The following is a 45,697-nucleotide window of genomic DNA, read 5'->3' as shown; positions in this document are numbered from 1 at the left end:
ATACGGAATACGGAATACGGAATACGGAATACGGAATACGGGATACGGGATACGGAATACGGAATACGGAATACGGAATACGGACAACGTGAACTGAAATGTGGAAGTCATTTCAGGACAAATACTTAACGTTGGAGTCCCGGCCTATTTGGTGTAGGGTTTTTCAGCGAAATAGGTAAAAACCACTAATCTCCTTGGCGTAAAGGCGATAATGAATTATTATGCGTAAAAACAGAATATGTATCCGTTTTTGTGCGGTCATCCCTATGATCCTGGAGAACGGCAGTCGGAGTTAACAATGAAAAAAATTAAAAAAGTGGTTCTGGCATACTCTGGAGGCCTCGACACTTCGGTAATCGCCAAGTGGCTGGAAGATACCTACGGTTGTGAGGTGGTGACCTTTACCGCAGATCTCGGTCAGGGTGAAGAAGTGGAGCCGGCCAGAGCAAAAGCGGAAGCGTTGGGTATTAAAGAGATTTATATCGATGATTTGCGTGAAGAGTTTGTTCGTGACTATGTCTTCCCCATGTTCAGAGCCAACACCATTTATGAAGGTGAATACCTGCTGGGTACCTCCATCGCTCGACCTTTGATTTCCAAACGGCTAATTGAAATCGCCAATGAAACCGGCGCCGATGCGATTTCCCATGGCGCTACTGGTAAAGGAAACGATCAGGTACGTTTCGAGCTGGGCGCTTATGCGCTGAAACCCGGTGTTGAGGTGATTGCCCCCTGGCGTGAATGGGATTTGAACTCCCGGGAAAAGTTACTGGCTTACTGTGATGAGCACGGTATTGAGGTTGAACGTCAGAAAGGCAAATCACCTTATTCTATGGATGCCAACCTGCTGCACATTTCCTACGAAGGCGGCATCCTCGAAGACCCGTGGGCCGAAGCAGAAGAAGGCATGTGGCGTTGGTCTGTCTCTCCAGAAAATGCGCCGGACATTGCCACGTATATGAATCTGACTTACGAGAAAGGCGACATTGTTGCGATTGATGGTAAAGCAATGTCACCAGCAGAGGTGCTTGCTTACCTGAACAAAGTGGGTGGCGATAACGGCATTGGTCGTCTGGATATTGTTGAAAATCGTTACGTCGGCATGAAGTCTCGTGGTTGCTACGAAACGCCGGGCGGCACCATTATGCTGAAAGGGCACCGGGCGATTGAGTCTATTACTCTGGATAGAGAGGTCGCTCACCTGAAAGATGAACTGATGCCACGCTACGCCAAGCTGATTTACAACGGTTACTGGTGGTCGCCGGAGCGTGAAATGCTGCAAAAGATGATTGATGAAAGCCAGGCGCCGGTAAACGGCGAAGTTCGTCTAAAACTCTACAAAGGCAATGTGACAGTTGTTGGCAGGCGTTCTGATGACTCTCTCTTTGACGAGAATATCGCCACCTTTGAAGATGATGAAGGTGCTTACCATCAGGGCGATGCGGAAGGGTTTATTAAGTTGAATGCCCTGCGATTGAGAATAGCGGCTGGTAAAGGGCGAAAGCTCGGTTAGAACATCAAAATCTCCTTTGAAGCTGAGTTTGCAGAGGCGTAGTTTACAAATATGCGCCTCCTGTAACCACTTCATCCAACCGGCTACAAGCCCTCTCTTTCTTCTCAGGGTCTTCATTATACATACCCGGCTACCTGAATCCTGGCGTAAACCCTGATGATATAAATACTAAAGTTGAAACCCGCCTGACGCTGCGGTAGCGTGGTACCACTTCTACCAGAAGAATAAATACAACAAATTAAAACAAAGAAGAGTCCACATCATGGAAGCTATCAATAGTTTTATCAGCCAGGTGAATGGCATCGTCTGGGGGCCAGTGATGCTGGTTCTCATCTTGGGTACCGGCCTGTTTTTAATGCTGGGTTTGAAGCTGATGCCCATACTCAAGCTGGGTACGGGCTTCAAACTCATGTGGAGTGGTCGTACATCCCGATCCGATGAAAAAGACAAAGGCGAAATCTCTCCGTTTCAGGCATTAATGACTGCACTGTCTGCCACCGTGGGTACCGGTAATATCGCCGGTGTTGCCACTGCGGTATTTCTTGGTGGGCCTGGTGCATTATTTTGGATGTGGTGCACTGCGCTGGTGGGTATGGCAACCAAGTTTGCCGAGGCTGTGCTGGCGGTGAAATACCGTGAGGTGGATGAAGCGGGCAATCACGTTGGTGGCCCGATGTATTACATTAAGAATGGTCTTGGGCCAAAGTGGGCGTGGTTGGGCATGTTGTTTGCCATCTTTGCGTCTATTGCGGCTTTCGGTATTGGCAATACGGTTCAGGCGAACTCCGTTGCGGATGTGTTGGATAGCAACTTTGGTATTCCTGCCATTGCTACCGGCGTCGTGATGATGGTGTTAGTGGGTGCGGTGTTGTTAGGCGGCGTTCGTCGTATTGGTGCGGTGGCTGGTGCATTGGTGCCTTTTATGGCCATTGCTTATCTGATTGCAGGCCTGCTGGTTCTGGGTATTAATGCCGACAAATTACCGGAAGCCTTTGAGCTGATCTTTACCTATGCGTTCACTGAGCATGCCGCTGAAGGTGGTTTTGCCGGAGCTGCAGTGTGGATGGCGATTCGATTTGGTGTTGCCCGTGGTGTGTTTTCAAACGAAGCAGGGCTTGGTTCGGCGCCTATTGCTCATGCGGCTTCTCAGACCAAAGATCCTGTTCGTCAGGGGCTGATTGCCATGTTGGGTACTTTTATCGATACCCTTATCATTTGCTCTATCACCGGCCTGGCAATTATTACGTCTGGTCTTTGGATGTCAGGGGAGTCCGGCGCAGCGCTTACATCAGCGGCATTCGCACAGGCACTACCGGGTGTGGGTAACTATGTGATAGCCATCGCCTTAAGCGTATTTGCCTTCACCACCATTCTTGGTTGGGCACTGTACGGTGAGCGCAGCGTTGAATACATCTTCGGTATAAAAGCTATTACGCCGTATCGTATTTTGTGGATTCTGGCGATTCCATTGGGTGCTGTAACGAGCCTGGATTTCGTCTGGCTTGTGGCAGATACTCTGAATGCGATGATGGCACTGCCTAACTTGATTGCGTTGATTCTTCTCAGCCCAGTGGTTTTCAAACTGGCTAAGGATTATTTTGATAAGGGTGAGGGGCAGCCTTTATCAGCGGTTGATTGATAGCGTGAGCAGATTATACGATGTAATCAATTACTCTGCCTAACGGGGGTTAGCTAATGGCTTTATCGCCATAGCCCCACACGAGGGTGAAGAAAATTCCAGCAGCAAGGGCGATTATTTCCTTTCTGCTGGTTGACCTGTTTGCTGCTAAGTGGCGCTCCTCTAACTCATGGAAATTCTTTAAGACATAAGTCAGCGTGATAGTTTCCCCTTTTATTAACTTGGTATCAATGTCATCAATGACAGCCTTGTAGGCTTCACGGGCAGCTTTATTTTTGAAGACGCTGAAATAACCGAAGAGTAAGGTCCAGACAATGCCCACGGCACCTGATCGCTGAAAAAACAAATTACTCGGATCATCCTGAGTTACGTCTAAAACTGCAGAGACAAGAACGGTCACTAGAATAAGCGCAGTGATGATGATTATGGCTGGGTTGATGTCTGAGATGTTCTCTCGAAAACTCTTATCGGTAAATCTTATTCTCTCAGGGTTTACAGAACCCGTTGTAACCTTGGCTACTTCGAATGTATTTTGGTCGATAGAATAGTGTTTCGCAAGGTGTCTGATTAAATCATTCATTTGACCAGATGTTAGTTTTGCAACCAGTTTTTCATGGTCGACGCCGGAATTGATGCTGAAAATTATTTTTGCTGAGTTTGCCAGTTTTTGTACGAACTTATCAAGATTGATTGAGGTGTTATCCCGAATAGTATTTATATTCGAGCTATGGTCGGATAACAGTCTACTGGTTTGACTTGGCTTTCCTTCGTTCACCTTCGAGCTTTTGGTAACAGCTGCTGTGGTGGGAGTCATTGCTTTGCTTGCACGTTCATCTTCGATCCATGTCTGGGTTGATGTGCAAGCCATAAATGGTTTTACCTCTCTTTCACAAAATTTTGATTCGTCAGTTTGACTGCAGCTTTCAGAAATCACCTTCAAATCGGAAGCTTTCTCAGTATGGACTTGCCTGGATTTAAATGAGGGGTTAGATGATCCAGAATTAATGCTTTTCGAACTTTTGTTTAGGGCGTCCCATGAATAAGGAGTAGTTGAAGGGTTAAAATCCGCATTTAAATTAGGTGTTGACATCTAAAAGCTCCAGAGTAAATGGTAATAAACGTACATCATGCCGATACACCGTTTCATTAGATTTGATGGTATTAACGACACGATCCCCCTGTGTCTTCTAAATTTTCCCCTTATAAAAGTCTTTCTGAGCAGAGGATACTTTTTCCAGATAACGACGGCTTTCATCTCTTGGGTGTTTTTTCGTCAGAGCCCAGTATACCTGATTAGGTTGCAGTCTGTTTATTTTTTGTACTGCTCTATCCCGATTTCTATCAAAGGTGGCAAACACATTACCTGCACCGCCATTATATGCAGATATAGTCGTGTATTTTCGAGACAGGGGGTTTCTAATGTTCTTCAGATAGTGGTTATCCAGAAGTGCCAAATAGGCGGTGCCGGTATCAATATTATTATGAGGCTGGAATAGCCAGCTCTTTGAAGGTTGCCCTGGTAGGTTTTTCACCTTATCGAACACGTCACGGCCGGCGGTTTTCGGAATAATCTGCATTAACCCATAAGCATTGGATGAACTGACCGCATAGGGGTTAAAGCTACTCTCAGTGCGAATGACCGCGTAAATCAAGCTTTCTTCAACAGCGTATACCTTAGAGTATTTCCGCACCAGGCTGGCGTATTGGTATTCCCGCTGGGATAAATGATCTTCTACCAGGCTGAAGTCCACAGCATACACTTGGCCTTTTGCTGATTTTCTGCTGCTCATCTGTCGATCAATCAAATAATCCGCATAGCGAAGTGCTCGCCATTGCCAGCGGATGGGCTGGCTTTCATGGTCTAGCACTTGTCCGTAGAGCATGGGTTCTTCACCGACGGGTACGTCTTTATCACTGAACAGGTCAACCTGATCTGGCGCGTAGGGCGTTAACAGAATGGCGGCAATGGCTTTACGAAGGTCCTGGCGATCCAGCGTTTCTACGTGAACGCTGCCCGCTTCAAAATCCACAAATACACGGGTGCGATAATGGTTGGTGTATTTAACATACTCTTTGCTGGAGGACTTTTTTTCATCCCCCCAGTTTACCCGGGCTTCTTTCAATAACAGGTGAACCAGTGCTTCAAAACCAATGGTGTCTTTTTCCAGATTCATACCAATAGCTATGGCATCCCCGGCAGGCCCCAGTTCATTTAAGGCGGCATTGGTTGCGTAGTTCTTTACATGGTTTTTTGCATAGCTTTTGGAATAATTAACGGCCTGATCCGTTGAACAGGCAGAAAGGAGCAGGGGAAGAAGAGTCGGCAACGCCAGAGTGCGAAGACGTGGCATGATTGGCATCCATGTCATTGGTTCAGTAAGTCCACCGAACCAATTTACCACTTTTGTCGTTTATAAAGTAATGGTGATTATCCCTTAAGCCCGGCAGAAGCTGCTTTGGATTGAATCAGTTCGATTTTGTAGCCATCAGGGTCTTCAACAAAGGCAATTTCAGTACTTCCGCCAAGCACCGGGCCGGGTTCACGGGATATTTTTCCGCCGGCGGCGCGAATGGTTTCGCAGGTGGCATAAATGTCGTCAGCACCAAGGGCAATGTGGCCAAATGCACTGCCAAGGTCGTAGGAGTCCGTACCCCAGTTATAGGTCAGTTCAATCACAGCCTGTTCGGACTCATCGCCGTAACCAACGAAAGCCAGGGTATATTTGTACTCTTCGTTGTCGTGCTTTCTCAGCAGTGTCATGCCGAGCACTTCAGTGTAAAATTTGATGGACCTATCCAGGTCGCCAACGCGCAGCATCGTGTGAAGAAATCGCACTGCAGAATCCTCAAAAAGTAACTTAGGGTTTGTCTGTCAAACGAGCAGTCTGACTGTCTTTAAAGGGCTTGCCATCTATGGAAGCATTCTTGATTTCGATGGTGTAAGACGTGCCTTTTTCTTCCTGCAACAGCTTTACCAAAAAGTAATCATAATCTTTGGCAAACCAGAGCCAGGTGGAGCGGTCATTATCATCCCGTTTTATTTTAACCTTGATGGTATTGAGTTTACCAACACCGGTTTTTATGACTTCTTCTCCTTCGATAATGAACTGCCGCTGATACACTTCATCATCATCAGCAACCTCATAACTGAGTTTTTGTGGGTTGCTGGCGGCAAGATCCATGCGTAATTGCAGTTGATAGCTCAGTTTATCGAGGGTTTCCGGTTTCAGGTTGATGGCCCATTCTTTATCACCCTGTTGCCAGTGAATCTTGTTTTGCTGCCAGTTGAAAGAGGCATACTCTGTGGGTTTGTTACCCAGACCAGTGCGCTTGTAAGTGTACTGGTTGGCAATCAGCTGATTACCCTCGGACAAAAACTGGCTGGTTTCATTAAGACCAACAAAGGCGGTATCCGCACTGAATGAGAGTGTCCATGTGCCATCGGCGTTTTTTTCCAGTGAGCGGCTGCCGGTACCGGAAAAAGGCAACCCCTCTACAGAAGCCGTGTACTCAGCGGTATAGGGTTTCAGAATAGGGTGATGTTTGCTTTTACCCGCCATCTGTTGGCCGGCGGCCGATGGTTGAGCCGCACTGCCAGAGTTTGCAATGGTCAGTAGCGCTATAAAACACGCGGTTTTGAATCCTGTGGATGTGGGATTCAATGTCTGTTTCGTTTGTGGCTCAGCCTGAAAAGTCATGCCAGCTCCAAAGCATTTTCCTTGAGTTGATAGCCTAGCGGATTTATCGGGTGATTATCCAGTAAGACTTTGTCTTCCTTGAGTTGCAGGCGGCCACTGGTGATCAGGTGCGCTGCCAGGGGGTAGATTTGGTGTTCCATCATCTGCACCCGCTGCATCAAGCTCTCTTCATTATCGGTTGCTTTCACTTCCAGTGAAGCCTGAATAATATGAGCACCACTGTCCAGTTCTGGCGTGACAAAATGAACGGTGCAACCGTGTAATGGTTTCTTATCTGCGAGCACTCGCTTGTAGGTGCCAAGACCTTTGTAATCAGGGAGCAGAGAGGGGTGTATGTTGATCAGCTTGCCGGCAAAACGATCCACAAACTCCGGGCTTAGAATCCGCATGTAGCCAGCCAGTACCACCAGATCAGGATCAAACCGGTTCACCTCTTCGATCAGTCGCAGGTCAAACGCGGTGCGAGAGGAGAACGCTTTGTGATCGAGCCCCAGAGCCGCCACTTTATGCTGTCGTGCTCGCTCAAGGCCATAGGCATCAGGAATATTGCTGATGACGCCAACAACCTGATAACTGTATTTATGTTCCTGATCCAGAAGTGCCTGAAGGTTACTGCCGTTGCCTGAGAGTAAAACGACAACTCGCTTTTTTTCGCTCACTGCTGATTCCTGATGATGTTTAGAAATAACTTAAAAAACGGACTCACGAAAGAATGTGAGCCCGGTTCAACTTTGATGAGGAAACGCCGGTGAAAGTTCCGATTAACGGAAAATTACCGTTTCACCTTCCGCTTCAGCCGTCTCAATATGACCAATAACCATTGGCGCTTCGCCCAGTTCCACCAGACGCTGCATTGCCTGCTCTTGATGGCTTGCGGGGATGCAAAGAATCATGCCAATGCCGCAATTGAAGGTACGGTACAGTTCAAAAGCGTCAATGTTGCCTTGTTCTTGTAGGAATCGAAAGATCGCGGGGATTTCCCAGCTGTTGGTGTCAATCACCGCCTGACAGCCTTCGGGAATCACTCGCGGCAGGTTCTCTGGCAAACCGCCACCGGTATTATGTGCCATGGCGTGAACCGGCAACTCTTTTTGCAGTTGGAGTAACGATTTCACATAGATGCGCGTCGGCGCCATCAGGTGTTCAGCAATGGGTTTGCCTTCCAGAGGTGTGCTCAGATCAGTGTCAGAAACTTCCAGCACTTTTCGAATCAACGAATAACCATTGGAATGAGGGCCGCTGGACTTCAGACCAATCAACACATCGCCTGCTGCCACCTTGCTGCCATCGATAATCTCAGACTTTTCCACCACGCCAACACAGAAACCTGCCAAGTCATAATCATCGCCCTGATACATGCCGGGCATTTCGGCGGTTTCGCCACCAATCAGGGAGCAGCCGGAAAGCTCGCAACCTTTGCCGATGCCGGCAACCACCCGTTCCGCCACATCCACATTGAGTTTGCCGGTGGCGTAGTAATCCAGAAAGAAGAGAGGCTCTGCGCCGCACACCACCAGATCATTCACGCACATGGCCACCAGATCGATGCCGATGTCGTCATGCATGTTGAGATCCATGGCCAGCTTCAGCTTGGTGCCAACGCCATCGGTGCCAGAGACAAGAACGGGCTGTTTGTAACCTGCTGGCAGTTCGCAAAGGGCGCCAAAACCGCCAAGGCCTCCCATGACTTCCGGGCGTGCGGTGGCTTTTGCCACTTGTTTTATTCTGTCAACCAGAGCATTTCCAGCGTCGATATCTACGCCAGCGTCCTTGTAGCTCAGGGAAGTTCTGGAGTCCGATTTGTTCATTGGTATGAATCCGCCTGTGGCCAGAGCTTGTTATTGACTGAGTCTGTTCGGGAACTCACGAGACTCAGTTTGAAAATTCGGGTGGATAAGGGCGGGTATTTTAGGGGGGTGGTGCGCTGATCGCAATGATTGGCGCAGAGAAGTTGATCAATTGGTATTAGTTGATATCAGAATTCTTGATTCAACAGCCAGTGCGCCCAAATAAGTAGTTGGCCATTTGACAGGCGATGGGTATCTGCTGAGTCCGCATAGGGCTGTTCCTTTATGCGGCCTTTATGCCGTATAGCCAGATTATACGTTGTCAGCAGGCAGCACTATTTTACTTATCGTGCGATTACCAGTCGATAATGTCTGTGGTTTTTCCACTGGGTGTCATGGATCCATTCTTTTTCAACGACATAGGCAATGTTTTCTGGTTCCGGTACTGAGATGCACTTGCCATTCACTTCGATCAGCATCTTTGGGTTCACAATCAGCGTTATTGTAAAGACCGCCTTGGCCAGCGTAGTAGGTTCAATAAGCATTTTTTGGGAATCAATAACCGTAGGCAGAGGTAATACAGGTCAGCAGTCGAACCGATAGCTGATGCTGACATATGATGAAACGCCGTGGATTATCTGAGCCCATATGGCTTTTGGCAATAAGCTGCTCTACCTATCAAGGGCGGAGATTATGAAGGAGTGATTCGGTATTTATCCATGTGGCTTCAGTCGCAGTAGGTCAGTGGTAAGTCCGACAGGCTCCTAGTGGTTTCTACTCGGTCTGATTTTTTACATTTATTGCAACTCGACCGTTAAAAACAATGTGCCCGTATAAACGCCCGGAGGCTGTTGCGCGGCTTCGGTTTTTTTTAACAAAACCCGAATAAGGGCATTGCTGCCAGCGTTGCAGTTTAATGAATCACTGCCAATGAGGTTACGCACTGGTGTTCCGGGCCTGAGTCTGACAGGGCGTTGGTTGCTGGTAATCAATCTTGGAATATAAGGCATGGTGTGTTCCCCGTTACGGAGGAGGAACGGCATATTGTCAGCCGGGCCACCATTGCCGGTTAGCTGGTACTGTCCGGCATCGGTGACAAAAACACAAAATGACTCATCCTGCCGGAAGTTTCTTTTACGTTCTTCCGTCAGCTCCACATCATAAAGCCCACTGATTTGAATCTGTGCGTTGGATTTTTCGGAAATAAGCAATGGCTGTGATGCGCAGTGTTTAGGTGAATTTGGCTCGCGTATGGATAGGTGCAAGGATTGCCAGTTGAGCTTGTCTTTATGTTGCAGTGATTTGAGCTTGGCGGCATCAACCGTAAAGGTAAACCGGGGCTTGATATGATGTCGGATCTCACGGCAGGCGTTGCTCTCAGTAGAAAAATTAAATTGTCCGTCGCCGCATGAGTTTGGGGTTTGATATTTTATAACCGCGGGTGAGATGACATTTTGAATGGTCTGATTGATATCCACATTGGGATTTTTCTGACAGTTGCCTTCTATCGAGCCAATCGTCAGCAGAAACTGGTAACTGGATACACCACTCATAGTGATGTCAGCGGTGAACGAGACGGATACCTTACCCGATGCCTGAGTGATTTCGATGGGGGGTATGGGAGCGATAGTAAATCCTGCACCGGAAGCAGCCCGGGCGGTGAGTGCTAACATGAAGATCGCCAAGAACTCCAGACAGAGCTTGACTGGCCATACTGCTCTGATTATTCGGGCGAATCGTTTGAGATAAGTTTTCTGGCTGCTGCACTTTTGCTTTTGAAACACAGTATTGTCCGAATTGTCCGATATCACTGCAATGCCATCACTGTTGCTGGTGCTCAGGGTTTGAGTGCGTTAATGCTTCGGTATTTCTGCACTCGAGCTGTTCCAGGTTTATCGTACCCAGGGGTAATACATAACCTTTCTCTGGTGGTGTCAGAGGAAGCTGGCATTGGTGGCTGTCAGTATTGCTAATCAGTAACTGAGCTATAGAGGCGGGTGCTTCAAGTTGAAACAGGCCCGATTCATCCGTATCTACGGTGTATTGTCCGGCACTGACGGTCATGTGTGGCAGAGGTTTTCCCTCGTTGAGTATACGACCATAGATGAGTAATAGTGGAGACGCCTTAAACGCCATAGCGACAACATTTCCAGGGTAAAGGGTGACTTTCTTTTCCCGTTCCTCGAAATAATACAGGGTCTCACCAGCGGAGCTCAGGCTGATGTGATACTGCTCATAGGGGGACAGTGAAATCACCGAAGGAGAGTCGGCAATGGCATAACCGTGTCGTGCATTATTCACCCGGACGTCAAACGCATCACCGGGCCTGCCGGTTACGTTGACGAGCAGGGCGCTTTCGGTGAGCTCTTCGCCTCCCAGTGCCATCAGGTGTCCATCGGTTAACAGGCGGCTGTTGATATTCACGCCCCAGGCAGAATATTGCTCATTGCTGAGCCTGCCGTGGTTGGCGCTGGCCATTATTTGTCCGAAGCGATTAGCGGCTTGCAGCTTGCTGTCTATTCGGGTATTGCCCTGGCCTGCTTCAATACCGGCATCCACGCGGAGGCTGGCTTCGGTCTGGTTGCCACTGTACCAAGCTGTGGAGAGGCGACCGGTTTCATCATGACGGGTGCTGCCGTCCTGTTTGATGATTTCACTTCTGGGTGATGCCTGAACACTCCATTGCGAGTGCCGGAACCGAAGGTTGAGGGTCAGCATACCGGTGGTGGTGTTGCCACTTTTACCAAGGCTTAAAGAGAGATCGGCGCTGGTACTGTGGCTGTAAAATAGCGTCTGACGAATATCCAGAAAGTGACTTTTTTCAGGGTCAGATAGCTGACCCGTTGGTGTGTAATACTGGTTACGGCTGTAACGATACCCAAAGCTTCCCTGCCAGAAGGGGATGGCTGCCGATACAGACTGCTGATTGACGGAGCTGCCAAAAGAGTCCGTAATATCTGGCTGTTCAGCCGGATGCTGGTGGTACCAAAGGCGGCGCAGATTACCAGACAGGTTGAGTACGTTTGTGGTAATCGAACCATTGACAGCGGCCCCCTTGGTGCCGTCATTAGTGATCATCAGTGACGGGGTAAACTGATAGTGAGTGCCGAAAAAATAACCGCCTAATTCAAGCAACTGTTGTTCATCACTGAGCATGGCTGCAGCGGTCGCAGCGATGGTATCAGACAGTCGTCTGCTAACAGAGCCGCGCACCTGCCATTGATCAGTGACTTCCGGCATTGCCCGCTGGCTGTCTGAGTTAACCACACGGCCGAGTTCTGCCTGGTACAGCCATTCTCCCAAGGGAGGGAGCTGGCTCTGGCGGGCAAAAAAGCGGGTCTCGCTGGAGATGAGTTGCCCACTGTCGGAGAACACGCGAATATCAATATCGTATGCGCCGTCCGGAAAGTTGCTGGTGTCCAGCTGTTGTGCTCCGGCCTCATAAGCGGCACTGTACAGTAGTCGATCATTTTCACGCACTTCTACCCAGCCCCGCACCGGGAGATACACATCTACCGGAATTCCCCGGGAATACTCCAGATCTTCACGAGTTCTATCAGAGCTGCCCGTGCGAATGCCCAGCACCGGCTGATCCACCAGAAAGCTTAATCCTGCCCCCCAGAGGCTCATAAACCCGGCGCTGTATTCGGTGCCCTGATAATTTCTCTGGCCGTACAGATAGCGGGTGGAAAAACGCTCGTTATCTGCGTAGCTCCAGTCCCAACGCAGGCTGTTTTCATGCCAGGCAGCCATGGTCAGGCCATTAATGGCGTAACTGTGAGCGTCCGAATTGTTAGTGCTGTGAAAGCCGGAGGCCGAGGTGGAGACATTCTGCATCAGGGCAAAACCGGCATCGGATGGTGGCAGGTATTTGCGAACATTGGCGCTGCGGGTGCGCAAAAGCAGGGGGTTAATAAAGATATCCACACGAAAGGCGGCTTCGTCATAAACCACCTCGGCGACTTTCGGCGACAGTGTATGGCAAGGCCGTGGAACGTTGAGCGGGCAGACTAATTCGGGGTGACTGTTGAGCACGCCGGTCAGGGCGCTGGTGATTAATTCCGGATCTTTCACGTCGCCGATGAGTTGCACCAGCTGGCTTGGATTCGACAGTTCGATCTGTCCGGGAGTCAGGGTGGCGATCTGTGCAGCCAGATAGCGATTGCCAAAATACACATCGACAGACGTTTTGCTGGGGCTGGACAAATTTTCAAAGCCGGCCGGTGGATTGATGGCAGCAAGAAACACCGGGCGTTTGGTAATGGTGGTGTTATGGGCGTCTTCAGCATGGGCGTGATAAAAGAAACAGGTGATCGATAATAGGGACAGTGTCAGTAAAACCGACGACCATTGTTGCATATGTCCAGTATCCCGAAATGGATTGTCGCCAAATACTCAGTGGTTGCGGCTTAAAGCAACCAAACAGAAAATGTCGTGAGTTCGTATTAATAAGGCGCGACGGTTACGGTTACGGTATCAGTGTAAATACCCGCATCAGCGGCATCTGTCCCGGTAAGTGCCACTGCAATAGAACGGCCAGTCGTGTTTGTGCTGCTGCAAGTATAAGGCCCGTCTGATGAGAGGATGGAGCTGTCTGGAGTTAAAGCTGGACTCTGGATGAATTCACCTTTCTTGGTGTTTCCTGATCCTGTTCCCCAAGTGCCAATATCTGTAGTATCGCTCTTAACTGTCAGTGTATAAGGTATATTTTTAGCGCTACTCGTTGTTGACGAATTTTTAAGTGCGAAGTCGGTGTCCGAAGACAGGGCTATTTGGTAAGGCCCGGTATTCGGTGTTTCAGCAACACAGAATGGGGTATAGGCTTGCCCAGTCAAAGACGTTGGATTCGGTGAAGTGTTCGCGTCATCGCTGGTCAGTTCAATATCCTGCAATCCATAGAGCAATATTTTGGTGCCGTTGTAATAGGTGATTGTGAATGTGCCAGAAGATTCTTTCGTGCCCGGTGCGGCTGGATTGCTGGCAGCAAAAAGGGAGGAGGCAAACAGGATAGTGCAAAAGGCGGTCAGGCTGCTGACTATTTTCATAGAAAACTCCTTCAGCGTTGATTAAAGCAGAGCTGCAGAAAAGTTGACGATGTTTTCTGCTAGCGAATAAATGATGAAGATGGGTCGAGCCAAATGGAGTATAGACAGCTTTTCGCGTTGTTCTGGTGAGATGGTCGTTTTAAATGAATGGGCTGCTGCCAAAAGGCAAGCGTCGTAAGTTCTAGAGTTTTAAACAGGTTGTTGATGGTGTTATCCACGGAAATTGTGGATAACCTTTGAAAAGATTGTCATGGCAGCAGTGAACATTTTTTGTAGCCAACTATCTATCTATGGCAATTCTACTTATACCAACTCTGTTGTTAAGTGCCCAACCATATGGCCGGGTACTTAATTTCTGGGTGATCGTATTGCTGTCATTGATCTGCAGCCCAAGTGCCTCTATAAAGTGCCGCCATAAATTGATGTCCAGTGCTGTGGGGTGAAATCACTGGAATGTGGGTTGTCGTCTTTCAGGGTTACAGTTTTCTGAACCTTTGTTCTATTTTTCTTGGGTTCTGGGCGGAGATTCAAGCCTTGCTGTGTAAACCTGCTCTTTTTGTTGTAAATTGTGGCAGAATTACATTTTGCTTTTTTGAACAGGATTTTTTCGATGCCGGCGGCTGTGCAATGCCAAGCTACCCAGACTGGAACGATCAGTGTCACGATCCAACATGTCTTCCTCTTTATGGCAAATGCTTTAAGGGGTCGTTACCTGCTGCCTATGCTTTTGGCGCTGAGCGTGATGGCGTTGTCGAGCGCTACTCAGGCTGCCGTGGTTAAAGGTCTGTATCGTCATGAAGTGCCTATTGCCGGTCAGGATGGTACACAGCGGGCTGAAGCTATGAGTCAGGCGCTGTCGGATGTGCTGGTGAAAGTCGCTGGGCAGCGGGATGTGCTTACCAATATCTATATTCGAAATGCATTGTCCAAGCCGGAAACCTATATCCGGGAGTTTGGTTTTCGTACCGATGACACTTCAACAAACCGGCAGAAATATTTTCAGGCGACCTTTGATGAGCTGGCAGTGAATCAGCTGCTGGAACAGGCAGGTGTGCCGATTTGGGGCAAAAATCGCCCATCAACGTTAATGTGGTTGGCCATTGAGGATCGTGGTCGACGTACTTTGGTAAGCTCCGCTGATGAATTGCCAAGAGTGTTTGGTCAGGCCTTTTCCAAGCGAGGGCTGCCATCGTTGTTTCCATTGATGGACTTTGAGGATGAGGCTGCTATTTCTGCGGTGGATGTGTGGGGCGGCTTCAGTGGAAAGATTCTGGAAGCGTCCAAGCGGTATGGCTCGCAATCTATTTTGTCCGGTCGTCTTGCGGAAGATAATGGCCGTTATTACGGTCGTTTAAATCTAACGTTTCGTGGTAATACCCAATCTGCTGCGATTCAGGGGCTGAACAGTCAGGGCGTAGCACAGACTGCATCGGATTTGGTCGGTTCTGTTTTGTCGCAACACTATGCCGTCAATACGTCCGATGCCAGCAGTAAGGTGAGCCTGACGGTGGAAAATGTCAGCACGCTGGATGATTATGCAACACTGGTTAAGTATCTTGAGCGAGTCAATGCGGTTCGTGCTGTGGATGTGGAAAATGTTCGTGGTTCAGTCATTGGTCTGGAGTTGACCATCGATGGCTCCGAAAGCCAGCTGGCGGATGCCCTTGCTCTTGGTCGGAATCTCGAGCCAGTGTCGTTGGTCAGTCAGGATGTTAATGATCCACTGAGCGAAATAACGGCCATGACCTATCGCTGGACAGGACGACAGTAACTCATGCAGCTAACGGTTCACCAGCGCTATATGATTGCTGCAGTGGTTGTGGCGTCGATTCTTCTTGTGCATTTTCTGGGTGCTGTATTGACGCCATTTGTCGTCAGTATGGTGCTGGCTTATCTGGGCGACCCTCTGGCGGATTGGCTTGAAGCCAAAGGGCAATCTCGCTCAGGGCTGTCTCGCTCATTATCAGTCACCTGTGTTTTCTTGCTGATTTTTAGCATTCTTGCCATGGGGTTGCTGCTGGTTATTCCGGCGCTGGCGCATCAGATTAAAGCTGTCGTTCAATTGCTGCCGGTGTGGGCGGCGTGGATCGAAAGCAACCTGGTTCCGCTTATCTCAAAGTATGTTTCTATTGATCCGGCTCTTTTTGATTTCAGTGAAATGTCTAAGCAACTGGCTAGCCAGTGGCAGAATGCTGGTGGTTTGTTAGCCAATTTGGGTGTGTCTATTTCCCGATCTTCCATGGCTTTACTGGGCTTTCTGGCGAATTTGGCCCTGGTTCCGGTGGTGACATTTTATCTGCTTCGAGACTGGGACAAGATGATGGGCGACCTGAAAATGATGTTGCCCAGAAATGTGGAACCAGTGGTTGTCACCTTAATGAAAGAGTGTGATGAAGTTCTGGGTGCTTTCCTGAAAGGCCAGCTGATGGTAATGATGGCTCTGGGTGGCATTTACAGCCTGGGCTTGATGATGATTGGCCTGGAATTTTCTATCCTGATTGGCATGTTGGCCGGACTTGCCAGCATCATTCCTTATATGGGGTTTGTGATTGGTTTTGCCGCAGCCATTGTGGTTGCCCTGTTCCAGTTTGACACTTATACCGGTATCGCCATGGTGACGGCGGTGTTTTTGGCCGGTCAGGTTTTGGAGAGTTGGGTGCTGACGCCAATGCTGGTGGGTGATCGCATTGGTTTGCACCCCGTTGCTGTGATTTTTGCCCTGATGGCCGGTGGCCAGTTGTTCGGCTTTGTAGGCATGCTGATTGCTCTGCCCATGGGCGCGATTATTATGGTACTCTTGCGACACTTGCATAGAAACTATAAGTCCAGTGACCTTTATCATGCGGGGCTGAATAAAGATCGGGACGGGTAAAAATGGAGGTAGTTGGGAATTCTCTGCAGAAAATCCCTTTATCTTCAAGTTGTTTGACTGGTGTCAATGTCGGTTGATAAATGAACGGTTTTATTTATCTCCGCTATTTTGTAACTTTGCAGTATCTGTCGTGATGATCCAAACAAAGGATCAGATTACTCGCAACAGTAAAAGAGCGCTCACGTTACGTTTACGGATTTGATGTCCATTATGAGTTTGCCTGTGCAGCTTCCGCTTGGTGTCCAGCTTAGAGATGATGCCACGTTTGCCAACTTTTTCAGCGGTCAGAACGACACGCTGGTAAACCTGTTGAATATGGACAGGGTGGCAGCGGGCATTGAATCTGAGCAGTTTATCTTTGTCTACGGAAATTCCGGTGTTGGCTGCAGCCATCTGCTGCAGGCCGCCTGTCATCAGGTGGATAGCCGTGGTGGCAGAAGTATTTATCTGCCCATGAAAGAGTTGATCCATTATTCACCCAAAATGCTGGAAGGTATTGAACACCTGCAGCTGGTGTGCCTGGATGACATCGGTGAAGTGGCCGGTGTGGATGAATGGGAAGAAGCACTGTTTGATTTGTTTAATCGCCTTCGTGATTCGCAAACCCGCTTTCTTGTGGCGGCGGGCAATCCACCCAAATCCTTGGGTATTCAGCTTCAGGATCTGGTTTCCCGCTTAAGCTGGGGGCTGGTGTTTCAGGTTCACCCACTGAATGATCACGACAAACTCTCTGCGTTGAAATTACGGGCACGGTTCCGTGGTTTTGATCTCAGTGATGATGTTGCCCGGTTTATTATCCATCGTGGCTCCAGAGATATGGGGCAACTGTTTGGTATGTTGCAGAAGCTGGACAGTGCTTCGCTGAGAGCCAAGCGTAAGTTGACCATACCTTTCGTCAAAGAAGTGATGGGCTGGTAGCTTTTCCACTGTAATCGGGAGCAACAGACACATGTCTTTTATTGGCCGTCGTTGGTTGCGCCCTTTATTTTTCTCTCTTTTTGCTGTTCTTGGCTTCTTTTTTGTCTTTCTCTATTTTTCTAATGAATCTGAACGCAGCAGCCCTGACTCTGCGCTTGAGATACCAGTAAACTCTACAGTGGATGAACAGGTTGATGCTGGTCAACAGGTAGAAGATGACACAACTGATTTACCTGAAGAAGAGCCTGATGACTCAGAGAAGCCATCTTTAGAAGACACTCCCACTGAAAAAACAGTTGATCCTGATAAAAAGGATCAGAAAAAACCGGTCATTGATATCAACCAGCTGCTTGCAAATCCTGGGTTAAGTCTTCTGGATGGGAGTGTGTTTGGTATTGAATATGACGCTACGAATGGTCAAGGAAATTTACGAGTATCTCGCTGGGCTGATGCTCAGAAAAATCATTATTTTAAACGACTAACCGCTGATAAATCCGGCGCAAGTATTATTAACTTTAGTGGGGATCGTCGTCATCTTTCTGAAAATGAACTGGCTGAATTACTGGTTAGCCGGATTCAATGGATTTCAGATCATCCCTTTGAATACCTGTATCAGGTTATTCAGATGCCGATTGCACCATCGCTTAGCCACATTATTGGACAGGCAGAGCTTCAGGCGTCTGATGGCTCCAGTATGCGGGCTTTGAAAAAAATGATGTCAGCTCGCCCTGATTTACGAGTTGACATAAAGGTAGGGATTTCGGAAAAAGAAGACAGTAGAGCATTATCCCGGCAGGCGTTGGATTCTGCTTTGCTGGAGTTGTATTCAGTGATTAGTCCCTCCGGTGAAGTGACAGATGTGGAGTCTATACCCTCAGATGTGAAGTCTGCCTTACTGGAGCAAATGTATTTAGCAACCCAACAAAAGAAAATCCCGGAAGTGGGCGAAACATCATCCAATGAACGATTTCAGATAGCCGAGCAGTGGTTACTGGAAAATTGGCCCGGCAATCAGCAGCTGCTGAAACAGCTGCAACAAGATAGGCTCAATTATCTGAAAGCACAGGTAGAAAAGGCGGGGCTGGAAATCGGTCGAATTAAGTGGCGTCTTTCCAAGGGTGAAAGCAAACCTGTGTCAGTGCTTACTGTTTATTAATCGCCCAGATTTTCGTATTTTTTCAAGATCAGTATACGGTTGTTTGCTGGCATTTCGATGTCCTTCAACTGGTTCAGGCCTGCTTTGTTTGCGGCAAGCACAACCTGTTCAAAGTCTTTAATGCCGGATTCCGCATCTCGCTGTCGTAACCATTCATCCAATTCTCGATTACCATCACTGGTGAATTTGCCATCGTAATTATAGGGGCCGTAAAAAAATACCAGCCCATTGTCTTTTAAGACACGACTTATGCCTTTCAGCATAGAGTGAACTTTTGACCAACCGACAAAATGCACGACGTTGGCGCAGAACACAGCATCCACTTCAGCCACAGGCCATTGAGTTTGAGTGATATCAAGCACTATTGGTGGTAAAAATTTCTCAGAGCCAGACTGTTCCCGCCATGCTTTAATGCCTGGCAATAATTCAGCGACATCCGACGGTTGCCATGTGATATTACGCAGTGATGAAGTGAAATAAGCAGCGTGCTGGCCGGTGCCACTGCCGATTTCCAGCACGAAAGAGTGTTTTGGAAGTTCTGCGTGCAGCACCTCGGCGATAGGCTTTTGATTACGCAGGCATGACTCCGCAATGGGCAACTCGGAATCTGATTGTTTCACTGATGCTTGGGCGTCGGTGCCTGTCATAAGCTTCTCGCTGTTATTAGATTATTAATGAGCTGTCCCGAAATAAAATCCACATTTACTGAGGCCTTGAAGCATTGTTGAGACCGCTATCCGTGATCCGTGGTTCGCAAAAGCGTGGGTGGTTCCAGCTTTTTCGGACAACGGACAACGGATCACGGACAACGTAAATTAAAATGTGAAAGTTATTTCAGGATAAATCCTAAGCATTAGCCATTTCACGGTTAGCCTGAGCCTGCCAACGAATAAACATTATGGAGGTGATAAAGAGCGAAACACTAAAGCCGGTGATAAACCAACCATGAGGTTGCTCTGGTCGTAGCCATGCGTCCAGCACACCGCTGGTAAAGTAAAAACAAAGAATAAAGCAGAGCCAGGAGGCTGCCCGTATGCCTCTCTTTAGTAATCCGTAAAGCGGTAAAAATAGTGGAAGTAACTGCAGCAGAGAAATAATCCATACATGGTTATCCGGTGGTGTAAACCACCAGGTTTCTGCCAGCAGTGAAAGTACCAGCCCGGCGTAAAGTGCCAGACTGATATGGTAAATACGGTTCGCCTTTTTTTGCATTGTTATTTGTCCGGTTAAAGGATGTCGATGACTGATTCGGGTGGTCGCCCTATTTTGGCTTTTGAACCGTTAACGACGATGGGGCGCTCAATCAGTTTCGGGAATTGGCACATAAAATCGATCAATTGCTCATCGGAGAGTGATGTGTCTTTCAGGTTGTTGTCCTTGAAGTCTGCCTCACCTTTGCGCAGAAGTTCTCGGGCGCTGATTTCCAGTTGGCCTAGCAGTTCTTTGATGTTGTCGGCGTTAGGTGGCGTTTCCAGATAAAGGATGATTTCTGGGGTAATGCCTTGCTCTTCGAGCAATGCCAGAGTCTGTCGGGACTTTGAGCAGCGAGGATTGTGATAGATTTGAACGCCCATGGTTCTCTCTTTTATTGGAATAGCCGATGATGGCAGAGCCTACCAATCACCGGGGATTCTCTGCAAACTTTTTATTTTGAGTCGGTAATTCGGTACACTTTTCTCTCTGGCGGACAGGGAGTGCACTATGGCACCGGCGGTTAATATCTGGTCAACATTTCAGAGCTTTGTTTCTGAGCTTGGTAGGCGGTTCATCGAACACCGATGCCTTGAAAATGCAGCGGCTCTCACTTACACGACACTTTTTGCTGTTGTCCCGCTGATGACGGTGACCTATAGCATACTCTCTGCGGTGCCCGATCTTCAGGATGTGGGGGATACCGTTCAGAATTTCATCTTTGAAAGTTTTGTGCCTTCCACCGGAGAAGTGGTTCAATCCTATCTTAATGAATTTTCACAGCAGGCTCGTAAGCTGACCGGTGTTGGTGTGATGTTCCTGTTGGTCACGTCGTTTTTGATGCTGCGAACCATCGATAAAGCATTAAATAATATTTGGCAGGTGTCTCATGTTCGTCGAGGCATTTCTGGTTTCTTGCTCTATTGGGCCATCCTCAGCCTGGGGCCGTTATTCCTGTCTGCGGGGCTTTTGGCAACGTCTTATCTGGCTTCGATCAAGCTGGTATCCGATACCACGGCCATTATTGGCGGTGAGCAGTGGATGCTGCGATTGATACCGATTTTCCTCAGCACACTTGTGCTGACACTGTTGTATACCGCAGTTCCTAATCGCAAAGTGCCTGTGCTGCATGCCTTGGCGGGCGCTTTCTTTGTGGCGATTATGGTGGAACTGGCGAAGATGGGCTTTACCCTCTTTATTACACTGTCGCCTACTTATCATTTGATTTATGGGGCTTTTGCCGCCGTACCGCTGTTTCTACTCTGGGTATATTTGAGTTGGTTGATGGTCTTGTTGGGGGCTGTACTGGTTCGCTCACTGGATCTGTATGGCCGACAGGGGCGTATTGATCACCCGCATCCATTAATCTCAATACTGTTAATACTTAAACAGTTACAGGTGAAGTTTACCTCGGGTGATGGTTTGAATTTCTCGGATGTTCAGAAGCGTGATCTTCCGGTTTCTCTCGATGATTGGGAATCCCACACGGCTCGGTTGATGTCTATGGGCTTGATCAATAAAAATGAAAGTGGGGAGTGGATTCTGACCCGGGATCTTCGGCAAGTGAGTCTCTTTGATTTTTGCAAAGAGCTACCGTGGCCAATGCCGCTGGATGAGGAGCTGGAGAATATTCTTTTCTCTGACGAGCCTAACTGGCTTTCCGAACTGATTCATCGGGTTCGAACCGTAAACCATACCCGGGTAGAGGCGTTTGATTGTTCTTTGGATGAATTGTTGTCAAAGCAGTCTTGATAAGGGGCTTTTCGTCGCTAATACTGAACAGGTTTATTTGGGTTAGAGGCAGTTATGAGAATAAAAAAAGTCATAGAGTTCAGTTTCCTTGCTGTCGTTCTGAGTTTCTTGGTGGGTTGCTCTCAACCTCTGGATTTTACCGATACACAAGGTAAGGCTGTGGATTTGCGCAGTGATGATAACCAATGGCTGGTGCTGAATTTCTGGGCCGAGTGGTGTGGGCCGTGTCGGGATGAAGTGCCGGAACTGAATGCGTTATCTGACGATGGCAAGGTCAGAGTGGTAGGTGTGGATTATGACGACAGCCAGGGAGAGCAGCTGATCAATAAGGCAGAAGCCCTTGGTATTCGTTTTCCTGTGTTACTGGAGTCTCCTCTCATAGCTTTGAAAGTCTCTCCTCCTCAAGTGTTGCCAGCGACGTTTATTCTTTCTCCGGAAGGAAAAATTGTTGAAAAACTGATAGGTCCTCAAACCCGTGAAGTGCTGGAGGCTACCATCCAGCAATTGAGCAAGGCTGGTGCTAATGGCTGATATATGCAGACGTGCTTTTGTGGAGGGGCGGGTTCAGGGCGTTTGGTTTCGTGGCTCCACTCAGGAGCAGGCCAGGCGATTAGGCGTTGGTGGTTGGGCTCGAAATCTGCCGGATGGTCGGGTTGAAGTATTGATGTGTGGACCTGAATCTGCGGTGTCACAGCTGGAGAAATGGCTCCATAAAGGGTCGCCATTTTCCAAAGTTAAAAATGTTACGGTGACTGATGAGGCGGATTATCAAACCTTTGATGGGTTTACGACGGGTTAACAGCACAATATATACCCAAAGCATTTCAAGTTGCTACGCGGCGGCAATTGAGTGAAGCCCCGTGAGCCTACGAATAGTAGGTGATCGGGGTGAACGAAAGCGGCCAACAAAGTAGCAGCTTGAAAGGCGACGGGTATATTACCATTGAGTCGTTAACCAGTGTCGTTCAAGGTTTGTATACACTCTTTCTGGATACCACGTCTTGCCAAGGCTGCCATTGTACCGAGCCAGTGCTCTGGTTAGATTGCCTTTTTCCTTTTCCAGATAATGATCCAGAATCGCCACTCCATAACGGATGTTGGTTTTCGGATTCATCAAATTATCATGCTTGCTGCCAAGAATGACTTTCCAGAATGGCATCACCTGCATCAAGCCTTGGGCACCCGCTGAAGAAAGGGCAAAGTGGTCGAAGGCAGATTCTGTGTGAATCAATGCCAGCACCAGTTCCGGCGGTAAATCCACGCGGGATGATTCTCTATAAACCAACTCTAAAACTTCCCGTCGCAAATCCGGTTCCTTGATATATCGGGAAAGTCGGTTGGACATATCCACCATCCAAATCTGCGCTTCATAGTCTTTCAACAGCGCTTCAGAGCTGTCCGCAGAGGGTGGAGGCAGTGTTGGTTGGCTGGCTACATTGGTCGTACTGACAGCGGCGAGCAAGCCCAGAACGCCCGCGAGCGTTCTGGAAGATGCGTTAAGCCACTGGTTAGCCGTTAATGCGGTCTTTAAGTAGTTGAATAATATCACTGATCTGAATGTCTTCTTTGTCGGTAGCGGTACGGTGCTTGTATTCCACCAGGCCATCGGCCAGTCCACGGTCACTCAGGACCACGCGATGAGGAATACCAATCAGCTCCATATCGGCAAACTTCACACCGGGGCTAGCTTTTCTGTCATCCATCAGCACTTCAAAGCCGGCTTCAGTCAGTTCTTTATACAGCGTTTCTGCTGCTTCACGAACCACTTCGGATTTTTCGATTTTTAATGGCACCAGGGCAACCTGGAACGGTGCGATGGCTTCTGGCCAGATAATGCCGCGAGCGTCGTTGTTCTGTTCGATCGAGGCGGCAACGGTTCTGGATACACCAATACCATAACAACCCATAGCCAGCGGAATGGCCTTGCCATTTTCGCTCAGCACGGTGGCGTTCATGGATTCGCTGTACTTTGTACCCAGCTGGAAGATGTGACCGACTTCGATGCCGCGCTTGATCACCAGCGTACCTTTACCGCAAGGGCTTGGGTCGCCTTCCTGTACGTTGCGCAGATCTTCAATACGGCTGAAAGTGCAGTCACGATCCCAGTTGATACCGAAGTAATGTTTGTCTTCAATGTTTGCGCCGGCACCAAAGTCAGCCATTTTGGCAACGGTACGATCGACCACAACAGGAATCGGACAGTTAACCGGACCAAGTGATCCAGGGCCAGCGTTCATTAGAGATTTGATCTGCTCTTCTGTTGCAAAGGTCAGAGGCGAAGCAACGTCAGGCAGGTTTTCTGCTTTGATTTCGTTGAGTTCGTGATCACCGCGAATCAGCAGGGCAACAAAGTCGTATTCCGCTTCTTCAGTGGCTGCGACGATTAACGTTTTCACCGTTTTTTCAACGGGCAGGTTGAACTGCTCGACCAGTTGATCAATGGTTTTGGCATTTGGCGTAGCGACCAGAGTCATCTCTTCAGATGGCGCAGGGCGATCACCTTCCGGTGCCAGTGCTTCGGCTTTTTCAATGTTGGCTGCGTAATCACTTTGATCACTGAAGACGATGGCATCTTCACCGGATTCCGCCAGAACATGGAATTCCTGTGAACCGCTGCCGCCAATGGCACCACTGTCTGCCTGAACCGGGCGGTAATCCATACCCAGGCGATCAAATATACGACAATAGGTATTGTGCATATTTTGATATTCCGCCTGCAGGCACTCTTCTGAAGCGTGGAAGGAATAACCGTCTTTCATCAGGAATTCACGGCAGCGCATTAAGCCAAAACGTGGGCGGCGCTCATCGCGGAATTTGGTCTGGATCTGGTACAAATGAATAGGCAGCTGTTTGTAGCTGTTCAGATCGTTGCGGGCGATGTCGGTCACGACTTCTTCGTGGGTTGGTCCGATAACAAAATCGCGGGAATGACGATCTTTGAAGCGCAGCAGCTCAGGGCCGAACTGGTTTCCACGACCGGTTTCCTGCCACAGCTCGGCAGGTTGAACGGCTGGCATCAGGGTTTCCAGTGCGCCGGCGCGGTTCATCTCTTCACGAACGATGTTTTCCACTTTGCGTAATACGCGTAGACCTAACGGCAGCCAGGTGTAGAGACCAGACGCCAGTTTACGGATCATGCCCGCACGTAATAGCAGCTGGTGACTGATCACCACCGCATCGGCAGGTGTTTCCTTGAGGGTAGGAATCAGGTACTGACTGGTTTTCATAGGTTGTATTACCGGGCTATACAAAAATAAATAAACTGCTATTTTAAGCCCAAGTGATTGTTATACCAACTGCTGATTTGTTCAGGCTCTACTCTGCGCCTGTTTTTGCCGTAATAAATTGCACAAGGAGTAGGTTTTGAAGGACTTCGCGCTGGGCGCATTTGATTTGAATAGCCAGCTGGCAAATGACTGTATTGTGTTGGGTGACTTTCCGGTTTGTCGGCTGTTGTTAATGAATGACAGTCAATATCCATGGTTTATTCTTGTTCCGCGCGTTGCTGACGCTGAAGAACTTTATCAGCTGGATGAAGAGGTTCAGCAGCAAGTGTTACGTGAGTCCTCGTTCTTTGCTGAAGTACTTTCTGTGTTGTTCGACGCGGAGAAAATGAATGTAGCGGCCATAGGTAATATGGTCAGACAGCTTCATATTCATCATGTGGTACGGTACAGCCATGATATAGCGTGGCCTGCGCCGGTATGGGGAAAATTTACGGCTATTCCCTACTCAGAAGAAAAACGATCAGAAGTGCTGGCTAAGGTAACCGAAGCGTTAAGTGGTGATTTTCCATTTCAAATGGCGGTGTGATTCATAGCAGTATGGTTCAAGGTTGAATCTCTCATAAAATGCAGGAGAAGAAATGTGCAGGATGAATTGATGGACCTTCAGACACAACTGAGCTTTCAAGAAGATACGATTGCTCAGCTCAACGAAGTAGTTACACGACAGCAGAAAGATATAACCCGATTGACCGAAGCATTTTCACAGTTGAAAAAGCAGTTTGAAGTGATGGCTGCCGAGCAGCAGGAAGGTGGTAATCATGAGGAGGCGCCACCTCCCCATTACTAAGGACTGTCTCTGAACAACTTCACTGTTCAGAGAAGCGCTTTCCGTTTGCCGTTATCCGTAAAGCGCAAGCAGCAAGGCTTTTACGGATAACGGTAAACGGAGAACGGTTTTCTTAGCTAAGCCATATGATTTCCGTTGTGCTTGATTCAGGTGAAATCAATCAATGCACAGCGGTAACGTCTTCTGCCTGAAGTCCTTTGTCTTTTTCCACAACAATAAACTCTACTCTCTGACCCTCGCTCAAAGTGCGATGCCCTTCACCGCGAATGGCGCGATAGTGAACAAACACGTCATCACCCAAATCCCGGGTAATAAAGCCGAAGCCCTTGGTCACGTTAAACCATTTGACCGAACCGCCTTCGCGATCTGAATCTTCTTCGGTAAATTCTTCGGTAAATGTGAATGTTGCTGGTTTTGAAGAAATCACTGTATCCAGCGTGGCAGAGAGTTGCAGCAGTGTTGCAAAGCTCAATAGTACCAATGTGGCACCAAAGAGCGTGGTGGAGGCTTGGCCGCTTGCCGCAGCGCCGTAAAACAAAATGACAGCGGTTATTGCACCAGCAGCAAACAATAACGCACCGAGCACTTGCAGGCCTCGGCGGGCACCATTCCGTGCTGATACGGTGGTAGCCATCAGGTTAAGAAGTGATGCGGTTAGCAGCGCAATCGCTACAGAGCTGCTGACAGTGACCGGTGTTGATGAAAAAGTGATAATGCCGGTGAGGCTGGCAATCAGCAGGCACGCGGTGCCCAGGCCGATCAGTAAATTTATACGCTTTAACTGTTTCAAAGCATGTTCCTTCTGGTTTTTATCCGTATAAGGTGAAGATAACTAAGCCTTTTCTAAAAGCCCTGAACTAATGAAGGGCGCACTTGATATCATGACGTTTTTATAAAGCAGCCAACCATATGAAATCATTTTTTCTGACTTATTGGTCAGCCACTCTGCTGTGTTACACCTACGATCACATAGCTAATACCCATAGGGCATAAAGGCTATGCTCACTCCAGTGTGCCTTGCATAGTAACTAACCACTAAGCCAGAAATATTCGATTTCATATGATTGGCTACTTAAAACAGAAGCGACGTTCATAGAAAATGCTTCTGCGCTATGAAGATAACAGCTCCTCATGGCAAACGATAATTTACCTTTATGCTCTAATTTTCTCAAATTAAGTGTGAATTATTGATTGAAAAGTACTCGACATCGAAAAATGCCCTAATTATAGTGGTATTGAATACTTGTATTGTTCAATAAAGCAAGCATCGTACTGATGGTTATTTTGTCAGGCGCTAGTTGTATGTTTTATGGGCATAGCTCTCAGGGAAAGCTGTAAGGGATGGCAGTAAAGAGAGTGAAGGGTATTCTATCCGTCTGATGCAGTGGCAGATAAAGCAGTAGTGTAACGCCGTTAGCTGGCATGCCTTTGCTGGAGTGATGATACGTCGTTCTGGTGGGTTAAGCATAAAGCATTGGCGAGCATTCAATGCCTTATCGTAATGGACATTTAAAGGGAATTTCATCAGGAGAGTCTGATATGGCCGCTAAAAAAGCCCCCGCTATTAAAGATAAATACACCAAAACCCAGATGCTTTCAGAAATTGCTGAAAACACCGGGTTAAGTCGTCGGCAAGTCAACGATGTGATGGATGAGCTGGGTGATCTGGTTGAACGACACATCAAAAAACGTGGCTGTGGTGAGTTTACCTTGCCAGGTTTGCTGAAAATAATTACGAAAAAGAAACCGGCGCAAAAAGCCAAAAAAGGTGTGCCCAATCCATTCAGGCCAGGTGAGTTGATGGATGTGGCTGCCAAGCCAGCGTCTATTCAAGTGAAAGTAAGACCGCTGAAGAAGTTGAAAGAGTTTGCGACTTCGTAGGCGAAATTGCTTATTGACAAAGGGGCTAAAAAGCCCCTTTTTTTGTGGTTGCATTTTGTCCGGTGATGGTAAAGAATGGTTTCACGTTGCGTTAAGTAGTATGTCACTAGGGGAGCCGCTTATGCCGGTTAGTGATAGTCGCAATAATAAATAAAACACACACTACAGGGAGCAATTCCGATTATGAAAACCCTCGCCAAAAGCGTACTGGGTGTGGCTGTTGCTGCAGCCGTAGCTTCTACTTCTGTTCAGGCTGCTGAAGAAATTGTAACAATTGATCCTAGTCTGACGTTTACTTATAAAAACTACTACTGGGATAACACCGCCAAAGATACCGGTGATAAAGATACCAGTGAATGGGCGCATGGCCTGATCGCTGATTTCGACACTGGTTATGTAAATGATCTGGTAGGTGCTGTTGTCACTGCCGGTTATGCCGGTGCATTGGATAACGATGGTTCTTTCTCAAACGTTGCTGAAGGCAGTAATGGCAAAGATGGCAATGACGTAACAGGATTCCAACAGGCTTACCTAAAAGCAAAAACTACTTTTAGTGGTGTTGATTTTGCTGGCTCTGTTGGTGTTAAAAAGCGTGGCACTGAAACTTATTCAGACTCTGGCTCTCGTATCCTTGCAGCTAGCTCAAACGGTTACGATCTATCTGCTGGTTTCGGTGGTGCTAATGTTTATTTCACTGAAATCACCGGTGTTAGTCAGCGTAATGAGTCAGCGTTCAGTAATTCTGTTGACGAAGAACTGAAAATTTTGGGGGCCAACTACAGCTATGAAGGTCTTGGTCTCGCTGCTGAGTTCGGAAAAGTTAATGAAGGTCTGGAGCAGTCTTTCCTGAAAGCATCTTATGGGTTTGACCTGGATGATAATAGCTCAATTGATCTCGATGCCCGTTATGGTAAGGCTGAAAGTGATAAGTCAGGTGATAACTATGAATCAAAATATTACAACCTGAATGCAGCTTATAATTTCGGCAGCGCATATGTTGGATTGGGCTACAACATTACATCTGATGATGACTTCGAGACTGATTACCTTGGTGGAAGTTCTAACGATAAGTTTAACTCCAGTCTTGCGCAGTGGGAAAACTACGCTCTGGAAGATGAGAAAGCTTATGTTGTAAGTGCTGGTTACAACTTTGCTGACCAAGGTCTTGAAGGTCTGAGTTGGGATCTGTGGTACGCCAAAGGTAAAGATGCTAAAGACGTTGCAGACTTCAAGCGTCGTGAATACGGAAGCTACCTGTCTTATGCGTTTGACGGCTCTTTGGAAGGGTTGTCACTGGCTTGGCTGCATATTAATTACCGTGCAGAAGGTACTGCGGAAGGAGAGAGAGCTGCCGCAGCTAATCAGAACTTAGGCACTATCTACAACACCAATGTTGATCGTTTCTTCCTGACCTACTCTGTTTCAGTATTCTAAACCCGCTGTCACAGCTATATAAAAGAGGGCCTTGTGCCCTCTTTTTTATGCCCATAAGACCAATGATCCCGTTCAATCCTGTCAGACTGGTTATACTTCAGTAACTATCAGGGATTTTGTGCAGGGATGAGGCTCTCAGGGGCATGGATAATCAACCGACTACCGCGTCTAACGTACTGGGCTGGATGGCTCAGGGCGGCACTTTTCAGAAACTCCGCAATATCAGTCAAAGCCAGCTGGATGAAGCCTATAAAGTGGCGTTCACCCAGTTTAATGCTGGGCAATATAAAGACGCAGTGACAATTTTTCGTCACCTTTGTTTGATGAACCACACTTGCCATCGTTACTTTCTTGGGTTGGGAATGTCTCTGTTTGAACTTGGGCGATTTGATCTGGCGATAGCGTCACTTTCCTACGCCGAAAAAATCGAGCCAAAAGACCCAAGGGCTTCTCTGGTGATGGGTAAAAGTTTTAAGGCCATGAATCAGAAAACGCTGGCTTTGAAATCGCTGTCCGAAGCGATCTTCAGAGCGCAGAAAGGTGTTCGGTGGAAAAGCGAATTACACATTGCTCAGCGCCTGTTTGCGGCGTTGAAAAATAAAAGATAAAGGAATATTGGATTCAGGGAGGAGGTTTCTATGACAAGCCCAATAAGCGGCAGTGGCAGTACGCCATCCACAGAGCCAGTTTCATCATCAACAGCAGCAGCTGTTAATAATAGCGATACGGAAAGTACGGTCAGTAGTGGTTATGGTTCTGATGATTCAGTGTCATACACCGAAGGCGATGGAACGGCTTCTGAAAGCAGTGAGGTTGCCCTCGATACGCCTTCATCATCAGAAGTGGATGAGACCTCAATTGAAAGCGTCATTTCACGGCGCTTGGCAGCAACCACCAGTTTGCTGTCGTCGTATAGTAGCTTTATGTCCTCTGGTGGGTTTGATATTCAGTCAGATACCGCGTCCATTCTGCTGGTGCTTCGAGGCCTGGTGAATGATGTGAAAGTGATTAATCAGGCACAAGGTATTGCAACCGTTGCTGGTGAAAGGATGTTTGTGCAGCGAATGCATTCTAGTGCCGCTGAGATAACCTCTGAAATTGACGCGCTTGAGGCAGAAATTGAAACTCAGTCAACAGCGTTAGAAGCTAAGGAAGAACAATTGTCGGCAACCAGGGGGTCGCTGACAGTTCTGACTGATGTCCTCACTGCTGCACAAAATGGCGATACTATTGATCCAGACTTGAGCGCGGACTTTGAGGCTGCTTTTGCAGATAAACCAGAAGTCATTAACGCAATACGCCAGATCCAAAATGCGGTTTCGGCTGGTGCGGCGCCGAATGAGGATGATCTGGATGTGGCTACTGGTGAGGTGTCACGCCTGGAGGCAGAAGAGAGCTCTTTGCAGGCGGAGGTCGACACGCTGAATGATAATCTCGCTGAACTAAATGCTTCGAATACGCAGTATGGCATTCTTGTCACTATTAAGAGTGTATTGGCGGCATTGGGTGATAAAGAAGAGGTAGTTGTTCGCGCCTTTGAAAATGACGCCACTCGAACGGTGAATAATGAAAATGCCGAGTCGGGAGAAGAAAAACTGCAAGCGTTAAAAGCAGAGCTGCAACGCTTGCGAGAAGTGTTTGAAGATAAGGCTGCAAAAGATAAAATTAAATCATCGTTTATTGAGCAATTAAGAGCCGACGCGAAAGAAAGTGACAATGTGCGCTATGAAACAATTGATCCACAAGGTATAGCGGTTCAGCTTAGAGAAGTTTTATTGCCTGAAATCTTCGGTGATCTGGCAGAAGTATTTGATCTGCAAAATGTGGATGCGTTGAATTTTATTAATAATCAAGATACGCCTTCGCCACAGGATATTCAGAGCGTTTCAGAAGCTCTGGCGGTGGTGCTGTTATCCGGTATTGAAAATCATCACGGTAATAACGCTCTGGCTAATGATGACTCCGGCTCCTTCGCTTTATCGCTACTTAGAGAAAAGATGACTGGCGAACTGGGTGAGTTGGCGGCAAAGCTGGATCAGCAACCCGTTTTGGATGGAGTATCAAGAGATCAGATTTCCCGGCTTCTGGATGCTGAGCGTAAAGTGGATGAATTGGTTCTGAACGCCAGAAAAGATCAGACGCTTTCTCAGGCGGCGATACGAAGAGCTAACAGAGCTTGATCATCAAGCGCTGTTAAACTCTTCTTTACAAGAACCGATTACAAAAAACGGCTACAAAAATATTCCCCGATGTGCAGTTATACCAATGTCGTTTTTAAATTGTGGAGTGAGCAAGTTATTTTGGGTGAGTGGGCAAGGCGAAGAGACGAGTCATAGCCGTAGCTATGGCGAGGAGCTTCAACGCTGATCCAGTCGTCCAAAATGGCTGCGCAGCCCATAATTTAAAAACAGAATTGGTATTAGCACCAGTTAGTGATCATGGAGGATTGCTATGGCGGATTCAATCAATAAAACAGGCACTACTTCAGATGCTCCTTCAGTGGGTATTGTTTCCGGCAGTGAGCAGTCACCCAAAGGTGAAATCAGTTCCGGGTACAGCCCCGAGTCAACAGTTTCCCATGCGCAATCACACGAAAAAGGCATAAGTGTCTCAACAAAAATGGACTCTGTAACGCTTGATGAACCATCAATGGACGACAGTGATGATGTAAATACCGAGCTGCCTTTTCAGAAAAAACTCAAAATGATTACCGGTCAGTTATCCAGTTATAACGATTATCTCAGAACCGGCAGCTTCGATTTTCAAGCGGATTCAACCACAATACTGATTGTATTGAGAGGCATGATTAGTGACCTGAAAATTGTCAATAATGCGCAGAGGATTGCCACTGCAGCAGAGGAGCGGCGGCAGTATCAGGAAATGAAACTTGAGGTGGCCGTGCTGGTTACCGAAATCGCACAAATTGGAGAGCAGTTGGTTGCTTTAAGGCTTGAGCTCGCGGATAAAATCAGAGAGTTGGCCAGTACGCAAGTAGTGCATGGGCAGTTAATGCTTGCGCTCACCGCAGCTCAGGGTGGTGTTGCTGAAAACCACAACGATATTATTTTAGCGGTACAGCAAGCTTATAAACATCGTCCGGAAGTTATTTCTGCATTAAAAGACATAAATTCCGCTGAAAAAAATGGTAATCCAGTTAATCCAGATCACTTGCTTTTGATTAATGAAGAGTTGAGTGAGCTGGGTACAGAAATGAGCGAGATTCAGGAAGAAATAAAAAACCTGAAAGCGTCAATTGAAGCAGCGGAAAAAGCGCGGGCGGAAAAGCTGACAGAGTTGACGGTAAAAGAGGTGCTACTCACTCTCTATTTGTATGAAGATATTATTCATCGGGCGCTGTCGGTGGGTCCGGTACGGGCATTTTCTAAAGAAGATGTTGAATCCGGTGAAGAGCGCTTGCATGAGCTTAAGCTTGAGCTGCAACGCTTGCGTCAGTACTTTGAAAGTGAAGAAATGGAGCAGGTTTTACAGGATGAGCTGGCGAGGATACAGCAGTTGGATTTTACTAATGTTGGTTCGAGTCAGACTGAGAAAGTAGCCAGCCAGGCTGCAGGTGAGCAGCGCAGGGAAGAGCTGGTACAGCAAATATTTGGTGGTTTGCTGAAGCAATACGCACCTGGGCAGGTCCGAGAGGCAAACGATTTCAGAGTGAATGATTCAACGCCTGATTATGCGGTAGAAGATATTTATCAGGCACTGTCGGTCATTCTTCTGGCTCGGGGCCTTAACGGTGATCATCTTAGTCGTTCAGCTGGGCAAACTTATCTCGGTGATAACTTGAGCCTCGAAGGTGCGGATAGTCCTATCGTCTTTGCTCGTCTCTTGCTGACTGAGCAGCTCTCAGAGTTTGGTGATGCGTTGATGCAGCAAGCTGGTCTGGAGCAAGCCTCCAAGGAGCAGGTTAATAGCTTTCTGGATTCAGAAATGCAAATGCAGGAACTGATGACGGTTATCCAGAAAGGGAAGGAGGATGCCCAGGCAACGATCAAAAAAGGTGGTTGGGCTTGATGTCATTCTTTTAAACCGTTTGATTCTTCCAATATACCCGTCGCCTTTCAAGTTGCTACTTTGTTGGCTGCGCTCGCTCACCCCGATCACCTACTATTTGTAGGTTCACGGGACCCGAGGGCCTAAAGGCTTCACTCACTTGCCGCCGCGTAGCAACTTGAAATCCTTTGTGTATAAGCCGCGTAGTCTCTTGCGCGGCTTTTTTATTTCCCCTTTTTTATTTCCCCTTTTTTATTGACAACGGCTGACTCTCTCTGCCTTTGGGGTATAATGGCGGTTTTGCGAAAATCCGCACTCTGGTGAGTCCCGGTGTGTGGAGGATTCATTGTAAGAAAGTTGAGAGTAAAGGTAGACCAGCGTCGATGCCGATCTATGAATACCAGTGCGAGCAGTGCTCTGAAGTCACTGAAGCCATTCAAAAATTCAGTGATGCCCCGTTAAGCGATTGCCCGACCTGTGGCGAACCGGCACTGAAGAAGTTGTTGAGCGCCCCGGCGTTTCGTCTGGGCGGCAGCGGTTGGTACGAAACCGATTTTAAAGGTGGAAGCAAGAAGAACCTGGCTTCCAGTGATAACCACTGCCCGTCGAAAGACACCAAAAGCGGCTGTGGCGGTTGTGCGGCAACCAGCGATTGATTTGTATTCCGGTACGAAGATTCCGGATGTGAAGTTTTTGAGTTCCTGATAAGAGGTATATTATGCGCAGCCATTATTGCGGCGAACTGAATCTTTCCCACGATGGGCAGGAAGTCACCCTGTGCGGATGGGTACATCGCCGTCGTGACCACGGTGGTGTTATCTTTCTGGATCTGCGTGACCGCGAAGGCCTGACACAGGTTGTGGTTGATCCGGATACCGTAGAAGCGTTTGCCCTGGCGGATAAGGCGCGCAGCGAATACGTTCTGAAAATCACCGGCTTTGTTCGTCCACGCCCGGAAGGCACCGTGAACAAGAACATGTCTACCGGTGAAATCGAAGTTCTGGGTAAGCAGGTAGAAATCCTGAATCAGGCACAAACACCTCCGTTCCAGATCGAAGGTTACACCGATGTGGGCGAAGACGTTCGTCTGCGTCACCGTGTGATTGACCTACGTCGTCCGGAAATGCAGGAAAAAATGATTATCCGCAGCAAAGCGACTTCTGTGGTTCGCCGCTATATGGAAGACAACGGCTTCCTGGATATCGAAACGCCAATGCTGACTCGCGCGACCCCAGAAGGCGCTCGTGACTATCTGGTGCCAAGTCGTGTTCACCCTGGACATTTCTACGCGCTTCCACAGTCACCACAGCTGTTCAAGCAGATGCTGATGGTTTCTGGTTTTGACCGCTACTATCAGATTGTTAAATGTTTCCGTGATGAAGACTTACGTGCTGATCGTCAGCCAGAATTCACCCAGATCGATATTGAAACTTCCTTCCTGGAAGAAGATCAGATCATGGCAATCACCGAATCCCTGATCAAAAAGCTGTTCACCGAAGTGAAAGGCGTTGATCTGGGCGGTGAATTCCCGCGCATGACATACGCCGACGCTATCAAGCGCTTTGGTTCTGATAAGCCAGACATGCGAATCCCACTGGAAATCGTTGACGTTGCCGATCTGATGGCGGGCGTTGATTTCAAAGTATTCAAAGGCCCGGCGGAAGATCCAAAAGGCCGTGTTGCTGCCCTGAAAGTCACCGGCGGTGCCGAGCTGAGCCGTAAGCAGATTGATGACTACACCAAGTTCGTCAGTATTTACGGTGCAAAAGGTCTGGCCTGGATCAAGGTCAACGAGCTAGAAAAAGGCGTTGAAGGCCTGCAGTCTCCGATCATCAAGTTCCTGGGCGATGACGTGACCATGAACATCATGTCTCGCATTGGCGCAGCTAATGGCGACATCGTGTTCTTTGGTGCGGATAAAGAAACCATCGTGAACGAAGCGCTGGGTGCATTGCGCAGTAAAGTGGGCGAAGACTTGAATCTTTACACTTGCGATTGGGCGCCACTGTGGGTAGTTGACTTCCCGATGTTTGAAGAAAACGACGATGGCTCTCTGACGGCACTGCATCACCCATTCACCGCGCCAACCTGTTCACCAGAAGAGCTGGAAGCCAATCCAAAGGCAGCCTTGTCTCGCGCCTACGATATGGTGTTGAATGGTTATGAAGTGGGCGGTGGTTCTGTGCGTATCCACCGTCAGGATATGCAGGAAGCGGTATTCCGTGTACTGAATATTCAGGAAGAAGAGCAGCGTGAGAAGTTTGGCTTCCTGCTGGACGCTCTGAAGTACGGTGCGCCGCCTCACGGTGGTCTGGCTTTTGGTCTGGATCGTCTGGTGATGTTGCTGTGCGGTACAACCAACATTCGTGAAGTGATTGCCTTCCCGAAAACCCAGTCAGCGTCCTGTTTGCTGACTCAGGCGCCGGGTGAAGTGGAAAGCCAGCAGCTGAGTGATTTGAATCTGCGTATTCGTCGCGATCCGGCGTCTGCAACCAGTCACTGATTAATAAGTGGCAGCTTCTTTAGAGGCTGCCAGTAAAGTTCCAAACAGAGGTTTTCTATGGCAGGTCATAGTAAATGGGCCAACATTAAACACCGCAAGGCTGCACAGGACGCCAAGCGGGGAAAAGTCTTCACCAAAATCATCCGTGAGCTGGTGGTTGCAGCCAAGCAGGGCGGTGGAGCGGTAGAAGATAATCCAAAGCTTCGTGCGATTGTGGATAAGGCGCTGGCCGCCAACATGACCCGCGACACCATCAACAGAGCCATTGCTCGTGGTGCTGGTGGTGATGACGATTCCAACATGGAAGAAGTCACCTACGAAGGTTATGGCGCTGGTGGTATTGCGGTGCTGGTTGAATGTTTGACGGACAACCGTAATCGTACCGTTGCGGAAGTGCGTCATGCGTTCTCCAAACACGGCGGCAACCTTGGGACTGACGGTTCCGTTGCGTACATGTTCGAACGCAAAGGTCAGATCTTCTTTGAAGAAGGTGCCGATGAAGAGCAGGTGATGGACGCCGCTCTGGAAGCCGGTGCTGAAGACGTTGTGGCCAATGATGATGGTTCCATCGAAGTGCTGACCGAATGGACTGAGTTCATGGCGGTAAAAGATGCACTGGAAGCGGCTGGCCTGACGCCTGCGGGTGGCGAGGTCGCTATGATCGCTTCTCTACAAACAGAACTGGATTTAGCTGGTGCAGAAAAAATCATGAAGCTGATTGATCGTCTGGAAGATCTGGACGATGTGCAGAATGTTTACACCAATGCGGATATTTCTGCTGAGGTGATGGAACAGCTGGGCTGATTTTATTGGATTGGTTGACGAGCTAAAAATGCCTGGTGTGAAAACACCGGGCATTTTTTATGGTTTAAGGGAGTAACAGGTGGGTTTTTGGTGTCTGAGTAATGTGCGCAATGTTATGCGTATCACCAGAACATAAATAAAACTAACTTATTACTGGAGAAAAGCATGGAACCATCTAATCAATCCGGAAGAGCCGGAGGTACTGGCTGGCCAAAGCCAAATCTAGAGCCGCAGTCGGAAGCTGATCAAGTTGTTCGTAAGGATGGAAAGAGTATTGAGCAGGTTGAAGGCGTTAACCTACTAAATAAAGGCTCAAAAGGGCCGGCATATACTGGTATTGCAGACAGGAAAACTGATCAGGTTATGCCTCAAATTCCTGAGTCTTCTGAATGTGAAAATCTAAAAACTGGGGAGCGAGTGTCTATTTTTACCGAAGTCTCTAAAGGAGTGGAAGTGCAAGCGTTTGGTGTCGTTGAGTGGACTGGATTTATTAATGATAATAAACATCAGGGGCTTTATGCTGGAATCAAGCTGGATATACCTTATGGCAATGGAAGAGGTACTGTAAGTGGTGTGCCCTTATTTCAAACTGAGGAAGGCCATGCAGCAATAGTGCCGTTTGATAGTGTATTAAAGAGCGAATGAAAAGATTTTTTCAGAAGTATTCACAAATTAAATAGCAACGTGATGGTAAAAAGGGTGAGGGTCAAAAAGGTTATGATCAATAAGGTTTTAGCTTGGTTATTCATTGCAAACTTGTCCCAAAAAGCAACGTACCAAGATTAAGCCTTTGTGCCTTGTTTTCGTAGTCTGTTTTAGTAATGCACTGTTTCTCAATTGTAAGGGAGCTATGCGATATTGTTCTGGAAAGGTGTACATATATACAGTATTATTTTTACAGTAATACAGCTTTGAAGGACAGGAATGGCCATCTTATTGGGAATTGATCCAGGCTCCAGGATCACAGGCTATGGCGTTATTGAAGAGATTGGCTCCCAGTGCAAATATGTAGCGTCCGGTTGTATTCGCATACAGGATGCACCGTTACCAGAACGTTTGTTGCAAATATTTCAGGGCATCAATACGGTGATTGAAATGTACGCACCGCAATCGGTGGGTATTGAACAGGTGTTTATGGCGCGCAATGCGGATTCCGCTTTAAAACTCGGGCAGGCTCGGGGTGCTGCGATTGTTGCTTCAGTGAATCATGGGTTGGAAGTCTCTGAATACTCTGCCCGGCAGGTAAAGCAGGCAGTGGTAGGTACAGGTTCAGCGGAGAAATCCCAAGTGCAACATATGATTACCTCCATTTTAAAGTTGGATAAAACACCACAGGCAGATGCCGCAGATGCACTGGCTATCGCTCTTTGCCACTCTCACACCCGCGCCAGTCTTGTGCGCATGGCTGGTGCCACCGGGCGAAGAAATCGTCGTTTACGTTAAGGATCTGATCACATGATTGGCAGACTTCGTGGAATTTTGCTGGAAAAAAAAGCACCTAACCTGCTGATTGATGTATCGGGTGTAGGTTATGACGTAGAAGCACCCATGTCGGTGTTTTACCGCCTGCCTGAGACTGGCGAAGAAGTGATTATTTATACTCACTTTGTCGTGCGTGAAGATGCTCAGTTACTCTATGGTTTTAGTGATGCCAGAGAGCGTGAACTATTTCGTACCCTGATCAAAGTAAACGGGGTTGGTCCAAAGTTGGGTTTAACACTACTATCTGGTATTGATGCTACTGAGTTTGTGCGCAGTGTGCACGATGGCGATAGCTCGAGACTGGTTAAATTGCCGGGCGTTGGCAAAAAAACAGCAGAACGTTTGATTGTCGAGCTTAAGGACAAACTCTCAAAATGGGATACAAGCGCGGCGTCGTTTGATGGCCTGAGCGGCACACCATTGGGCCAAGTGGTTGAACGCCAGGATGCAGAATCTGAGCAGGAAGCGATCAGCGCGTTAGTTGCCCTGGGCTATAAATCTCAGGATGCGAGCAAGGTCATTGCCCGAATTAAAGTGGATGGCCTGTCTAGCGAAGAGTTAATTCGACAGGCTCTGAAGAGCATGATCTAAACGACAGCAGGCCTGCGGACAATGATACGGATAGAGTCTATACAAATGATCATCGTTGCCATCCATATAAATCCGTAGGTCACCCATTGCGCTGTTGGTAATGGTTCCCGAAGAATGAAAACCGCGACCATAAAGATAATCACCGGCTCCAGATAGCTGAGCAGGCCGAACAAGCTAACGGGGAGCGACTTTGAAGCGGCTACATAGACCAACATGGCAGCAGTAGTTAGCACGCCAAGCCCGGGAAGCAGCAGATATAGATGGCTCTGCGCCATTAATGCAGATGAAAAACTGTTATCTGTAGCAATGGCAAAAAGGGCAAAAGGAAGCAGCAACATATTCTCAAAGAAGAAGCAGGTAAGACTGTTAACCTTCACTTTTCTGCGAATGAGAAAGTAGAAAGGGTACCCAGCAGCAACGGCCACAGCGACCCAGGAAAGAGAACCAAACTGATATATTTCATGTCCAACACCGATGGCGGCGAGAATGGCGGCAGTTAACTGGAGCGGGCGGAGCTTTTCTCCGTAAGCTATACGACCTGTTAACACTAATGTCAGAGGAAGAAAAAAGTAGCCCAGAGAAAGCTCCGTTGTAAGATCATTTACCGGTGCCCAGACGAAAAGCCACCACTGAACAGCCACCAAGGCCGTACCCACTGAGAGCAGAGCGACATTTTTAGGTTGTGAAAACAGCGCTCTTAGATAACCCAATTGTTTAAACAGAACCAACGCAATGAATGCGGTGATGGCTGAGAACAAAATACGGTTCCAAAATAACAAGGAGCCATCCAGAGGTTCTAAAAATTGAACATACCATGGGATCAACCCAAACAGCAGGGAGGCAAGGATGGAACAGGTCAACCCGGTTGTGGATAGTTGTGATGACATTACAGCTCTGCCAAGTTAATAGGACAATTAGCACTACTCGTGGTAAGTCTTGATAGCATAGTCGCTAAAAAGCTGTTCATGATCTTTTGCAGCTTGCAGAAAGATCATTAACAGCTTCTCAAGGCATACCCGATTCATTTACGGCAGATTAGACAGTACTTTGGTTCTTTAGTTCCATTCGTGATTATGCGTTCGCATCACCACCTTGTAGTGGTAATCTGTTACTAATTATTTATTGGAAAACATCATGATAGAAGCTGATCGCTTGATTTCGGCACAGGAACGCCCTAATGAAGAAGTGCAGGATCGTGCCATACGTCCTGTTCGCCTCAGCGAATATACTGGCCAGCCAAAAGTCAGGGAGCAGATGGACATCTTTATCCAGGCTGCCAGAAAGCGTAACGATGCCTTGGATCACACCTTGATTTTTGGACCACCTGGTCTTGGTAAAACGACACTATCCCATATACTGGCTAATGAAATGGGCAGTAAGATTCGCTCAACATCAGGACCGGTTATTGAAAAAGCCGGTGACTTAGCGGCGCTGCTTACGAACCTTGAACCCAACGACATTCTTTTTATTGATGAAATTCACCGGCTGAGTCCAGCAGTAGAGGAAATATTGTATCCGGCTATGGAAGACTATCAGTTGGATATCATGATCGGTGAAGGGCCTGCGGCTCGATCCATTAAGCTAGATCTTCCCCCTTTTACGCTGGTTGGCGCAACCACAAGAGCAGGCTTGCTCACCTCCCCGCTAAGAGATCGGTTTGGCATTGTTCAGCGTTTAGAGTTTTATAATGTTGCTGATCTATGTGACATCGTACTTCGTTCCGGAAGAATACTGGGTGTTCAAATGGATAACGAGGCTGCTAGTGAAATAGCTCGCCGCTCAAGAGGAACCCCACGAATTGCCAATCGATTACTCCGTAGAGTACGAGATTATGCAGAAGTAAAAGGTAATGGTGTGGTAACGAAAGAGCTGGCAGATGGAGCACTGACCATGTTGGATGTTGACAGCAATGGCTTTGATAATATGGATCGTCGCTTACTGTTAGCAATGATTGAAAAGTTTGACGGTGGTCCAGTTGGTATAGATAGCTTGGCAGCTGCGATCAGCGAGGAAAGAGATACTATTGAAGATGTGCTGGAGCCCTATCTTATTCAGCAAGGTTATATTATGAGAACTACGAGAGGGAGAGTGTTGACAAAAAGCGCATATCTGCATTTTGGATATCAATATAATAAGTAATATCCGCAGCAAGCCTAAGTGCTCGATCATATGAAATCGAATATTTCTGGCTTAGTGGTTGGTTACTCTGCAAGGCACATCGGAGTGAGCATAGCCTTTATGCCCTATGGGTATTAGCTATGTGATCGTAGATGTAACGCCGCACGACAGCAGGGATGCAGGAGGTAGTGCAAGGCAGGAGCAGGTTGCCGAGAGTGGCTAACCAATGAACCAGAAAATATGATTTCATATGGTTGGGTACTTATGAGTTGATTTCACAGTTTTGATACATCATGGGCTAAAATATTTTTTATTTGAAATTGTTCAGCTAAATTTCAGAGGCTTAGAGTATTGCGGCTAAATTGAAATATGAAAGCAACTAATAAGTAGTTAACCACCTGAAATCATATTTTCTGACTTGTTGATCAGGCTCTCTGACTGCGTTGCAACTCTGGTCACATAGCTCGCTATGCTCCCGCCGTTGGGCCTTGCAGAGAACCTGGTCAACAAGCCAGAAATATTCGATTCCAAATGGCCAACTACTTAAGCGAAATGAGAAGTAGATGGTACCAACATTGGGTAATGTTATCGAATTACAGAAAATTGAAGGAAGTTGGATGATAAGTTTGAATATAATGAATTGCATGCTAATGACAATATTTTGTGAAATTGGAATAGCAATAGAGTTAAATGATTGTTTGGATGATTTCCTGAGACTTACGCTTCAGGTATAACCGCTCTTCTTGAACAAAGAGTACTAAAAAAATGGCGATGGGTAGTAATTTTGGTGGCACAGTCAGGGGTGGTGCTGGTTACAGTAATGAATCATTAGAGACGAAAGTAGGAATTGATAATAAAAAAGTGGCCTCGTTGAATGAAAAAGGCACAATGGGTGTTGCAGGGGTTGCTATAGTCATCAACCCTAAAAAAAATATTCCACTCCAGCCGAAGCATCCTTCCTTACGTACACAGAAACTGCCGACTGATAGTAAAATATCGTCTTCTAAAATAAATAGACTGTTAGTCTCATCTCATCAACTAGACGTAAAATTTAATTTTTCTTCCGGAATTGATCCTGTACCGAAAGAAAAGCGTAGGTTAATCCGTTTAGAGAGTATTCCAGAGAGAGGCGGTAGTGTTGAAGCATGGGAGAATTTTCCATATATGAAATATTTTTTTAACGGAATTTGTGAAAAAAAAGAAGATGGCTCCGAAGTTTTTAAGCAAGATCACGAAGTAGTAAAACAACTTTGGGAAATGTATAAAGAAAAAAAAATGATCTCAGGTGTATTGTATGATCTCGAGTTTTCACTAAAAGATAGTGATTCAGGGAATGGCTGTGATCTATATGTGAGTATCAAAAATAGTAAATATTCAGAAGCTAAAACACCACAGCTGGAAGTCTACAGCGACTATTTTAAGGGTGGTTCTTTAGGCTGGGGAAATGTAGAGGATAAAAATGTAGAGTTTGATATAGGTGATTGGGGTGTGATAGGAGGGTTTAGGTTGGCCACGTTGGATGATATGAATGCATATAAGGGGATTGTTGATAGATTGGTTGAGTTGCAAAGAAAATATGATGTTGGCGTTTTTACGGCTTTAATAAAGTTTAGAAAAGAGATACCACTATCTCAGGAGGTGTCAAATTTTTCCTCGTTCAGGTATGTGTTTCAAAAAGAAATAGATATGTCTTGTTTGTCATTTAGCAGAAGTATATCTGATCAAAATGATAGCCCTGTTTATTTAGAGTATCAGATTCCAGTTAAAAAGATTGATGAATCTAATTTGCTGGATGATATGATTGATGATAAAAAAGAGTACCCGGCAACATTGAAAAAACTAGTAAGAACTCAATCTAATAGTAGGTTGACTAATGATGAGGTAAATAATAGGTTGATCTGGCATGGAACTAATCAGGTTCTGGAAGCAATATTAAAAGAGGTGAGTAGTGATTTTGGTTTGAAGTCAAGTGTTTTGGGGGAGGGAATATCTCAGAGAGTTTATGATCATAAGCTATTTCCTGGGCTTGTTGTTAAAATGATCAAGAACGGAATGCCGCAACAAAAGGCGGTAATAACGTTGAATTCGATAAGGGTCTCTATGAGCCTTATCAAAGAAGCCTTTGAAACCAAGGTTGATGTTGATGGTGTGGGCAAACTCATGAGTGTAAAACTAAGCCCTGTTATCTATTCAATGTTTAAAATTTCAGGTGCTAAGGTTGCAGGTGCTAAAGTTGCAGAAGGTGGAACAGAAGACTTATTTATCTGTGCAGGTGTTCAAAAGAAATATAAAAAAGAAAATATGGTTAGTGAAATTTTAGCTAATTCTGATAATAGTGTAGAATATAAAACTGAAATTATTAGGAGTATTATTAAGTGTGTCATGCAATGTAAAGCTTTTAATGAAAAAAGTGCCGTTGCCGGTGATAGACCAATTTTGACATGCATGGTAGATCCAAACCCGGAAAATTTTGTACTTGTGAAAGAAGATGGTGAAGAGGTACTGCATTGTATTGATGCTTCACCTCCTTTTTTTACATGTGATGGTGAAATAGCCCCAGGTACAGAGTTTGTTACCACTAAATACCCCTCATTGCGTGATGTCAGAATTAAAAAGATATCTACTTGTTTTTGTACATCACTTTTACATTCTTATACAATGACTCGAAGATTATTCGAGGAATTTAATGGACAGAAAGAGAGTTTAGAATCTACTCATGTAAAATCAATAAATAATGATAAATGCTGTAAAAGTATGAAACAAGTGGTAGGGATCTTCAGTACAGAGTTGGCGAAGGTTGCAGAGTTTACTAATTGGCTTTGTCTACACTTTCTCGGTACAAGTGATGCAAAAGAATGTAAGAATGCTCTTCATTCCAAAGAAGAAGAGCTGGCAGAACTTGTTAATGAGAAATTTATAGCTTTTATGAAATCTGATTCTTTAATTACTTATATGGGAAGACATAGTGATTTAAACATCCGGGATGGCTCGAGGGTGTTGGATTTTGTTTCTGGTCGTGACCTTAAATTTCTTAAAGAGATCGGAGGCCAGTGTCAGGATACTGAATTGGCGAGAGATAGTTTTGATTTAGGGGGTGCAGCAAAAATAAATAAGAGATTAAGTGTTTTTAACAGAGATGAAATGGATTGTTATCTAAGGAGTGTTTGTGGGTTTAAATATAAACTTATCTCTAAGGAGTCATTGTTGGAAAAAGGAAATATTCAATCGGTTGTCGGATGCTGGTTGAAGAACAGTTATCATAAAATAAGTTCTGATGATAAATGTGCAAGTACTGATATTTCGGTTAGGTATTCTGAGGTGCTAAAGAAAATCCTGAGCCAGGGGGATTGTGGGAAGGTATTTACGGTTCCAGTATTGTTAAGAGTATTGAGAGAGTTAACAGGAGATCGTATTGAATTAACTGTTATCGAACCTTTCCCGAAGGAAGGAAGTAAGATCAGGCTTGTTTCTTATAGCTATGAACCTAAAAAAAATAGCACAGGAGAAGATGTTCGGAATATTGTTATAGCTGAATCTTATCCTGAATTTGATGATGAGTTGTTTTCACACTTGCAAGATAAATCTTCATTGCTGTTATTTAATCATGTTGTCCCTGATCAGTATTTTAATGAAGACTTAGAGCTTTTTGTCTGGTCTTGCTTTTCAATAGATGGATGCTCTGAAATCCCACAACCCGTATGCAATAATTTGAAAAATTTGGTGAGCGTGGGGAAAAGTTCTATTGAGGACTTGATGGTTTGTGAAAAGATATTTTGCGCTCTTAATCAGCTAACCTGTCTCAGAGTCGGGGCTGAAGTTGAGAAAGTTCAAGAGGCTTTTCTAAAAAAAATTGCAAGGTTTTTACCAGATGAATGTATGTGCCAATCTAAAGAATTTCCACAATTATACAATGCAGATTTCTCTGGCTTATCCACTACATTGTATCCAGTAGAAAAATTGTTGAATGGTTATATTTCTTATCTACTGTCTATCTCTAAAGGCGGTGCTGCAATTTTGAACTCTGAGACAAATGCGCCGAAGACGATTTTTATTCTGATGCATTCTGTCATAAGTAGTCACTATACCCTTTGGCAGTTCGAAACTATAAGGAGTGAAGAGTGGGGGAGGGATGCCTGTTTATATTTTAGAGATAATTATAGCATCACTGAAATTACCAAATTGTTTTCAGAGGAGGGTAAAGATAGTGATTATATATTTTTAGGTGGGCTTTATGGGTTTTGCAGTGGAGATTATGCTCAGGTGAGTGACTTAACTGTAATTTGTAAATCAGGTTCATATAATGATCTATTGGATTCTATTCCTCATGTTGAGAGGTGATAAATCATTTTTTTCTTTGTTCTGGTTAAACGTTTTCTTACTGGAATTGTCTAAGGTTTATTTGTTTGTTGAGTTGTTTCTAAATGTCTGGTAAATCTATTTCAATAAGGAAAAAGATTGCTCTATTTAACCTGCTTCCAGCATTTGTATTTTACATTATTCTATCTTTTGTTTTTTTATTTTTTGCTTTTAGATATATATCTTCTGAAATAGCAATAAATCATATTAATGAAACATTGCGTTACTCGGCGGTTGTTGATGGAAATTTGAGGTTTGTGGTCACTCTTGGTTGGGCTCTTTCTTCGGTTTCAACTATTTCTGATTTAGAAAACTTTGGTTTGAATGACTTTCTTAATAACGATGAAAGTATTGGTCATATCGTTTCTGTTAGTTTGGTAGAATTTATTGAAAGCCAGGCAGGTTATGATAGAAATGATCGTGTTTTGTGGTATTCCGACCATTCTCAAATTTCTGAGAACGTTCTTTTTGAAGTATATCCACATGTTGATGATACCTATTTTCTTGATAACGATAGTCTCAGAAAAAATGGGCAGTACTGGTATGTGCATGGAGTGATTAAGGAACCAGACTCGTTTATTACAAGTTATCTTGTCAGGAGTATTAGACAAAGTGGGCGGCTGGGTTTTGTTCGTATAGATATAGATGGGCGTAAACTATTAGGCGATGCAGTAAATTTGAGTCATGATTCTCGTGCTATTATTGCGAATCAGCATGGTGATATTGTATTTGCTAACGGAATCTCTTTACCAAGAATGAGATCTATTCATGAGTTTGCTAAAAAAGGGCCATGTACAGGGTACTCGACTTTAGAGTTCCCAAAGCACAATAGTTCAACAACAATCGAATAATCAGCTAAAAAGCAACCATCCCCAACG

Annotated in this window: 43 protein-coding genes; 25 read left to right on the top strand and 18 right to left on the bottom strand. The window is 46.6% G+C overall.

The features are described from left to right. The first annotated feature begins 298 nt into the window (after positions 1 to 298). Together Q1B11_RS16565 and Q1B11_RS16560 are read left to right on the top strand one after the other, a co-directional pair. Positions 299 to 1,513: an argininosuccinate synthase gene (locus Q1B11_RS16565; RefSeq protein ID WP_299734445.1), complete on the top strand. Its 1,215-nt coding sequence runs from the start codon at positions 299 to 301 to the stop codon at positions 1,511 to 1,513. 262 nt (positions 1,514 to 1,775) lie between these two features. Beyond that, entirely contained in the window at positions 1,776 to 3,152 is a 1,377-nt protein-coding gene (locus Q1B11_RS16560; RefSeq protein WP_299734443.1) for a sodium:alanine symporter family protein, read from the top strand. 49 nt (positions 3,153 to 3,201) lie between these two features. Here Q1B11_RS16560 and Q1B11_RS16555 read toward each other — a convergent pair whose 3' ends face one another. From Q1B11_RS16555 to Q1B11_RS16505, 11 genes are all read right to left on the bottom strand, one after another. Further along, positions 3,202 to 4,242 (bottom strand): hypothetical protein, encoded by a 1,041-nt coding sequence (locus Q1B11_RS16555; protein ID WP_299734441.1) that lies wholly within the window; start codon positions 4,240 to 4,242, stop codon positions 3,202 to 3,204. Positions 4,243 to 4,339: 97 nt separating this feature from the next. Beyond that, positions 4,340 to 5,503 (bottom strand): membrane-bound lytic murein transglycosylase MltC, encoded by a 1,164-nt coding sequence (gene mltC / locus Q1B11_RS16550; RefSeq protein ID WP_299734440.1) that lies wholly within the window; start codon positions 5,501 to 5,503, stop codon positions 4,340 to 4,342. 77 nt (positions 5,504 to 5,580) lie between these two features. Continuing rightward, complete coding sequence (gene gloA / locus Q1B11_RS16545) at positions 5,581 to 5,988, bottom strand: lactoylglutathione lyase (RefSeq protein WP_299734438.1); 408 nt, start codon at positions 5,986 to 5,988, stop codon at positions 5,581 to 5,583. A 22-nt stretch (positions 5,989 to 6,010) separates the two neighbouring features. Then, positions 6,011 to 6,850 carry a DUF3108 domain-containing protein gene (locus Q1B11_RS16540; RefSeq protein WP_299734437.1) on the bottom strand — a complete coding sequence of 280 codons (840 nt, stop codon included), beginning with the start codon at positions 6,848 to 6,850 and terminating at the stop codon, positions 6,011 to 6,013. After that, the gene (purN, locus tag Q1B11_RS16535; protein WP_299734435.1) at positions 6,847 to 7,509 is read right to left on the bottom strand and encodes a phosphoribosylglycinamide formyltransferase; all 663 of its coding nucleotides are present in this window, start codon (positions 7,507 to 7,509) and stop codon (positions 6,847 to 6,849) included. Before purN ends, Q1B11_RS16540 begins: the two co-directional genes overlap by 4 nt. Before the next feature lie 102 nt (positions 7,510 to 7,611). Then, positions 7,612 to 8,658 (bottom strand): phosphoribosylformylglycinamidine cyclo-ligase, encoded by a 1,047-nt coding sequence (gene purM, locus Q1B11_RS16530; protein ID WP_067514598.1) that lies wholly within the window; start codon positions 8,656 to 8,658, stop codon positions 7,612 to 7,614. Between the two features lie 323 nt (positions 8,659 to 8,981). Next, the gene (locus tag Q1B11_RS16525; RefSeq protein WP_299734433.1) at positions 8,982 to 9,182 is read right to left on the bottom strand and encodes a hypothetical protein; all 201 of its coding nucleotides are present in this window, start codon (positions 9,180 to 9,182) and stop codon (positions 8,982 to 8,984) included. Positions 9,183 to 9,434: 252 nt separating this feature from the next. After that, positions 9,435 to 10,310, bottom strand: coding sequence for a hypothetical protein (locus tag Q1B11_RS16520; protein WP_299734431.1), 876 nt, complete (start codon positions 10,308 to 10,310; stop codon positions 9,435 to 9,437). A 148-nt stretch (positions 10,311 to 10,458) separates the two neighbouring features. Next, positions 10,459 to 12,996 (bottom strand): TcfC E-set like domain-containing protein, encoded by a 2,538-nt coding sequence (locus Q1B11_RS16515; protein WP_299734429.1) that lies wholly within the window; start codon positions 12,994 to 12,996, stop codon positions 10,459 to 10,461. Between the two features lie 86 nt (positions 12,997 to 13,082). After that, positions 13,083 to 13,682, bottom strand: a complete 600-nt coding sequence (locus tag Q1B11_RS16510) for a hypothetical protein (protein ID WP_299734427.1) — start codon at positions 13,680 to 13,682, stop codon at positions 13,083 to 13,085. A 399-nt stretch (positions 13,683 to 14,081) separates the two neighbouring features. Beyond that, positions 14,082 to 14,345, bottom strand: a complete 264-nt coding sequence (locus Q1B11_RS16505) for a hypothetical protein (RefSeq protein ID WP_299734425.1) — start codon at positions 14,343 to 14,345, stop codon at positions 14,082 to 14,084. Positions 14,346 to 14,367: 22 nt separating this feature from the next. On the opposite strand from Q1B11_RS16505, the gene Q1B11_RS16500 reads away from it, so the two are divergent. The 4 genes from Q1B11_RS16500 (at position 14,368) to Q1B11_RS16485 (ending at position 18,628) form a co-directional block, all read left to right on the top strand. After that, complete coding sequence (locus Q1B11_RS16500; RefSeq protein WP_299734423.1) at positions 14,368 to 15,453, top strand: DUF2066 domain-containing protein; 1,086 nt, start codon at positions 14,368 to 14,370, stop codon at positions 15,451 to 15,453. A gap of 3 nt (positions 15,454 to 15,456) precedes the next feature. After that, positions 15,457 to 16,554, top strand: a complete 1,098-nt coding sequence (locus tag Q1B11_RS16495; protein ID WP_299734421.1) for an AI-2E family transporter — start codon at positions 15,457 to 15,459, stop codon at positions 16,552 to 16,554. Between the two features lie 201 nt (positions 16,555 to 16,755). Beyond that, the gene (hda, locus tag Q1B11_RS16490) at positions 16,756 to 17,472 is read left to right on the top strand and encodes a DnaA regulatory inactivator Hda (protein WP_299734419.1); all 717 of its coding nucleotides are present in this window, start codon (positions 16,756 to 16,758) and stop codon (positions 17,470 to 17,472) included. A gap of 31 nt (positions 17,473 to 17,503) precedes the next feature. Beyond that, positions 17,504 to 18,628 carry a hypothetical protein gene (locus Q1B11_RS16485; protein ID WP_299734417.1) on the top strand — a complete coding sequence of 375 codons (1,125 nt, stop codon included), beginning with the start codon at positions 17,504 to 17,506 and terminating at the stop codon, positions 18,626 to 18,628. On the opposite strand, the gene Q1B11_RS16480 is transcribed toward Q1B11_RS16485, so the two are convergent. The 3 genes from Q1B11_RS16480 to arsC all read right to left on the bottom strand — a co-directional run bounded on the left by Q1B11_RS16480 (position 18,625) and on the right by arsC (position 20,202). Then, positions 18,625 to 19,275, bottom strand: a complete 651-nt coding sequence (locus Q1B11_RS16480; protein WP_299734415.1) for a DUF938 domain-containing protein — start codon at positions 19,273 to 19,275, stop codon at positions 18,625 to 18,627. The two genes, Q1B11_RS16485 and Q1B11_RS16480, sit on opposite strands and share 4 nt — an antisense overlap. Before the next feature lie 199 nt (positions 19,276 to 19,474). Then, complete coding sequence (locus Q1B11_RS16475; protein WP_299734413.1) at positions 19,475 to 19,840, bottom strand: DUF2069 domain-containing protein; 366 nt, start codon at positions 19,838 to 19,840, stop codon at positions 19,475 to 19,477. Positions 19,841 to 19,854: 14 nt separating this feature from the next. Next, positions 19,855 to 20,202: an arsenate reductase (glutaredoxin) gene (arsC, locus tag Q1B11_RS16470; RefSeq protein ID WP_299734411.1), complete on the bottom strand. Its 348-nt coding sequence runs from the start codon at positions 20,200 to 20,202 to the stop codon at positions 19,855 to 19,857. A gap of 127 nt (positions 20,203 to 20,329) precedes the next feature. Here arsC and Q1B11_RS16465 point away from each other — a divergent pair, with 127 nt between their 5' ends. The 3 genes from Q1B11_RS16465 to Q1B11_RS16455 are packed head-to-tail and all read left to right on the top strand — an operon-like array spanning position 20,330 to position 22,370. Next, entirely contained in the window at positions 20,330 to 21,571 is a 1,242-nt protein-coding gene (locus tag Q1B11_RS16465) for a YihY family inner membrane protein (RefSeq protein WP_299734409.1), read from the top strand. A gap of 54 nt (positions 21,572 to 21,625) precedes the next feature. Beyond that, entirely contained in the window at positions 21,626 to 22,102 is a 477-nt protein-coding gene (locus Q1B11_RS16460) for a TlpA disulfide reductase family protein (protein WP_299734407.1), read from the top strand. Continuing rightward, positions 22,095 to 22,370, top strand: a complete 276-nt coding sequence (locus Q1B11_RS16455) for an acylphosphatase (RefSeq protein WP_299734406.1) — start codon at positions 22,095 to 22,097, stop codon at positions 22,368 to 22,370. The genes Q1B11_RS16460 and Q1B11_RS16455 overlap by 8 nt, the downstream gene beginning before the upstream one ends. Positions 22,371 to 22,508: 138 nt before the next feature. On the opposite strand, the gene Q1B11_RS16450 is transcribed toward Q1B11_RS16455, so the two are convergent. Next, positions 22,509 to 23,120: a lytic transglycosylase domain-containing protein gene (locus Q1B11_RS16450; RefSeq protein ID WP_299734404.1), complete on the bottom strand. Its 612-nt coding sequence runs from the start codon at positions 23,118 to 23,120 to the stop codon at positions 22,509 to 22,511. Beyond that, complete coding sequence (locus tag Q1B11_RS16445) at positions 23,080 to 24,798, bottom strand: proline--tRNA ligase (RefSeq protein WP_299734402.1); 1,719 nt, start codon at positions 24,796 to 24,798, stop codon at positions 23,080 to 23,082. Before Q1B11_RS16445 ends, Q1B11_RS16450 begins: the two co-directional genes overlap by 41 nt. A 136-nt stretch (positions 24,799 to 24,934) precedes the next feature. Between Q1B11_RS16445 and Q1B11_RS16440 the strand changes: the two genes are divergently transcribed. Together Q1B11_RS16440 and Q1B11_RS16435 are read left to right on the top strand one after the other, a co-directional pair. Then, positions 24,935 to 25,384 (top strand): HIT domain-containing protein, encoded by a 450-nt coding sequence (locus tag Q1B11_RS16440; RefSeq protein WP_299734401.1) that lies wholly within the window; start codon positions 24,935 to 24,937, stop codon positions 25,382 to 25,384. 69 nt (positions 25,385 to 25,453) lie between these two features. Next, positions 25,454 to 25,645 (top strand): SlyX family protein, encoded by a 192-nt coding sequence (locus tag Q1B11_RS16435; protein WP_299734399.1) that lies wholly within the window; start codon positions 25,454 to 25,456, stop codon positions 25,643 to 25,645. A gap of 160 nt (positions 25,646 to 25,805) precedes the next feature. On the opposite strand, the gene Q1B11_RS16430 is transcribed toward Q1B11_RS16435, so the two are convergent. After that, entirely contained in the window at positions 25,806 to 26,231 is a 426-nt protein-coding gene (locus Q1B11_RS16430; RefSeq protein WP_299734447.1) for a cold shock domain-containing protein, read from the bottom strand. Positions 26,232 to 27,184: 953 nt separating this feature from the next. Here Q1B11_RS16430 and Q1B11_RS16425 point away from each other — a divergent pair. From Q1B11_RS16425 to ruvA, 11 genes are all read left to right on the top strand, one after another. Continuing rightward, on the top strand, positions 27,185 to 27,526 hold the full coding sequence (locus tag Q1B11_RS16425) for an HU family DNA-binding protein (protein ID WP_299734397.1): 342 nt from the start codon (positions 27,185 to 27,187) through the stop codon (positions 27,524 to 27,526). A gap of 183 nt (positions 27,527 to 27,709) precedes the next feature. Further along, a complete protein-coding gene (locus Q1B11_RS16420; protein ID WP_299734395.1) occupies positions 27,710 to 28,960 on the top strand; it encodes an OprD family outer membrane porin in 1,251 nt (416 codons plus the stop codon). A 143-nt stretch (positions 28,961 to 29,103) separates the two neighbouring features. Continuing rightward, complete coding sequence (locus tag Q1B11_RS16415; RefSeq protein WP_067514564.1) at positions 29,104 to 29,568, top strand: tetratricopeptide repeat protein; 465 nt, start codon at positions 29,104 to 29,106, stop codon at positions 29,566 to 29,568. Between the two features lie 30 nt (positions 29,569 to 29,598). Continuing rightward, positions 29,599 to 31,140, top strand: a complete 1,542-nt coding sequence (locus Q1B11_RS16410; RefSeq protein ID WP_299734393.1) for a hypothetical protein — start codon at positions 29,599 to 29,601, stop codon at positions 31,138 to 31,140. A gap of 271 nt (positions 31,141 to 31,411) precedes the next feature. Then, a complete protein-coding gene (locus Q1B11_RS16405) occupies positions 31,412 to 32,986 on the top strand; it encodes a hypothetical protein (RefSeq protein WP_299734391.1) in 1,575 nt (524 codons plus the stop codon). Between the two features lie 362 nt (positions 32,987 to 33,348). Continuing rightward, complete coding sequence (locus Q1B11_RS16400; RefSeq protein WP_299734389.1) at positions 33,349 to 33,621, top strand: FmdB family zinc ribbon protein; 273 nt, start codon at positions 33,349 to 33,351, stop codon at positions 33,619 to 33,621. A 62-nt stretch (positions 33,622 to 33,683) separates the two neighbouring features. After that, positions 33,684 to 35,468 carry an aspartate--tRNA ligase gene (aspS, locus tag Q1B11_RS16395; protein ID WP_299734388.1) on the top strand — a complete coding sequence of 595 codons (1,785 nt, stop codon included), beginning with the start codon at positions 33,684 to 33,686 and terminating at the stop codon, positions 35,466 to 35,468. Between the two features lie 57 nt (positions 35,469 to 35,525). Beyond that, the gene (locus tag Q1B11_RS16390; RefSeq protein ID WP_299734387.1) at positions 35,526 to 36,272 is read left to right on the top strand and encodes a YebC/PmpR family DNA-binding transcriptional regulator; all 747 of its coding nucleotides are present in this window, start codon (positions 35,526 to 35,528) and stop codon (positions 36,270 to 36,272) included. A gap of 165 nt (positions 36,273 to 36,437) precedes the next feature. Beyond that, positions 36,438 to 36,917 carry a CAP-Gly domain-containing protein gene (locus Q1B11_RS16385; RefSeq protein ID WP_299734386.1) on the top strand — a complete coding sequence of 160 codons (480 nt, stop codon included), beginning with the start codon at positions 36,438 to 36,440 and terminating at the stop codon, positions 36,915 to 36,917. A gap of 279 nt (positions 36,918 to 37,196) precedes the next feature. Beyond that, a complete protein-coding gene (gene ruvC / locus Q1B11_RS16380) occupies positions 37,197 to 37,715 on the top strand; it encodes a crossover junction endodeoxyribonuclease RuvC (protein WP_067514546.1) in 519 nt (172 codons plus the stop codon). A 12-nt stretch (positions 37,716 to 37,727) separates the two neighbouring features. Next, the gene (gene ruvA, locus Q1B11_RS16375; RefSeq protein WP_299734385.1) at positions 37,728 to 38,345 is read left to right on the top strand and encodes a Holliday junction branch migration protein RuvA; all 618 of its coding nucleotides are present in this window, start codon (positions 37,728 to 37,730) and stop codon (positions 38,343 to 38,345) included. Here ruvA and rarD read toward each other — a convergent pair. Continuing rightward, positions 38,342 to 39,232, bottom strand: coding sequence for an EamA family transporter RarD (gene rarD / locus Q1B11_RS16370; RefSeq protein ID WP_299734384.1), 891 nt, complete (start codon positions 39,230 to 39,232; stop codon positions 38,342 to 38,344). The two genes, ruvA and rarD, sit on opposite strands and share 4 nt — an antisense overlap. 247 nt (positions 39,233 to 39,479) lie before the next feature. Here rarD and ruvB point away from each other — a divergent pair, with 247 nt between their 5' ends. The 3 genes from ruvB to Q1B11_RS16355 all read left to right on the top strand — a co-directional run bounded on the left by ruvB (position 39,480) and on the right by Q1B11_RS16355 (position 45,670). Beyond that, positions 39,480 to 40,484 carry a Holliday junction branch migration DNA helicase RuvB gene (gene ruvB, locus Q1B11_RS16365; RefSeq protein ID WP_299734383.1) on the top strand — a complete coding sequence of 335 codons (1,005 nt, stop codon included), beginning with the start codon at positions 39,480 to 39,482 and terminating at the stop codon, positions 40,482 to 40,484. Positions 40,485 to 41,228: 744 nt separating this feature from the next. After that, entirely contained in the window at positions 41,229 to 44,801 is a 3,573-nt protein-coding gene (locus Q1B11_RS16360) for a hypothetical protein (RefSeq protein ID WP_299734382.1), read from the top strand. Positions 44,802 to 44,884: 83 nt separating this feature from the next. Next, positions 44,885 to 45,670: a hypothetical protein gene (locus tag Q1B11_RS16355; RefSeq protein ID WP_299734381.1), complete on the top strand. Its 786-nt coding sequence runs from the start codon at positions 44,885 to 44,887 to the stop codon at positions 45,668 to 45,670. The last annotated feature ends 27 nt before the right edge of the window (positions 45,671 to 45,697 follow it).

The organism is uncultured Endozoicomonas sp., from assembly GCF_947495845.1.
In the GTDB taxonomy this organism is placed as follows: domain Bacteria; phylum Pseudomonadota; class Gammaproteobacteria; order Pseudomonadales; family Endozoicomonadaceae; genus Endozoicomonas.
Note: the sequence above shows the minus strand (reverse complement) of the source record. Positions and strands in the feature narration are given on the sequence as shown.

Bases quoted from the DNA above. Each gene is read 5' to 3' on its own strand.
- Q1B11_RS16410 (WP_299734393.1), top strand. From the start codon at position 29,599: ATGACAAGCCCAATAAGCGGCAGTGGCAGTACGCCATCCACAGAGCCA.
- Q1B11_RS16435 (WP_299734399.1), top strand. From the start codon at position 25,454: ATGGACCTTCAGACACAACTGAGCTTTCAAGAAGATACGATTGCTCAG.
- Q1B11_RS16465 (WP_299734409.1), top strand. From the start codon at position 20,330: ATGGCACCGGCGGTTAATATCTGGTCAACATTTCAGAGCTTTGTTTCT.
- Q1B11_RS16405 (WP_299734391.1), top strand. From the start codon at position 31,412: ATGGCGGATTCAATCAATAAAACAGGCACTACTTCAGATGCTCCTTCA.
- ruvB (WP_299734383.1), top strand. From the start codon at position 39,480: ATGATAGAAGCTGATCGCTTGATTTCGGCACAGGAACGCCCTAATGAA.
- Q1B11_RS16565 (WP_299734445.1), top strand. From the start codon at position 299: ATGAAAAAAATTAAAAAAGTGGTTCTGGCATACTCTGGAGGCCTCGAC.
- arsC (WP_299734411.1), bottom strand. From the start codon at position 20,202: ATGGGCGTTCAAATCTATCACAATCCTCGCTGCTCAAAGTCCCGACAG.
- ruvC (WP_067514546.1), top strand. From the start codon at position 37,197: ATGGCCATCTTATTGGGAATTGATCCAGGCTCCAGGATCACAGGCTAT.
- Q1B11_RS16425 (WP_299734397.1), top strand. From the start codon at position 27,185: ATGGCCGCTAAAAAAGCCCCCGCTATTAAAGATAAATACACCAAAACC.
- ruvA (WP_299734385.1), top strand. From the start codon at position 37,728: ATGATTGGCAGACTTCGTGGAATTTTGCTGGAAAAAAAAGCACCTAAC.
- Q1B11_RS16525 (WP_299734433.1), bottom strand. From the start codon at position 9,182: ATGCTTATTGAACCTACTACGCTGGCCAAGGCGGTCTTTACAATAACG.
- Q1B11_RS16560 (WP_299734443.1), top strand. From the start codon at position 1,776: ATGGAAGCTATCAATAGTTTTATCAGCCAGGTGAATGGCATCGTCTGG.
- Q1B11_RS16390 (WP_299734387.1), top strand. From the start codon at position 35,526: ATGGCAGGTCATAGTAAATGGGCCAACATTAAACACCGCAAGGCTGCA.
- Q1B11_RS16510 (WP_299734427.1), bottom strand. From the start codon at position 13,682: ATGAAAATAGTCAGCAGCCTGACCGCCTTTTGCACTATCCTGTTTGCC.
- rarD (WP_299734384.1), bottom strand. From the start codon at position 39,232: ATGTCATCACAACTATCCACAACCGGGTTGACCTGTTCCATCCTTGCC.
- Q1B11_RS16360 (WP_299734382.1), top strand. From the start codon at position 41,229: ATGGCGATGGGTAGTAATTTTGGTGGCACAGTCAGGGGTGGTGCTGGT.
- Q1B11_RS16555 (WP_299734441.1), bottom strand. From the start codon at position 4,242: ATGTCAACACCTAATTTAAATGCGGATTTTAACCCTTCAACTACTCCT.
- Q1B11_RS16475 (WP_299734413.1), bottom strand. From the start codon at position 19,840: ATGCAAAAAAAGGCGAACCGTATTTACCATATCAGTCTGGCACTTTAC.
- Q1B11_RS16400 (WP_299734389.1), top strand. From the start codon at position 33,349: ATGCCGATCTATGAATACCAGTGCGAGCAGTGCTCTGAAGTCACTGAA.
- Q1B11_RS16445 (WP_299734402.1), bottom strand. From the start codon at position 24,798: ATGAAAACCAGTCAGTACCTGATTCCTACCCTCAAGGAAACACCTGCC.
- Q1B11_RS16480 (WP_299734415.1), bottom strand. From the start codon at position 19,275: ATGACAGGCACCGACGCCCAAGCATCAGTGAAACAATCAGATTCCGAG.
- Q1B11_RS16500 (WP_299734423.1), top strand. From the start codon at position 14,368: ATGGCAAATGCTTTAAGGGGTCGTTACCTGCTGCCTATGCTTTTGGCG.
- mltC (WP_299734440.1), bottom strand. From the start codon at position 5,503: ATGCCACGTCTTCGCACTCTGGCGTTGCCGACTCTTCTTCCCCTGCTC.
- Q1B11_RS16485 (WP_299734417.1), top strand. From the start codon at position 17,504: ATGTCTTTTATTGGCCGTCGTTGGTTGCGCCCTTTATTTTTCTCTCTT.
- Q1B11_RS16495 (WP_299734421.1), top strand. From the start codon at position 15,457: ATGCAGCTAACGGTTCACCAGCGCTATATGATTGCTGCAGTGGTTGTG.
- aspS (WP_299734388.1), top strand. From the start codon at position 33,684: ATGCGCAGCCATTATTGCGGCGAACTGAATCTTTCCCACGATGGGCAG.
- hda (WP_299734419.1), top strand. From the start codon at position 16,756: ATGTCCATTATGAGTTTGCCTGTGCAGCTTCCGCTTGGTGTCCAGCTT.
- Q1B11_RS16385 (WP_299734386.1), top strand. From the start codon at position 36,438: ATGGAACCATCTAATCAATCCGGAAGAGCCGGAGGTACTGGCTGGCCA.
- Q1B11_RS16515 (WP_299734429.1), bottom strand. From the start codon at position 12,996: ATGCAACAATGGTCGTCGGTTTTACTGACACTGTCCCTATTATCGATC.
- Q1B11_RS16540 (WP_299734437.1), bottom strand. From the start codon at position 6,850: ATGACTTTTCAGGCTGAGCCACAAACGAAACAGACATTGAATCCCACA.
- Q1B11_RS16415 (WP_067514564.1), top strand. From the start codon at position 29,104: ATGGATAATCAACCGACTACCGCGTCTAACGTACTGGGCTGGATGGCT.
- Q1B11_RS16520 (WP_299734431.1), bottom strand. From the start codon at position 10,310: ATGTTAGCACTCACCGCCCGGGCTGCTTCCGGTGCAGGATTTACTATC.
- Q1B11_RS16455 (WP_299734406.1), top strand. From the start codon at position 22,095: ATGGCTGATATATGCAGACGTGCTTTTGTGGAGGGGCGGGTTCAGGGC.
- Q1B11_RS16355 (WP_299734381.1), top strand. From the start codon at position 44,885: ATGTCTGGTAAATCTATTTCAATAAGGAAAAAGATTGCTCTATTTAAC.
- Q1B11_RS16460 (WP_299734407.1), top strand. From the start codon at position 21,626: ATGAGAATAAAAAAAGTCATAGAGTTCAGTTTCCTTGCTGTCGTTCTG.
- Q1B11_RS16420 (WP_299734395.1), top strand. From the start codon at position 27,710: ATGAAAACCCTCGCCAAAAGCGTACTGGGTGTGGCTGTTGCTGCAGCC.
- purM (WP_067514598.1), bottom strand. From the start codon at position 8,658: ATGAACAAATCGGACTCCAGAACTTCCCTGAGCTACAAGGACGCTGGC.